At 71.1% G+C, this 57,671-nt stretch carries 49 protein-coding genes and 2 pseudogenes (2 of these 51 running past the window's edge); 25 read left to right on the forward strand and 26 right to left on the reverse strand.

The features are described from left to right. The 5 genes in view from KCH48_RS17470 to KCH48_RS17490 are tightly spaced (at most 34 nt apart) and all read left to right on the forward strand, a layout consistent with a single transcriptional unit that may run on beyond the window. Nucleotides 1-415, forward strand: partial view of an isochorismatase family protein gene (locus KCH48_RS17470; RefSeq protein WP_374104689.1) — the 3' portion only. 146 nt of this gene lie to the left of the window's left edge; the window shows 415 of its 561 coding nt (coding positions 147-561); its start codon lies off the left edge, out of view; its stop codon occupies nt 413-415. Next, nucleotides 412-2,511 carry an anthranilate synthase family protein gene (locus KCH48_RS17475; RefSeq protein ID WP_210575147.1) on the forward strand — a complete coding sequence of 700 codons (2,100 nt, stop codon included), beginning with the start codon at nt 412-414 and terminating at the stop codon, nt 2,509-2,511. Before KCH48_RS17470 ends, KCH48_RS17475 begins: the two co-directional genes overlap by 4 nt. Before the next feature lie 34 nt (nt 2,512-2,545). Next, entirely contained in the window at nt 2,546-3,055 is a 510-nt protein-coding gene (locus tag KCH48_RS17480) for a PhzA/PhzB family protein (protein ID WP_210575149.1), read from the forward strand. Continuing rightward, on the forward strand, nt 3,052-4,587 hold the full coding sequence (locus tag KCH48_RS17485) for an FAD-dependent oxidoreductase (protein WP_210575151.1): 1,536 nt from the start codon (nt 3,052-3,054) through the stop codon (nt 4,585-4,587). Before KCH48_RS17480 ends, KCH48_RS17485 begins: the two co-directional genes overlap by 4 nt. Nucleotides 4,588-4,618: 31 nt before the next feature. Then, nucleotides 4,619-5,455 (forward strand): PhzF family phenazine biosynthesis protein, encoded by an 837-nt coding sequence (locus KCH48_RS17490; RefSeq protein ID WP_210575152.1) that lies wholly within the window; start codon nt 4,619-4,621, stop codon nt 5,453-5,455. 25 nt (nt 5,456-5,480) lie between these two features. Here KCH48_RS17490 and KCH48_RS17495 read toward each other — a convergent pair whose 3' ends face one another. Continuing rightward, the gene (locus tag KCH48_RS17495; protein WP_210575153.1) at nt 5,481-7,043 is read right to left on the reverse strand and encodes a serine/threonine-protein kinase; all 1,563 of its coding nucleotides are present in this window, start codon (nt 7,041-7,043) and stop codon (nt 5,481-5,483) included. Nucleotides 7,044-7,184: 141 nt separating this feature from the next. After that, nucleotides 7,185-8,183: a helix-turn-helix domain-containing protein gene (locus KCH48_RS42270; RefSeq protein WP_246885456.1), complete on the reverse strand. Its 999-nt coding sequence runs from the start codon at nt 8,181-8,183 to the stop codon at nt 7,185-7,187. A 187-nt stretch (nt 8,184-8,370) separates the two neighbouring features. Between KCH48_RS42270 and KCH48_RS17505 the strand changes: the two genes are divergently transcribed. Next, a complete protein-coding gene (locus tag KCH48_RS17505; RefSeq protein ID WP_210575154.1) occupies nt 8,371-9,261 on the forward strand; it encodes an AraC family transcriptional regulator in 891 nt (296 codons plus the stop codon). Here KCH48_RS17505 and KCH48_RS17510 read toward each other — a convergent pair. From KCH48_RS17510 to KCH48_RS17520, 3 genes are all read right to left on the reverse strand, one after another. Then, nucleotides 9,177-9,824: a DNA alkylation repair protein gene (locus KCH48_RS17510; protein WP_210575496.1), complete on the reverse strand. Its 648-nt coding sequence runs from the start codon at nt 9,822-9,824 to the stop codon at nt 9,177-9,179. The two genes, KCH48_RS17505 and KCH48_RS17510, sit on opposite strands and share 85 nt — an antisense overlap. A 180-nt stretch (nt 9,825-10,004) precedes the next feature. Further along, complete coding sequence (locus KCH48_RS17515) at nt 10,005-10,433, reverse strand: PIN domain-containing protein (protein ID WP_210575155.1); 429 nt, start codon at nt 10,431-10,433, stop codon at nt 10,005-10,007. Next, nucleotides 10,430-10,687, reverse strand: coding sequence for a type II toxin-antitoxin system Phd/YefM family antitoxin (locus KCH48_RS17520; RefSeq protein ID WP_210575156.1), 258 nt, complete (start codon nt 10,685-10,687; stop codon nt 10,430-10,432). Before KCH48_RS17520 ends, KCH48_RS17515 begins: the two co-directional genes overlap by 4 nt. Before the next feature lie 169 nt (nt 10,688-10,856). On the opposite strand from KCH48_RS17520, the gene KCH48_RS17525 reads away from it, so the two are divergent. From KCH48_RS17525 to KCH48_RS17545, 5 genes are read left to right on the forward strand one after another with little or no spacing between them, the layout of a single operon-like run. Next, nucleotides 10,857-11,705: an alpha/beta fold hydrolase gene (locus KCH48_RS17525; RefSeq protein ID WP_210575157.1), complete on the forward strand. Its 849-nt coding sequence runs from the start codon at nt 10,857-10,859 to the stop codon at nt 11,703-11,705. 59 nt (nt 11,706-11,764) lie between these two features. Continuing rightward, nucleotides 11,765-12,298, forward strand: a complete 534-nt coding sequence (locus KCH48_RS17530) for a GNAT family N-acetyltransferase (RefSeq protein ID WP_210575158.1) — start codon at nt 11,765-11,767, stop codon at nt 12,296-12,298. Continuing rightward, the gene (locus tag KCH48_RS17535) at nt 12,295-13,785 is read left to right on the forward strand and encodes an ABC transporter substrate-binding protein (RefSeq protein ID WP_210575159.1); all 1,491 of its coding nucleotides are present in this window, start codon (nt 12,295-12,297) and stop codon (nt 13,783-13,785) included. Before KCH48_RS17530 ends, KCH48_RS17535 begins: the two co-directional genes overlap by 4 nt. A gap of 3 nt (nt 13,786-13,788) precedes the next feature. Continuing rightward, the gene (locus KCH48_RS17540) at nt 13,789-15,555 is read left to right on the forward strand and encodes an ABC transporter permease subunit (RefSeq protein WP_210575160.1); all 1,767 of its coding nucleotides are present in this window, start codon (nt 13,789-13,791) and stop codon (nt 15,553-15,555) included. After that, on the forward strand, nt 15,552-16,778 hold the full coding sequence (locus KCH48_RS17545; protein ID WP_246885457.1) for an MFS transporter: 1,227 nt from the start codon (nt 15,552-15,554) through the stop codon (nt 16,776-16,778). The genes KCH48_RS17540 and KCH48_RS17545 overlap by 4 nt, the downstream gene beginning before the upstream one ends. Before the next feature lie 94 nt (nt 16,779-16,872). On the opposite strand, the gene KCH48_RS17550 is transcribed toward KCH48_RS17545, so the two are convergent. Next, a complete protein-coding gene (locus KCH48_RS17550) occupies nt 16,873-17,649 on the reverse strand; it encodes a CDP-alcohol phosphatidyltransferase family protein (RefSeq protein WP_210575161.1) in 777 nt (258 codons plus the stop codon). A gap of 108 nt (nt 17,650-17,757) precedes the next feature. On the opposite strand from KCH48_RS17550, the gene KCH48_RS17555 reads away from it, so the two are divergent. The 5 genes and pseudogenes from KCH48_RS17555 to KCH48_RS42275 form a co-directional block, all read left to right on the forward strand. Then, nucleotides 17,758-18,741, forward strand: a complete 984-nt coding sequence (locus KCH48_RS17555; protein WP_210575165.1) for a zinc-binding alcohol dehydrogenase — start codon at nt 17,758-17,760, stop codon at nt 18,739-18,741. Nucleotides 18,742-18,892: 151 nt separating this feature from the next. Beyond that, the gene (locus tag KCH48_RS17560) at nt 18,893-19,291 is read left to right on the forward strand and encodes a 6-carboxytetrahydropterin synthase (protein WP_210575166.1); all 399 of its coding nucleotides are present in this window, start codon (nt 18,893-18,895) and stop codon (nt 19,289-19,291) included. 11 nt (nt 19,292-19,302) lie between these two features. Beyond that, nucleotides 19,303-20,493: a glycosyltransferase family 4 protein gene (locus KCH48_RS17565; protein WP_210575500.1), complete on the forward strand. Its 1,191-nt coding sequence runs from the start codon at nt 19,303-19,305 to the stop codon at nt 20,491-20,493. Between the two features lie 260 nt (nt 20,494-20,753). After that, entirely contained in the window at nt 20,754-21,713 is a 960-nt protein-coding gene (locus KCH48_RS17570; RefSeq protein WP_210575502.1) for a class I SAM-dependent methyltransferase, read from the forward strand. A 620-nt stretch (nt 21,714-22,333) separates the two neighbouring features. Then, nucleotides 22,334-23,071, forward strand: a pseudogene (locus KCH48_RS42275) (YbhN family protein); the annotation flags it as partial. Nucleotides 23,072-23,163: 92 nt separating this feature from the next. On the opposite strand, the gene KCH48_RS17575 reads toward KCH48_RS42275, so the two are convergent. Continuing rightward, nucleotides 23,164-23,925, reverse strand: a complete 762-nt coding sequence (locus KCH48_RS17575; protein ID WP_210575167.1) for a creatininase family protein — start codon at nt 23,923-23,925, stop codon at nt 23,164-23,166. Nucleotides 23,926-23,963: 38 nt separating this feature from the next. Here KCH48_RS17575 and ribA point away from each other — a divergent pair, with 38 nt between their 5' ends. The 4 genes from ribA to KCH48_RS17595 all read left to right on the forward strand — a co-directional run bounded on the left by ribA (nt 23,964) and on the right by KCH48_RS17595 (nt 28,110). Next, nucleotides 23,964-24,623: a GTP cyclohydrolase II gene (ribA, locus tag KCH48_RS17580; protein ID WP_210575168.1), complete on the forward strand. Its 660-nt coding sequence runs from the start codon at nt 23,964-23,966 to the stop codon at nt 24,621-24,623. A gap of 166 nt (nt 24,624-24,789) precedes the next feature. Then, nucleotides 24,790-25,935: an FAD-binding oxidoreductase gene (locus tag KCH48_RS17585; RefSeq protein WP_210575169.1), complete on the forward strand. Its 1,146-nt coding sequence runs from the start codon at nt 24,790-24,792 to the stop codon at nt 25,933-25,935. Beyond that, complete coding sequence (locus KCH48_RS17590; protein ID WP_210575170.1) at nt 25,932-26,987, forward strand: saccharopine dehydrogenase; 1,056 nt, start codon at nt 25,932-25,934, stop codon at nt 26,985-26,987. Before KCH48_RS17585 ends, KCH48_RS17590 begins: the two co-directional genes overlap by 4 nt. Continuing rightward, nucleotides 26,980-28,110: a saccharopine dehydrogenase family protein gene (locus KCH48_RS17595; protein WP_210575172.1), complete on the forward strand. Its 1,131-nt coding sequence runs from the start codon at nt 26,980-26,982 to the stop codon at nt 28,108-28,110. Before KCH48_RS17590 ends, KCH48_RS17595 begins: the two co-directional genes overlap by 8 nt. 28 nt (nt 28,111-28,138) lie before the next feature. On the opposite strand, the gene KCH48_RS17600 is transcribed toward KCH48_RS17595, so the two are convergent. The 3 genes from KCH48_RS17600 to KCH48_RS17610 form a co-directional block, all read right to left on the reverse strand. Beyond that, nucleotides 28,139-29,365, reverse strand: coding sequence for a serine hydrolase (locus tag KCH48_RS17600; RefSeq protein ID WP_210575174.1), 1,227 nt, complete (start codon nt 29,363-29,365; stop codon nt 28,139-28,141). Nucleotides 29,366-29,429: 64 nt separating this feature from the next. Further along, on the reverse strand, nt 29,430-30,770 hold the full coding sequence (locus KCH48_RS17605) for an MFS transporter (protein WP_210575175.1): 1,341 nt from the start codon (nt 30,768-30,770) through the stop codon (nt 29,430-29,432). Next, nucleotides 30,767-31,342 carry a TetR/AcrR family transcriptional regulator gene (locus KCH48_RS17610; protein ID WP_210575177.1) on the reverse strand — a complete coding sequence of 192 codons (576 nt, stop codon included), beginning with the start codon at nt 31,340-31,342 and terminating at the stop codon, nt 30,767-30,769. The genes KCH48_RS17605 and KCH48_RS17610 overlap by 4 nt, the downstream gene beginning before the upstream one ends. Before the next feature lie 75 nt (nt 31,343-31,417). Between KCH48_RS17610 and KCH48_RS17615 the strand changes: the two genes are divergently transcribed. After that, complete coding sequence (locus tag KCH48_RS17615; RefSeq protein WP_210575179.1) at nt 31,418-31,861, forward strand: PPOX class F420-dependent oxidoreductase; 444 nt, start codon at nt 31,418-31,420, stop codon at nt 31,859-31,861. A gap of 335 nt (nt 31,862-32,196) precedes the next feature. On the opposite strand, the pseudogene KCH48_RS17620 reads toward KCH48_RS17615, so the two are convergent. The 3 genes and pseudogenes from KCH48_RS17620 to KCH48_RS17630 form a co-directional block, all read right to left on the reverse strand. Further along, nucleotides 32,197-32,811, reverse strand: a pseudogene (locus tag KCH48_RS17620) (IS200/IS605 family accessory protein TnpB-related protein); the annotation flags it as partial. Between the two features lie 250 nt (nt 32,812-33,061). Continuing rightward, a complete protein-coding gene (locus KCH48_RS17625; protein ID WP_210575180.1) occupies nt 33,062-34,408 on the reverse strand; it encodes an MFS transporter in 1,347 nt (448 codons plus the stop codon). A gap of 154 nt (nt 34,409-34,562) precedes the next feature. Continuing rightward, the gene (locus KCH48_RS17630) at nt 34,563-35,228 is read right to left on the reverse strand and encodes a TetR/AcrR family transcriptional regulator (RefSeq protein ID WP_210575182.1); all 666 of its coding nucleotides are present in this window, start codon (nt 35,226-35,228) and stop codon (nt 34,563-34,565) included. Nucleotides 35,229-35,384: 156 nt separating this feature from the next. On the opposite strand from KCH48_RS17630, the gene KCH48_RS17635 reads away from it, so the two are divergent. Together KCH48_RS17635 and KCH48_RS17640 are read left to right on the forward strand one after the other, a co-directional pair. Further along, nucleotides 35,385-36,263, forward strand: a complete 879-nt coding sequence (locus KCH48_RS17635; RefSeq protein WP_210575184.1) for a shikimate dehydrogenase — start codon at nt 35,385-35,387, stop codon at nt 36,261-36,263. A gap of 96 nt (nt 36,264-36,359) precedes the next feature. Continuing rightward, nucleotides 36,360-38,144: a bifunctional sugar phosphate isomerase/epimerase/4-hydroxyphenylpyruvate dioxygenase family protein gene (locus KCH48_RS17640; RefSeq protein ID WP_210575186.1), complete on the forward strand. Its 1,785-nt coding sequence runs from the start codon at nt 36,360-36,362 to the stop codon at nt 38,142-38,144. A 1-nt stretch (nt 38,145) separates the two neighbouring features. On the opposite strand, the gene KCH48_RS17645 is transcribed toward KCH48_RS17640, so the two are convergent. Genes KCH48_RS17645 through tkt form a run of 8 tightly spaced genes read right to left on the reverse strand, consistent with a single transcriptional unit; the run spans nt 38,146 to nt 48,536 of the window. Beyond that, entirely contained in the window at nt 38,146-39,609 is a 1,464-nt protein-coding gene (locus KCH48_RS17645; RefSeq protein ID WP_210575188.1) for a membrane-associated oxidoreductase, read from the reverse strand. 46 nt (nt 39,610-39,655) lie between these two features. Further along, nucleotides 39,656-40,243, reverse strand: a complete 588-nt coding sequence (locus KCH48_RS17650) for a histidine phosphatase family protein (protein WP_210575190.1) — start codon at nt 40,241-40,243, stop codon at nt 39,656-39,658. Nucleotides 40,244-40,249: 6 nt separating this feature from the next. Next, on the reverse strand, nt 40,250-41,128 hold the full coding sequence (gene gnd / locus KCH48_RS17655; RefSeq protein WP_210575504.1) for a phosphogluconate dehydrogenase (NAD(+)-dependent, decarboxylating): 879 nt from the start codon (nt 41,126-41,128) through the stop codon (nt 40,250-40,252). 11 nt (nt 41,129-41,139) lie between these two features. Next, nucleotides 41,140-42,828 (reverse strand): glucose-6-phosphate isomerase, encoded by a 1,689-nt coding sequence (pgi, locus tag KCH48_RS17660; protein ID WP_210575191.1) that lies wholly within the window; start codon nt 42,826-42,828, stop codon nt 41,140-41,142. Further along, complete coding sequence (gene opcA, locus KCH48_RS17665; RefSeq protein WP_210575193.1) at nt 42,821-43,756, reverse strand: glucose-6-phosphate dehydrogenase assembly protein OpcA; 936 nt, start codon at nt 43,754-43,756, stop codon at nt 42,821-42,823. Before opcA ends, pgi begins: the two co-directional genes overlap by 8 nt. Next, nucleotides 43,753-45,297 (reverse strand): glucose-6-phosphate dehydrogenase, encoded by a 1,545-nt coding sequence (gene zwf, locus KCH48_RS17670; RefSeq protein WP_210575196.1) that lies wholly within the window; start codon nt 45,295-45,297, stop codon nt 43,753-43,755. Before zwf ends, opcA begins: the two co-directional genes overlap by 4 nt. After that, complete coding sequence (gene tal / locus KCH48_RS17675; protein ID WP_210575198.1) at nt 45,294-46,433, reverse strand: transaldolase; 1,140 nt, start codon at nt 46,431-46,433, stop codon at nt 45,294-45,296. The genes zwf and tal overlap by 4 nt, the downstream gene beginning before the upstream one ends. A 27-nt stretch (nt 46,434-46,460) precedes the next feature. Next, entirely contained in the window at nt 46,461-48,536 is a 2,076-nt protein-coding gene (gene tkt / locus KCH48_RS17680; RefSeq protein WP_210575199.1) for a transketolase, read from the reverse strand. A 145-nt stretch (nt 48,537-48,681) separates the two neighbouring features. Here tkt and KCH48_RS17685 point away from each other — a divergent pair, with 145 nt between their 5' ends. After that, nucleotides 48,682-49,590, forward strand: a complete 909-nt coding sequence (locus KCH48_RS17685) for an AraC family transcriptional regulator (protein ID WP_210575201.1) — start codon at nt 48,682-48,684, stop codon at nt 49,588-49,590. 49 nt (nt 49,591-49,639) lie between these two features. On the opposite strand, the gene KCH48_RS17690 is transcribed toward KCH48_RS17685, so the two are convergent. From KCH48_RS17690 to KCH48_RS17705, 4 genes are all read right to left on the reverse strand, one after another. Next, a complete protein-coding gene (locus KCH48_RS17690) occupies nt 49,640-51,034 on the reverse strand; it encodes a glycoside hydrolase family 16 protein (protein ID WP_210575203.1) in 1,395 nt (464 codons plus the stop codon). 219 nt (nt 51,035-51,253) lie between these two features. Next, a complete protein-coding gene (locus tag KCH48_RS17695) occupies nt 51,254-53,362 on the reverse strand; it encodes an MMPL family transporter (protein ID WP_210575205.1) in 2,109 nt (702 codons plus the stop codon). A 129-nt stretch (nt 53,363-53,491) separates the two neighbouring features. Next, nucleotides 53,492-54,160, reverse strand: a complete 669-nt coding sequence (locus KCH48_RS17700; RefSeq protein WP_210575207.1) for a response regulator transcription factor — start codon at nt 54,158-54,160, stop codon at nt 53,492-53,494. Then, nucleotides 54,157-55,347 (reverse strand): sensor histidine kinase, encoded by a 1,191-nt coding sequence (locus tag KCH48_RS17705; RefSeq protein ID WP_210575209.1) that lies wholly within the window; start codon nt 55,345-55,347, stop codon nt 54,157-54,159. The genes KCH48_RS17700 and KCH48_RS17705 overlap by 4 nt, the downstream gene beginning before the upstream one ends. A gap of 216 nt (nt 55,348-55,563) precedes the next feature. Between KCH48_RS17705 and KCH48_RS17710 the strand changes: the two genes are divergently transcribed. Next, nucleotides 55,564-57,372, forward strand: coding sequence for a sulfatase-like hydrolase/transferase (locus tag KCH48_RS17710; RefSeq protein ID WP_374104690.1), 1,809 nt, complete (start codon nt 55,564-55,566; stop codon nt 57,370-57,372). Nucleotides 57,373-57,458: 86 nt separating this feature from the next. Here KCH48_RS17710 and KCH48_RS17715 read toward each other — a convergent pair whose 3' ends face one another. Beyond that, nucleotides 57,459-57,671 carry the 3' portion of an IclR family transcriptional regulator gene (locus tag KCH48_RS17715; RefSeq protein ID WP_210575211.1) on the reverse strand. It continues 531 nt past the right edge of the window, so 213 of the gene's 744 nt are visible here — the last part of the coding sequence; its start codon lies beyond the right edge, outside the window; the stop codon is at nt 57,459-57,461.

Consider the following 57,671-nt stretch of genomic DNA (forward strand, 5'->3'; position numbering starts at 1 on the left):
CATGCCGGTGGCGTACACGATGCAGCCCGGTGGCATGAACTCACGCGAACGCGGTCTGCTGGCCGACTTCTGGGGCGCCGGAATGGAGGCCGTACCGGCCCATCGCGACGTGCCCGAACCACTCGCCCCCGGCCCGCAGGACGCGGTGTTCACGAAGTGGCGGTACAGCGCGTTCTTCCGTACCGATCTGCTGCCCTGGCTGCGTCGGCACGGTGCCGATCAGCTTGTCATCTGCGGTGTGTACGTCCACGTGGGCGTCCTGGTCAGCGCGGTCGACGCGTTCAGCAACGACATCCAGCCGTTCCTCGTGGCCGACGCGACCGCCGGCTTCTCGGCCGGGGACCACCGACGCGCCATGGAGTACGCGGCGCGGCACTGCTCCGTCGTGGGCACGAGGGCACAGGTCCTGCCGTGACCGGCGCCTCGGACCTTCTCGCCCGGGTGCTGGCGCCGGATCCGCCCCCGTTCGCGCTGCTGCACCGTCCGGACCGGACCGGTCCGCACCGGCTCGAGGTGCTGACGGGTGAGTTGTACGAGCCGGAGACGCTTGCCGGCATCCCGGTCGCCGAGGACTGCGACGAGCCGGGGCACCAGGTCCTCGCCGTCATTCCCTACCGGCAACTCGGTGAACGCGGCCTCGCGTGCGTCGACGACGGGGCGCCGCTGACCGCGATGCGGATCACCGAGCAGGCGGTGGTGCCGCTGTCCGACGTGCTCGGTCTCATCCCGCAGACGCCCGTCCGACTCCGGGACGGTCACTTCGACATCGACGACGAGACCTACGCCCGGACGGTCGGACAGATCGTCACCGACGAGATCGGCCGGGGTGCGGGGTCCAACTTCGTGATCAGACGATCGTTCGTCGGGCACCTCACCGACGACCGTGTCACCGCGGCACGCACCGTCTTCCGGCGGCTGTGCGAGCAGGAGTCCGGCGCGTACTGGACGTTCCTCATCCACACCGGAACACGCACCTTCGTCGGCGCCACACCGGAACGCCACGTCAGCCTGCACCACGGCAACGCGGTGATGAACCCGATCAGCGGCACGTACCGCTATCCCGCCGGCGGCCCCAGCCTGGCCGGACTGATGGAGTTCCTCGACAGTGACAAGGAATCCGACGAGCTGCACATGGTGCTCGACGAGGAACTGAAGATGATGGCCCGCATCTGTGACGGCGGTGGCCGGGTCGCGGGCCCACGGCTCAAGGAGATGGCGCGGCTCGCGCACACCGAGTACCTCATCACCGGCCGATCCCACCGGCGTCCGCTGGACATCCTGGCGGAGACGATGTTCGCGCCCACGGTGACCGGCAGCCCGCTGGCCAGCGCCTGCCGGGTGATCGCCCGGTACGAGCCGACCGGACGCGGCTACTACGGCGGGGTCGCCGCGCTGATCGGCCGGGACGGCCAGGGCGGTCCCAGCCTCGACTCGGCCATCCTGATCCGCACGGCCGATCTCGACCCGACGGGCCGCGTCGAGATCGGCGTCGGCGCGACGCTGGTACGGCACTCGGATCCGGCAGCCGAGGCGGCGGAGACCCACGCAAAGGCAGCGACCCTGCTGCGCGCCATGCACCCCGACCCGCCGGCCCCGCATCCCGTCGTGCGAGCAGCACGCGGCCCCCTCGGGGAGTATCCCGTCCGACGAGCAGCACCTGGCCCGCTCGTCGAGCATCCCGTCGTATCGGCAGCGCCCGGCCCGCTCGGCCCACCCGATCGGCTCGGGGAGCATCCCGTCGCATCGGCAGCACCTGGCCCGCTCGGGGGGCAGCCCGTCGTGCGAGCGGCGCCCGGCCCGCTCGGCGAGCAGCCCGTCGTGCGAGCAGCACTCGATCGCCGTAGACGCGGTCTCGCCGGGTTCTGGCTCGGCGAGGGACACGCACCCTCGGCACTCGCGCCCGGTTCGCCCCCGCGCAGGGTCCTGGTGGTGGACGCCGAGGACATGTTCACCGCGATGATCGCCTCGCAACTCCGGTCGCTGGGCCTGACGGTGACCGTCCGGGGCTGGGACGAACCGTATGAGTGGGACGCGGACGACCTCGTCGTGATGGGTCCCGGGCCGGGCGATCCCCGAGACGCCGACGATCGCAGAATGTCGCACGTCCGCCGGGCGATCGGCATGCTGCTGGCCCAGCGGAAGCCGTTCCTCGCCGTGTGCCTGAGCCACCAGGTACTCAGCCTGGTCCTCGGCCTGGACACGCGCCGCCGCGCCGAGCCCCACCAGGGCACGCAACGCGAGATCGAGCTGTTCGGCGAGAAAGAAACGGTCGGGTTCTACAACACGTTCTGCGCGCACAGCGACGCCGACAAGCTCGACGTTCCCGGCGTCGGCCTGGTGGAGATCAGCCGCGACATCGACACCGGCGAGGTCCACGCACTCCGCGGACCTCACTTCGCCTCCCTGCAGTTCCATGCCGAGTCGGTGCTGACCCGCAACGGCCCCGCCATTCTCGCCGCGCGCATCGAAGAGGTGCTGCGCCCGGCCGATCCGGCTCCCTCCGCCCTCTGACATACACCGAACCCGACGACCGAGGAGATCGACCGTGACACCGGAGACCACGTCCCAGCGATGGGACCGCGACGCCGAACTCCGCCGTACGAACCGGGCCACCGTGGAGCGGTACCTGGCCATGACGGAAGGCCCGGCAAGGCTCCGACGCCACCACCTCTTCACCGAAGACGCGGTCGGGGGTCTGTGGACGACCGACACCGGACAACCGGCGGCGGTCGCGGGGAAGCAGAACCTGTACCGGATGGCCGCGTGGTCGCTGGAATGCTTCCCCGACTGGCGGTGGACCAACATCGAGATCCACGAGACCCAGGATCCGAACCGGATCTGGGTCGAGTGCGACGGAGAAGGACAGATCCTGTTCCCCGACTATCCCCCCGGCATCTACCGCAACCACTTCATCCACTCCTTCCGCCTCGACAACGGGCTGATCACGGAGATCCGGGAGTTCATGAACCCGTGTGAGCAGATGCGGGCCCTCGGTATCGAGGTGCCGGTCGTCAAGCGAGGCGGAATTCCCATGGATGACGGGGCATTGAAATGACCTCGGTCATCGTCGTCGGCTCAGGTGCGGCGGGCCTGGCCGCTGCCCTCTCCGCACGGGAGTCGGGCGCCGACGTCACTGTTCTGGAGGCGGCGTCGACGGTGGGCGGCACCACCGCGCTGTCCAGCGGGGCGGTCTGGCTACCGAACAACCACCTGCCGCCCGCGGCCGACGACAGCCCCGAACTCACCCGCACGTACCTGTGTCACCTCCGCCGCGCCGGCGGGCCCGCGGACACGGACGGCGCCGCACTCGACCGGTTCGTCGCCGAGGCGCCGCACGTGGCGCAATGGCTGGAGAAGAGGACACCGCTGCGCTGGGCCGCCCTTCCCATCCCGGACTGCCACGGTGCGCTGCCCGGCGCGTACGGATCCGGCGGCCGGTCACTCGAGCCACGGCCGTTCGACGCCGCACCGAAGGTCGCCGCCCTGGTGCGTGCCGCCCTGCCCTGGCGGCCGCCGGCGACCCTCACCGAACTCGTCACGGGACAGGCCTCACCCGGCCTCATCGAGCAGCGCGGCCGCGCCCGGACACGCACGTCGGGGCAGGCGCTGGTGGCCACGCTGCTCACCGCCGCCCTCGACGCCGGCGTCGCCGTCCGCACACGCGCCAGAGCGACACGGTTCCTGGGCAACGGCGTGGAAGTCGACGGCGTACCCCTCGCGGGACGGGTCGTCCTCGCGACCGGTGGGTTCGAACGCGACGAAGCGCTCGTCCGCAGGTTTCTGGGCGGCCCGGTCCCCGGCCTCGCGGGTGCGCCCGGCGCCCGCGGTGACGGACTGCGCATGGCCATCGCCGCCGGGGCGGAGCTGCGGAACATGTCGCAGGCCTGGTGGTGCCCGACCATCCGGATACCCGACGACGCGATCGACGGCGAGCCGGTGCACCGGGTACTCCTGGCCGAGCGTGCGCGCCCCGGCTCCGTGCTGGTCGACCACCATGGCCGCCGGTTCACCAACGAGGCCCAGAGCTACCACGAGGTGGGGCGATCGTTGCACCGCTCCGGGGCCACGGGACACGGTTTCCGCAACGCCGAGCCGTCCTGGCTGATCGTCGACGCCGCCTACCGCCGCCGCTATCCCATCGCTCCGGTCCGGCCCTTACGACGAGGGGCCACCCTGGCGGAGCTGGCGCGGCTCATCGACGTTCCGGGCCGCACTCTCGCCAGGACGATCAGCCGGTTCAACCAGGCGGCGGCCGACGGCCTGGATCCGGACTTCGACCGCGGGGCAGACCCCTACGACCGCGTCATGGGCGATCCCCGAGCTGAGCACCCGACATTGGGGCCGCTGCGTGAGCCGCCCTTCTACGCCGTTCCGGTGCACCTCGGGCTCGGCGGAACGAGTGGCGGCCCGCGTACCGACCCCGACGGGCGCGTGCTCTGCGAGGACGGTACGGCCGTGCCCGGGCTGTACGCCGCGGGCAACGTCGCGTCGAGCCCGTTCGGGTCCGCCTACCCGGGGACCGGAACGACGATCGGCCTCGCTCTCGTCTCAGGCGTCCAGGCAGGCAGAGCAGCGGCAAGGGACTGACCACCAACAACGGGGACTGACCTCAATCAAGATGCACGACTACGTGATCGTCGACGTGTTCACCACGGTGGCCCTGGAAGGCAACCCGTTGGCCGTCTTCCTGAACGCCGCCGATATTCCGGCCGCCAGGATGCAACTGATCGCCCGTGAGATGAACCTCTCGGAGACGACGTTCGTCCTCCCCGCCCAGGGTGACGGGGACCGGCGGGTCCGGATCTTCACCCCGGTCAATGAACTGCCGTTCGCCGGACACCCGGTGCTGGGCACCGCGGCCGTGCTCGGCGAGTCCACCGCGCGCAGCGGGCTGCGGCTCGAGACGGCGGCCGGCACCATCCCGGTCGACCTCCAGTACCCGAGTGACGGGACCGTCTCGGCCCGCATGCGTCAGCCCGTCCCCGTCTGGGAGCCGTACCGGTTGCGGGACGACCTCCTCGACGCGCTCGGCATCAAGTCCTCCACCCTTCCGGTGGACGCCTACCGCAACGGGCCACGGCACGTCTATGTCGGAGTCGGCAGTGAGGCGGCCCTCTCCCGGGTCCAACCCGATCTGCGCGCGCTGGCACGGCATCCGGACATGGCCGCCATCTGCTTCGCCGGGTCGGGAACCCGGTGGCGGATGCGGATGTTCTCACCGGCCTACGGCGTGGCCGAGGACGCGGCGACGGGATCGGCCGCCGGACCACTCGCGGTCCACCTCGCACGGTACGGCCTCGTCCCGTTCGGACAGCAGATCGAGATCCTGCAAGGAGTCGAGATGGGGCGACCGTCGCACATGTCCGCCAGAGCGGACGCCACCGGTCAGCGCCCGCACACGGTCGAGGTCAGCGGATCAGCGGTCATCACCGCATATGGAACCTTGCTCGTCTGACCGCAACGTCACTGACGTCGCCGTTTCAAGGCTGGTGCGTGACGCTCACCCGCACGGTCAGCGTGCCCCTGTTGTCCTGGAGGCAGCCCTCGCCGTCGTTGATCGACAGTTGCAGGGTGCCGTTCCTGGCCGCCTGGAAGGTCAGCTTCTGACCGACGACGTGGACGGGAGTGTCCTGCCCACCCGAGAGGCGTGCCAGCAGGGTGCCGAACGGCGCCGTGGGCTTGATCTTGCAGTCCTTCGCCCCGTCCAGCGACCTGTCGATCTCAGCGTTGTAACCGGCTGGCCCGGTCACGGGGATGTTCCGGTAGTCGACCGTCCACTCTCCCGAAGCGAACCGCACACTTACCCGGTCTCCTCGCTGGACAGTCACCCCGGATACCCCCTGCCAGCCGGTGGTCGACTGGACAACCCGACTGACGGTCTTCGTCTTCGGGTCCTCCTTGAGCGGGAGCACTCCCGTGAGGAAGAGCCCGCCGCCCACGCCGGCCGCCAGGACCGTCGTACCGGCCACGGCCCATAACAGCCGCTTGGGGCCCCGCGATCGGGACGACCGCTGGGGCTGAGGTCTCAGTGACGTGGTGTGCAGCGCCGTCTGCGCGGTCATCCCGGCCGGTACGAGGCGCTCCTGACCACTGGTCACGGTGTCCGCGTCGGTCAACGGAGCCGAGGGCCGGAGCACGCGCAAGGTCGGTGACGGCAGTGGGCCGGCGTCCGCCTCTCCCGCGGCGACACGCCACAGAGCGGAACGCGCGCCCGCCGCCGAAAGACGCTCGTCCGGGGACTTGCGCAGCAGCGCCTCGACGACCGGGCGCAACGGGCCGAGCAGCTCCGACAGGACGGGCTCCTCGTACGCCACCGCGTGCAGTGTCGCGGGCCGTGCCGGCCTGCGGAACGGGGACTGCTCGCCGCAGACCGTGGCGAGGGTCGCGCCCAGTGACCACAGGTCGGAGGCCGGGCCGACCTCCGACCCCATGACCCGCTCGGGCGCCATGAACTCGAGGGAGCCGACCAGTTCGCCGGTGGTCGTCAGCAACTCGCCGTCGTCCAGGGCCGCGATGCCGAAGTCCGTGAGGACGGCGTTGCCGTCGCGGCGCAGCAGGACGTTGGCGGGCTTGACGTCGCGGTGCAGGGTGCCGGCCGCGTGTACGGCGTCCAGCGCGTCGATCAGTTGCAGACCGAGGGCGGCTGTGTGCTGTGGTGTGAGCGGTCCGGTCCGGGCGACCTGGTGGGCGAGTGACGGCCCCTCGACGAGTTCCATGACGATCCACAGCCGGTCCTCGGCCTCGACCAGGTCGTGGATGCCCACCACATGCGGGTGCGGCACCCGCGCGACCGCGCGAGCCTCGCGGATCGCGCGGCGCACCCGTATGCGGTGCTCCTCGTCGCCGTGGGTGAGGATGTGGAGTTCCTTGGCGGCGACCGGGCGATCCAGCAACTGGTCGTGGGCCCGCCAGACCGTGCCCATGCCGCCTCTGCCCAGGATGTCGTGGAGCAGATATCGACCGGCGATCAGCCGCCCTGAGCCGCGTTGCGCATGCGTCCCGGCCTCATGATCGCTGCCTCCCGATATCACGCGCTCTCTCACGTTTCCTTCCCGGCGGATTTCTCAACGCCGGTCATTATTCGCTTGAAACCTTGAACGGGGCCGAGCATAGCGGAGCGCATAGTTGCCGGAGGCCGGTCCGGTGATGTGGATTCATACGCGTGCGTACACGGTCGGCTCGTGTCAGCGGTCGGGAACTGCCGGCCCACATCCGGTCGAGCGGGCGTACTCGGTGGGTGTCTGGCCGTACTGCTTCTTGAAGGCGCGGATGAAGTGGCTGCTGTCGGCGAAGTGCCAGTGGGCGGCGAGTTCGGAGACGCTGAGTCGGTCGGACGGCGCGGTGAGCGCGAGCCGGGCTTCTTCCAGCCGCCGGTGACGGACGTAGGCGCTCACCGAGTCTCCCGTCGCGGCGAACGCCCGCTGCAACGTGCGTACGGAGACGTTGAGTTCACGTGCCAGCATCGCCGCGGACAGCTCGGGATCCGCGAGATGGGTGTCCGCGAGGTCTTTCGCGGCTTGGGCGAGCGCGGGCGCCAGCCTGGGTTCCACGTCGTCGAACCGGCCTACCGCCACCGCCTTGGCCAGCTCGATCAGAGCGCTGTGAGCGGCGTGCACACCGGCCGGAACGAGGTCGGCGATGGTGGCGTGGACCATGTTCGTGTGGGCCACCAGCAGGCGCACCTCGGGCGAGTCCGCCGGCCCGGTGACGCTCTCGTCCCCGAGCAGGGGTGTGAGCGCACCGGAGAGCAGAGTGAGGATCTTCGCCGTGGTGTGCGGCGGCGCCTCGAAGGACGAGGGCCGCTCGAAGCGCCGGATGAGGAACTGCCCGGCCGACACGGTCTGTTCGCCGCGATCGGTTGGGCCGCCCACGGTCCATGCGCCGCGCCGCACCACGTACACCCGCACGTGATCCCTGTGGTTGTGCCGGCCGCCCGCGGTCCGGATGGCCGACGCGCCGTAGAGATCGAGGATTCCCACGTCGCGCACCCTGGCGACGCGGCTCCTGACCCGGAAGTCACCGGTCGTGGCCGGGCTGAAGGTCGGCATCGGCCAGCCGTCGCCGAGCTGTGTCCGCCACCCGCGCCGGAAGGCGTCGAATCCGTGCGGTGCGGCGCCCGGGCTGGTGGAGTCCAGGGCGAACGCCCCGCGCGCCCCGTCGGCCTCCGCTCCCGTGCTGTTCATCGCCGGCCGATCCCCTCGTACTCCTTCTCCCTGCTTTCCTTGCTCCGACGCCGAGTTGTGGCGTTCAGGTTCCGCCGGGATGGCGCTGAGGTTCAAGTGCGGGCCGTACCAGCCTTCGTAGGCTGTGGCGGCAGAGGTGGACCCGGGCCGTACCGGGCCCGACGCACACGAAAGAGCATCCGCCGGTATGGACATCCTCAGTGAGGTGATCGACAGCGTGCGGATCGGGCGTGCCGAGGCCTGCCGGGTCAAGGAGTCGGGCTCCTGGGGCATGCGATTCCCCGCCTTCGCGGACAGCGGGTTCCACATCCTGCTGCGGGGCAGCGCCTGGCTGATCACGGCCACCGGCCGGCCACGTGCGCTCAGGACGGGCGACGTCGTTCTCGCCCCGTTCGGCGCCGAGCACGGACTCAGCCACGAACCATGCCTGCTCAAGGACTTGCCCCCAGCGGTCATGAGCGAGGACCCGCACGGTCCCGATCCGGCCGACGTCGAGTTCCTCTCCGGCGCATACTGGCTCGACCTTGGGCAAGTGCACCCCTGTCTCGGAGCGTTACCCGAGGTCCTCGTGGTGTCGCCACCGGGCGGCGGGGTGATCCGCCCCGCGCCACTGGACCTCCTGATGACCCACGTCCTGCGCCAATGGCTGGAGTCGAATCGAGATGCGCACTGGCCGGAGATCGGCGATCCCGCCATCTCTGTCGCGCTGCGTGAGATCCACACGAGCCCGCACAAGCCGTGGACGGTACAGCAACTCGGCCGGACGGCGGGAATGTCGCGGACAGCGTTCACCAAGCGATTTACCGCGCTGGTGGGAAAACCGCCCATGACGTACGTGACCGGCTGGCGTCTGCGCTATGGGGCCCGTCTGCTCCGGGAAACGAATGCGCCGCTGGCGGCGATCGCCCGTCAGGTCGGCTACTCGACGGAATTCGCGTTCGGAGCGGCTTTCCGCCGTGAGTACGGCATCGCGCCCGGCCGCTTCCGCAAGGGTCACAGCCGTTCGTGCTGTCGGCGCACCATCTCGGTGATCCAGACGGGCGCGAACGGAGAGGTGCAGCCCGGGGAAGTGGGGTAGTCCTTGAGCACCTCCAGGCGCTCACCGATGTCGAGGGCGCGGGCGCGGTGTTCGGCGTGCTCGATGCCGATCTGGGCCAGGCAGTGGTTCATCGCCCACTGCAGGCGCTCCGGGGCGCCCTTCATCTCCGCCTCGATGATGTCGAGCAGTCCTGCGAGGTCGAGGCCCTCGGGCCGCTTCGCCACGCGCTCGGTGGTCAGCGCCCAGCCGGCACTCGCGACGACCGGATCGGGGTCGGCGGACCAGGTCTGCCGCAGCTCTTCGGAGTGCGGGTTCTTCTTCACCACGTAGTTCACGAGCCAGTCGTGCACCTTGGGTGCGCGCGCCTGGCGCAGCATGGTGTCCAACTCGTCCCGCCCGAAGGCCTTCGGGCGACAGATCAGAAGCGCCAGCAGTCTCGCCGCCGTGTCATCCGTCTCCCAGAGCCGGCACGCGAGTTCCTGCTGTGTCTTCAGCCGCTTCGCGAGCGCACGCAGCTTGCTGAGGTTCACACCGTGATCGTCCCCGTGCCTCTCGTTCACCTCGCGCGCCTTGGGGTCCTCGAGCTCGGCCAACTCGGCCATCACCGCAGCCACCGTCGTCTCGGCCACCTCAGCCTCCTCTGTGTCCCGTACGAATTTGGAGCCTACGAGGAAGTCGGCCTCCTGCGTACACGCCGGAGCGACGGCATCCGCGCCGTGCGCCGAGCCGTGCTCTTCGAGGCGGACGCCGGGGCCCCGGTGGAACTCGGCCCGGAGCCTTGTTCACAGGTCGTCCGGCCAGATATGGAACGCGGTATGCCCGGTCAGTGGGCGTACCGCCCGGAAGTGGCGGCGGTCCAGCGTGAGGATTGCGTCGGTGCGGTACTCAGACGCCATGACGACATTCATGGTGTCCGTGAGCCCGATCTGCGGATACCGCCGCATGGTCACCAGCGCGGTAGAGAGATGCGGCTCGACCTCGGGCACCGTGTACCGGCGCACGGCGACGCGGTCACGGATGTGGGACAGGGCCCCTTGCGCGGCCTCGGGACCGACTCGTGTCGTCAGTAGATAGTCGAGTTCGGCCAGCACCAGCGGCGTCACCACCAGGTGAGAGGCGGCGGCCACTGCCGTGCGGCACTCCTTGTGCTCTGGCTCGCTGCCGTCGTAGTACGCGTACAGCCCCGACGTGTCCGCGATCAGTACCGTCACGCCCCGAACCCTTCCAGGTACTCACCACGGCCCGCCGACCAGTCCACGGGCGTGCCGCTGTGGAACACGGGCGCCTCGTCGTCCTCACCCATGGGGTCCGTCGGATACGCGGGGACCGGTGTGCCCTGGTCGCCGACTGGAGAGAGTATGGCGACCGGCCGCCCGTTCTTGGTCACCGTGATGGACTCGCCGCGCTCAGCGGCGGCGAGGATCCGTGAGGCGTTCTGGTTGAACTCGCGCGCGGTCGTCTCCATGTAGTACACGGTACTACATGGAGAGCTGCGGTTACGCGGAGACGGTCCCGCCCTCGGTCAGGAACACACTCGGCCGGCTTTGCCACGACACATAGAGGCTGTCCCGCGCCCTCGTGCGGCCGTGGCAATTCGTTTGCCGCGTCCCGATCCCCCTGTCACGCTCGCGCCCATGCCGACCTTCTCCGCACCAGACGGAACCACGCTCGCCTTCCACGTGTCCGGAGAGACCGGCCCGCCCGTGCTCTGCCTGCCCGGCGGCCCGGCCGCGTCCTCCTACCTCGGTGATCTGGGCGGCCTCTCCGCGCACCGGCAGCTGATCAGGCTGGATCTCCGCGGCACCGGCGAGTCGGCGACCCCGACGGACCTGGCCGGCTGCCGCTGTGACCGCATGGTCGACGACGTCGAGGCCCTTCGGGCGCACCTCAGCCTCGACCGCGTCGATCTGCTGGCCCACTGCGGAGGCGCGAACCTCGCGGTGCAGTACGCGGCTCGCCACCCCGAGCGGATCGGCAGGCTCGTGCTGATCACGCCGAGTGTGCGGGCCGTCGGTATTCCGATCACCGGTGAGGACCGACGGGAGATCGCGGAGCTGCGCAGGGGTGAACCGTGGTTCCCGGAGGCGTTCGCGGCGCTGGAGGAGATCGTCGCGGGCAGGCCCACCGCCGCGAGCTGGCAGGCGATCGCGCCCTTCTCCTACGGCCGCTGGGACGACACCGCCCGCGCCCACCAGGCCGCCTCGGACGCGGAGGACAACGGTGAGGTGATGGCCGCCTTCGGTGCCGAGGGCGCCTTCACCCCGGACGCGACCCGCAAGGCCCTCGCCGACGTCGGGGCACCTGTCTTCGTGCTCGCCGGTGAGGTCGACATGGCCGCTCCGCCCAAGGTGATGGCGGAGTTCGCCGCGCTGTTCCCGGATGCGCGGACGGTCGTACAGACGAAGGCCGGGCACTTTCCTTGGCTCGATGATGCCGAGGGGTGCGCCGCGGCCGTCGCGGGGTTTCTCGCGTCGGACCGGTGATCACCGATCAGCTCGGGGCCCGGTGATCACCACGCGCGCTTAATGCATATGATGTGCAAGTGCGCGACTACAGCATCAGGGCGGCAGGCCCCGACGACCTGGACGGTGCGCGAGCCGTGATGCTCGACACCGTGTACCGAGACTTCGGTAGCGGATACGTGCCCCGCTGGCACGCCGACATCATCGACCTGGCCGGCGCCTATCTGGCCCCGGCCCGCCACACCCTGCTCGTGGCGGTCGACGACGAGGGTGAGGTCGTCGCCACGGCCGCGCTCGACGCACGGGGCCCGGCCCACCCGCCGAATCCGCGGCATGTCGCCGAGCGCTTTCCGTCCGGTGAGACGGCGCAGGCCCGTCGGGTGTACGTCCGCCCCGAGCACCGAAGGCGCGGGCTCGCCCGGCGGCTCGTCGGCGCGTTGACGGCGTTCGCGGTGGCGGACGGCGGATACCGGGCCGTCTATCTGCACACGGATCCCGCGGTGCCGGGCGCGGAGGGCTTCTGGCGGTCGCTGGGGAAGATCGTGCACGACGAGCGCGAGGACGCCGGCGGCGGTCAGGGCATCGTGCACTTCGAGATACCGATGGGGCGGTGACCCGCGTGCGCCGTGTCCTCGCCGCCCTGCTGCTCGTCCCGGTCCTCACCGGCTGTTTCGCCTCCAACGGCGACTCCGCGGACGACGACGCGAACTCCGGCTCCCGGCTCCGGGCCGCCCTCGCCTTCCCGCCCGCGGAGAACCTCTCGCCGCACGGTGGCGACGCCACGATCCTCAGCCGGCTCGGCGTCACCGAGAGCCTGACCGCCCTGGACGCCAACGGCTCCGCGGCCCCCGCGCTCGCCGCGTCCTGGAAGCAGGAGAACGACCGCACCTGGCTGTTCACCCTGCGCGAGGCCACCTTCCAGGACGGCACCGACGTCACCCCGTCCACCGTCGCCGAATCCCTCACCCACGCCACCCAGACCAAGCCCGAACCCGCCGCCCTCTCCGGCGTCACGCTCACCGCGAAGGCCGAGGGCAGCACCGGCGTCCGCATCACCACCGAAGACCCCGACCCCGTCCTTCCGCTGCGTCTGTCCAGCCCCAGCCTCGCCGTGCTCTCCCCGAAGGCGTACGACGGCAAGGACCGCGTCGACCCGGTGGGCACCGCCACCGGACCCTTCGAGCTCACCAAGGTGACCGGCAGCACCGCCGCCACCCTCGACCGGTTCGACGACTACTGGGGCGGCCGCGCCCAGGCCTCCGGCGTCGACGTGAAGTTCATCGCCGACGGCACCGCCCGCACCAGCGCCCTGCGCACCGGCGAGGCCGACCTCGCCGAGGCGCTTCCGGTCGCCCAGGCGGCGACCCTCGACGAGGACACCCGCAAGGCCACGGCGACGACTCGCACCACCAGCCTGCAGCTCAACACCGCGTCCGGCCCCTTCAAGGATCCGAAGCTGCGTGCCACCGCCCGCGCGGCCCTCGACACCTCCGCGCTCGCCGACGGCGTCTACGAGGGATACGCCGACGCCGGCGCCGGCATCTACGGACCCGCCGTGACCTGGGCCGAGGGCAAGCGGACCCAGCCGGTCGGGCGCGCGAAGGCCGCGGCACCGGACGGAGCGAAGGTCACCATCGCCACGTACGACAACCGGCCCGAACTCCCGGAAGTCGCCCAGGTGGTGAAGCAGCAGTTGGAGAAGGCCGGGTTCACAGTCGAGCTGGAGGTGCGCGAGTACTCGCGACTGGAGAGCGACGCGCTGGACGGGACGTTCGACGCCGTCGTGCTCGCCCGCAACACGCTCGTCGACACCGGCGACCCCGTGGCCGTACTCGCGAGCGACTACACCTGCGACGGCGGCTACAACATGGCCCAGCTGTGCGACAAGCGCGTCGACGCGGCGGTGGCGAAGGCCGAGCGCACTGCCGACACCGACGAGCGGCAGGACGCGGCGATGGCGGCCGAGGCGGCGATCCTCGGCACCGACGCCGTCGTTCCGCTGGTCCACCAGCAGATCATCACCGGCGTGGGCTCCTCGGTCAGCGGGGCGCTCCTCGACCCGTACGAGCGCACCCTCGTCGGCACCGGCACCCGGCGCTGACGGATGCGGCAGCACGCGGCCACGCTCCTGTGGCGGGCCGGACTCGCCCTCGCCCTGGTGTGCGTGATCGGTCTGCTGCCGTGGCTGGCGCGGACCGACCCGGCGCTCACCGTGCTCAAGGCCCGGTCAGCCGACCGTGACCCCACGCCCGAGGTGCTGGCGGACATCCGCGACCGACTCGGCCTGGACGCGGGCCCCTTGCATCTGCTCGGCCAGTGGCTGGGCGGGCTGTGGCGCGGGGACGCGGGGCGGTCGTGGCTGTCGGGCAACGAGGTCATGCCCGATGTGCTGCAGGCGCTGGGCGTGTCCCTGCTGCTGATGGCGGTGTCGCTCGCCGTCGCCGTCCTCACCGCCGGGATCATCTGCGCCCGCACCCTGCGACGCGGCCGGCGTCGGCGGCGCACGGGTGGCAGCGGCTCCGCCGTCCTCGCCGCGCTGCCCGAGTTCCTCATCGCGTCCGTGCTCGCGACGGTCGTCGGAGTCCAGCTGGGCTGGCTGCCCGCACTCGGCTGGTACGGCCCCCAGAACACGGTGCTGCCCGCGCTCGCCCTCGGTCTGCCCGCCGGGGCCGTGCTCGGGCGGCTCCTCGACGACCTGCTGCCCGGCGCGTTCGCCGAGCCCTGGGCGCAGGCCGCCGACGCCCGCGGGATACCCCAGGGGCGGATCGCCCGGCACGCGCTGCGCCGCTGTCTGCCCGGACTGCTGCCGAACACCGGCCTGTTCGTCGTCGGCCTGACCGGCGGCTCCGTCGCCGTAGAGCAGATCTTCGACATCCCCGGCCTCGGCCGCACCACCCTCCAGGCCGCCCTCGCCCAGGACCTCCCCGTCCTCCAGGCCGGCACGCTCGCCCTCGTCCTGCTCGCCGCCGTGGCCGCGGGCGCCGCGAGCCTCCTCACCCGCCGACTGACCGGCCCCGCCCTGCGCGACAGCGCCCTGACCTCCCTGCACCGACCGGCCCCGCCGACCCGCGCCATCCTTCCCCTCGTCTACGGCGGCCTGCTCCTCGGCGTCGTGGCGCTCGGCCTGCCCCGCGACCCGCTCGCCCTCGACACCGGGCAACGCCTCCAACCACCGTCCCCGGCCCACCCGTTCGGCACCGACGCGCTCGGCCGGGACGTACTCGCCCGCGTCGGCCACGGCGCCCTCGACACCCTGCTGCTCGCCCTCGCGATCGGCGCCGTCGCGCTGCTGACCGGCGTACTCCTCGGACTGGTGCCCCGGATGTCCGGGCCGCTCGTCGACACCGTCAACGCCGTGCCGCCGGTCCTCCTCGCGCTCCTCGTCACCGCCGTCGCGGGCAGCGGCACGCTCACGCCCGCGCTCGCCGTGAGCGCCGTCGCCTGGGCGCCGCTGGCCGCCCACACCTCCGCGCTGCTGCGGCAGGAACGCGCCGCCCTCCACATCACCGCCACCCGTGCCCTCGGCGCCGACCGCTGGTATGTGCTCCGCCGCGACCTGCTCCCCGCCGTCCTCCCACCCGTCACCCGGCACGCCCTGCTGCGCCTGCCCGGCACCGCCCTGGCCCTCGCCTCGCTCGCCTTCCTCGGCCTCGGCGCCCAGCCGCCGTCCCCGGAGTGGGGCCTGCTGCTCGCCGAGAACCAGCCCTACGCCGAACGCGCCTCCTGGGCGGTCCTCGCCCCCGCCGCCGTACTCGCCCTGCTCGGGGCACTCGCGGTGACCGCGGCCCGTATCAAGGTGATCCAACAGCCTGTGATCCAACAGTCTTTGAAACAAAGGGAGTTGGCTGCTTCCGGAACGGAAACCCCATGACCACCCGGACGATGACCACGCGGACGCTCGCGCCACGCACCCGCCTGTCTCCGCTGCTGCGGCTGCTGATCCTCACCCAACTCGCCTTCAACATCGGCTTCTACGCCGTCCTGCCCTTCCTCGCCGAGCACCTGGGGCAGGCGATCGGCCTGGCGGGCTGGCTGGTCGGGTTCGTCCTGGGCCTGCGGACCTTCAGCCAGCAGGGGCTGTTCGTGGTGGGCGGGGCGCTGGCCGACCGGTACGGCATCCGGCCCGTCGTGCTGGCGGGATGCGTGCTGCGGATCGCCGGGTTCGTGTGGCTCGGGTACGCGCGGGAGACCTGGTCGGTCATCGGCGCCGTGCTGCTCATCGGGTTCGCCGCCGCGCTGTTCTCGCCGGCCGTGGAGTCCGAGGTCGCGCGGCAGGCGGTGGTGTGGGAGGAGTCGGGTGGCGGCTCGCGCACGCGCGTGCTGGCGCTGTTCACCGTGGCCGGGCAGGCGGGCGCGTTCGTGGGGCCGTTGCTGGGCGGGCTGCTGCTGGGGGTGGACTTCCGTACGGTCTGTCTGGCCGGAGCGGGAATCTTCGTGCTCGTCCTCACCGGGCATGCGTGGCTGCTGCCGCAGCACATCCCGGGGCGGACCCGCGTCGAGTTCCGGGGCGGTATGAAGCTGCTGGTGCGCAACCGCCGCTTCCTCGCGCTGTGCTGCGGATACGGCGCCTATCTGCTCGCCTACAACCAGCTCTATCTGGCCCTGCCCGCGGAGGTGGAGCGCGCGGCCGGTTCGCAGGCGCCGCTGGCCTGGCTGTTCGCGCTGTCGTCGCTGCTGGTGGTGACGGCCCAGCTGCCGGTCACCCGCTGGGTGGGGGAGCGGCTGGAGATGCGCCGGTCGATGGTGGCCGGACTGCTGCTGATCGCCGCCGGGTTCGCGGTCGTGGCCGCCGCCCGGCCCGCCGGCTGGACCGGCATCACGGGACTGCTGCCCGCCGCGGGCTTCGTGGTGCTCCTCACCCTCGGCCAGATGCTCGTCGCGCCCGTCGCCCGAGCCTGGGTCCCCGACCTGGCGGAGGACGGGCGGCTCGGCCTCTACACCGGCGCCCTGTCATCGGTGTCCGGCCTGATCGTCCTGGCCGGCAGCTCAGCCACCGGCTCCCTGCTGGACACCGGCCTGCACCCGGCTGTGCCCTGGCTGGTACTGGCCGCCGTACCGCTCGCGGCGGTCGGGTTGCTGCCGCGTCGGGGGTGATTGGTCGGCGGGTTGTATCCGGCTGTGCTCTGGTTGGTGCTGGCGGTCGTGCTGGTCGCGGCGGTCGGACTGCTGCCGCGTCGCGGGTGAGCGGTCAGCGGGCTGCGAGCTCGGGTTCCCGGACCTCCGCGGTGGCCTCCTGGCGCGGTGTCTTCTCGATCCGCGCCGTCCGGCACAGCCACAGCACATCGCGCCCGAACGACCACACCAGCAGCCCCAGCGCCAGCGCGACGATGCCGAACGTCGCCGGGTACGGCAGCAGCTTCGAGGCGCCGGCCAGCAGGAACACGCCCTGGAGCGCGGCCACCGTCTTGCGGGCCGTGCTCGGCGGGAGCGGGGCGTTGAGCCACGGCCAGACGCGGGCCGCGGCGACGAAGGCGTACCGCATGGCGCCGATCAGCAGCACCCACGGGCCCAGGAACATGGACACGTACACGCTGAGCACCAGGATCAGAAACGCGTCGACCTCCATGTCGAAGCGGGCGCCGAGCGCCGTCGAGGTGCCGGTGCGGCGGGCGACCTTGCCGTCGACTCCGTCGAGGATCAGGGCCACCGCGGTGAGTCCGACGAGGAGCGTGATGGGCGGCGGGCTCTGGAAGGAGTCCGCGACCAGGGCCGTGACACCGCCGACGAGGATGGAGCGGCCGAGGGTGACCCGGTTGGCGGGACCGAAGGACTGCAACCGGGACCGGTGCAGGGCCCGGGAGAGCACGGCCCAGGTGGCGATGGCGAAGGCGAGTCCGGTCAGCCAGCCCGCGGGCCCCATCCCGATCGCCGTGCCGAGCAGGGTCAGCACAAGGATCTGCACACCCGCTCCCAGAGCGGTCTCCTGCTGGACGAGCCTCGCGTCGTAAGTGTGGTTCAGGGCCACCGAACATCCTCCGGCCGTGTGACAGAGTCGATCATCGCCGCTACGTTGTGCGCGGCCTGTGCACCTCTCCGTACGTGAACAGCTTCCCGATCGTTCAGGAGGATTCCGATGAACCGCACCGCACGCGCGTTCTGGCTCAACTCGCCTGGGCTCGGTGAGATACGCGAGGTGGACCTGCCGGAATGCGGCGCGGACGAAGTACTGGTACGCACGCTCTTCTCCGGCGTGAGCCGTGGCACGGAGACACTCGTGTTCCGCGGCGGCGTGCCCGAAAGCCAGTACGCGGCGATGCGAGCACCGTTCCAGGAGGGCGAGTTCCCCGGCCCGGTGAAGTACGGCTACCTCAACGTCGGCGTAGTGGAGGAGGGGCCGACGGCACTGGTCGGTCGTACGGTCTTCTGCCTCTACCCGCATCAGACGCGGTACGTCGTCCCGGCCGCCGCCGTCACCGTGGTGCCGGAGTCGTTGCCCGCCTCGCACGCGGTGCTCGCCGGCACGGTGGAGACCGCCGTGAACGCGCTCTGGGACGCGGCGCCCCTGGTCGGCGACCGGATCGCCGTGGTCGGCGGCGGCATGGTCGGCTGCTCGGTGGCCGCGCTGCTGGCGCGCTTCCCCGGCGTACGCGTCCAACTGGTCGACGCCGACCCGGCGCGGGCCAAGGTGGCAGAGGCACTCGGCGTCGGCTTCGCCGCCCCCGCGGACGCCCTCGGCGACTGCGACCTGGTCGTCCACGCCAGCGCCACGGAACAGGGCCTCACCCGCTCCCTGGAACTCCTCACCGACGAGGGCACGGTCCTCGAACTGAGCTGGTACGGGGACCGGCAGGTCAGCCTCCCGCTCGGCGAGGCCTTCCACTCCCGGCGCCTGGTCATCCGCAGCAGCCAGGTAGGCACCGTCTCCCCGGCCCGCCGCTCCAGCCGCACCTACGCCGACCGGCTCGCCCTCGCCCTGGACCTGCTCGCCGACCCGGCGCTCGACGCCCTCGTCACCGGGGAGAGCGCTTTCGAGGAACTCCCGGACGTGCTGCCACGGCTGGCCTCGGGCGAGATCCCGGCCCTGTGCCACCGGGTCCGATACGGCGACCCGACCTGACGAATCGTTCAATGCGGGACGGCAAGCGCGCCTGACCTCCCAAAAAGGGGAACAGGTTCGCTGAACAAGGCATGGCAGACAGCCGTACTACACGACATCCCCGGCGGCGATCGGCCGGGGACCAGACGCGCCGCACCTGGAGGGTCGTCCGTTGTTCAGCATCACCGTCCGCGATCACATCATGATCGCCCACAGCTTTCGCGGCGAGGTCTTCGGACCCGCGCAGCGCCTGCACGGAGCGACGTTCCTCGTGGACGCCACCTTCCGGCGCGAGCAGCTGGACGACGACAACATCGTCGTCGACATCGGACTGGCGACCCAGGAGCTCGGTGCCGTAGTCAGCGAGCTGAACTACCGGAACCTCGACAACGAGCCGGACTTCGCGGGGGTCAACACCTCCACGGAGTTCCTGGCCAAGGTCATCGCCGACCGGCTCGCCGAGCGCATCGAGAAGGGCGCGCTCGGCGAGGGCGCCCGGGGTCTCGCGGGCCTCACCGTCACGCTGCACGAGTCGCATGTCGCCTGGGCGAGTTACGAGCGTGCCCTGTGACCGACACGACCATGGAGTCCTCGACCGACAGGGCTCTGGAGCCCCGGCGGCTCGAATACGTTCCCGTACAGCACTCCGCCCTGAAGAACGCCGAGATCATCCCCATGTCCCTGCGTTCCGTGCACTTCTTCATGCCCGGCGGCGTCGACGACCCGGCCCAGCCGAGCGGCGGCAACGCCTATGACCGGCGACTGTGTCTGGACCTGCCGGGCTTCGGCTGGCAGGTCGAGAAGCACACCGTGGACGGCAGCTGGCCCCGGCCGGGGGTGGCGGCGCGCGAGGAACTCGCCCGCACGCTGCGGCAGTTGCCCGACGGCACGGTCGTCCTCCTGGACGGTCTGGTCGCCTGCGGCGTCCCCGAGATCATCCTCCCGGAGGCCGAACGCCTGAGCCTCGCCGTCCTCGTCCACCTGCCGCTCGGCGACGAGCGGGGTCTGACGCCCGACGTGGCCGCGGAGCTGGACGCCAGGGAACGGACTGTGCTGCGGGCCGTTCCGGCCGTGATCGCCACGTCCGACTGGGCGGTCCGCCGCCTCGTCTCCCACCACGGGCTCGCCCCCGAGCGGGTCCATGTCGCTGCCCCCGGCGCCGACATCGCCCCCCTCGCCTCCGGCACGGACGGCGTCTCCCGGCTGCTGTGCGTCGCCGCGGTGACACCGCGCAAGGGGCAGCACCGGCTGGTGGAGGCGCTGGCCGCGGTGGCCGACCTGCCGTGGAGCTGCGTCTGCGTGGGCGGGCTCAGCCACGACCCGGAGTATGTGGCCGGACTGCGGTCGCTCATCGCCCGGTACGGCCTGGAGGACCGGCTCGTGCTGGCGGGACCGCAGGCCGGCGCCGAACTCGACGCGAGCTATGCCTCCGCCGACCTGATGGTCCTCACCTCCTACGCCGAGACCTACGGCATGGCGGTGACGGAGGCGCTGGCGCGCGGCATCCCGGTGCTGGCGACGGACGTCGGCGGCCTGCCGGAGGCCGTCGGCCGCGCCCCCGACGGCGGCGTGCCCGGCATCCTCGTCCCACCGGAGGACCCTCAGGCTCTCGCCGCCGAACTGCGCGGCTGGTTCGGCGAGGCCGATGTACGACGCCGCCTCAAGGCGGCCGCCCGAGGGCGACGCGCCGCCCTCGACGGCTGGGCCACCACGGCCCGCAGCCTGGCCGCGGTACTGGGCCGACTGCCGAACGAACCCAGGAGGGCGGCATGAGGAAGACAGCGACGACCCAGCGCGGCGGAGGCATTCCGGCCCAGCCGGGCCCGCGGGATGCCTCGGCCACGGCGGAACCCGGGGTGAGGCACATGGCACGATCGGCGGAGTCCGGGGCGAGGCAGGGTGGCCACGCGGCGGATGCGGGGGCGGCCGCGGCGAGGCAGGGCGCTCCTTCGATGGAGGCCGGGGCGAGCAGTGCCGTCCGGGCCGCGGAACCGGCGTCGGCGGCTGCTGTCGGCCAGGCGCCGGAGCAGGTGATGCCCGGCTCCGGTCCCGCATCCACCGACCAGGTGATCCCCGGAGCCGGTCCTGCCGCCGGTGTGGCCTCCCGGCCCGGCGAGCGGCCCACCGTGCGGTTGCGGGAGGACGCGCCTGAGGAGCCGGAGTCGCCGCGGTACGCGCCCGAGTGGCTTCAGCTGCGGGAAGGGGCGGACGCGCTGGCGCGGGCGGGGGAGTTGCTCGATCCGCTGCGGATCCGGCTGGCGAATCTGCCGGGGCGGGCCGGCGGGCTGGTCGTGCACGACCTGGGCTGCGGCACCGGCTCGATGGGGCGCTGGCTGGCCCCCCGGCTGGACGGCCCCCAGCACTGGATCCTGCACGACCGCGACCCCTACCTCCTGCACTTCGCCGCCGTGGGCTCCCCGCGCTCCGCCGCCGACGGCAGCCGCGTCACCGTCGAGTCGCGCCGCGGCGACGTCGCCCGGCTCACCCCGGACGCCCTGGCCGGTGCCTCACTGGTCACCGCGTCCGCACTTCTCGACGTCCTCACCCGCGAGGAGATCGACACCCTCGCCGCCGCCTGCACCGGCGCGGGCTGCCCGGCCCTGCTCACGCTCTCCGTCGCCGGACGCGTCGAACTGACGCCGTCCCACCCGCTGGACACGGAGATCGCGGAGGCGTTCAACGCCCACCAGCGACGTGCCGGTCTGCTCGGCCCGGACGCGGTCACCGCCGCCTGCGAGGCGTTCTCCGAACGCGGCGCGACGGTCCATCTGCACCCCAGCCCCTGGCGCCTCGGCCCCGACGAGGCCGACCTCACCGCCCAGTGGCTGCGCGGCTGGGTCGGCGCGGCGGTCGAGGAACGCCCCGAACTGCGGGAACGCGCCGACGCGTACCTGGGTGACCGCCTGGAGGCCTGCGCCGCGGGCGAGTTGAACGTGATCGTCCACCACACCGACCTGCTGGCGCTGTCGCGTCCGATGGGCGGCTCGGCATGAGCGCACAGACGGCGACCGCCGAGGTGGCGGTGCGGGTGGTCAGGGTCCGCGCGGCAGCGGGGGTCCGCGCGGTGGTACGCGTCGGCACGGGCCGTCGCGTCACCCCGCGAGCCGCCGCGAGGCAGGCCGCCGAGACCCGCGCGAAGACACACAAGGCACACGCCCCTCACCGGCCCACCGACCGAGACTCCGGCACTGCTTCGACGGCGGTCGCGGGCGGACACCGGGCTCCCGCCGACGGGTCGCCCGCGACGGAACCGACTCCATCCGCCGACGTCCGCTCCGCGACGGAGTCCGCCTCGGTCGCCGGCGCGTGCCGGACGGCTGTGGAGGTGTCGCCTGCGGCGGATGGCGCTCCGGTCGCCGAGCCTCACCTCGCCACGGAGTCCGCCTCGGTCGCCGGCGCGTGCCGGACGGCTGTCGAGGTATCGCCCACGACGGACCCCGCTCCCGTCGACGAATCGCACCCCGCCACCGAGCCCACCCCCGCCGGTGACGCTCGCCCGGCGGTCGCCGACGAGCCGTCCGCCGCCACCCCCCGCCCCACCTTCCTGCGCCGCGTCCGTCCGCACCTCGGGACCATCGCCGGTGTTGCCATCCTTGGCGTGCTGCTCTGGCGTATGGGCACTGGCGTCTTTCTGGACGGGCTGCGGCGGATCGACGTGGTGACGTTGGTTGTGGCTGTCGGGATCGGCGTCGTCACCACCGTGTTCAGCGCGTGGCGGTGGGCGCTGGTGGCGCGGGGGCTGCGGATTCGGTTGCCGTTCGGGCCGGCCGTGGCGGACTACTACCGGGCGCTGTTCCTGAACGCGGCCCTGCCGGGCGGCGTGCTCGGGGATGTGCACCGGGCGGTGCGGCACGGGAAGAGCGAGGGCGACCTCGGCCGCGGGGTACGGGCCGTCGTACTCGAACGGGCCGCCGGACAGGCCGTGTTGGTCCTCGTCGGTGCCGCGGTGCTGTTGACCATGCCGTCGCCGGTGCTGGCCGAGGCCCGGCAGTTCGCGCCGCTGCTTCTGTTCGCGGCGCTGGGCGCGAGCGCGGTCGTCCTGGCGTTGCGGATGAACCGCACGCCCTCCCGCCGCGGGCGTGCCCTGCGTTCGACGCTCGGCGAGGCACGCCGGGGTCTGCTGTCCCGCCGTAACTGGCCCGGCATCGTCGTGTCGTCCGTCGTCGTGCTGGCGGGCCACATCGCGATGTTCGTGCTCGCCGCCCGTGTCGCTGGCTCCGGCGCCTCCGCCGTCGTACTGCTGCCGATCGCGGTGCTCGCCCTGCTCGCCATGGGCCTGCCGCTGAACGTCGGCGGCTGGGGACCCCGGGAGGGCGTCACCGCCTGGGCGTTCGGCGCCGCCGGACTCGGCGCGAGCAGCGGACTGGCCGTCGCCGTCGTGTACGGCGTGCTCAGCTTCGCGGCCAGCCTGCCCGGCGTCCTCGTCCTGGTCGCCCGCCGGCGCTACCCCCGTACGTCACCCGTGAACAACGACAACCACGCGCCGAAGGAATCCGCGAGGCTCTCAAGCAGCGCCTTCCCTTTTTCCGCCGAACCCAGCGAAGGACGTCCGATGACACCCGAATCGGTATAGGCGGACATTCCGCGGGTCAGCAGATGGCGCCGGTCGTCCGCGACGAAATCAGCGGTCTCATAACCGGACCTGACCAATTCGGGATGAGCGTGCAGAAGGATGGAGGTCTCAATTTCCCCCGCGTGCATGTCGGTGAGCAGCGAGGTCCGCACCCCCGCCCGCTCCCGCGCCGTCTCCCAGTCCTCCGCGGCCGGGAACAGCGCCATCGACTCTCCTTGCGCGGAGGATTCCTGAACGACGTTTCCCAGTACATAGTTTCCGCCGTGCCCGTTGACCAGAACCAGGGCGTCGACGCCCGAGCGGCGGAGCGAAGCCGCGATGTCCCGTACCACCGCATGAAGGGTGACGGAGGAGATGCTGACGGTCCCCGGCCAGGCCGCGTGCTCGTGCGAACAGGAGATCGTCACCGGAGGAAGGAGGTGCACCGGGTGCGCGGCGGCTATCTCCCGCGCGACGGCACAGGCGACGAGCGTGTCGGTGGCCAGTGGAAGGAAGGGCCCGTGCTGCTCGAAGCTTCCGACGGGAAGGACGGCGACCTGCCGTGAGACGCCTGCCCCCCGCGTGCGTACATCTTCCGTGGTGTCCGCCGGCAACAGCCCGTGTGCCGCCGAACGCGATCCCGAAACACTCATTTCCTCATGGCCCTTCGTCTCTGCTTAGGAACCAGATCATGACAGAAAACATTGGCGTACTCGGCACGAAGTCTCCACAGCGGACGGGAGTGGAGCGCGTCGTGAATGCGCCGCTGCCCACGGTGTATGGGGAATTCCGCGCGGTCGGCTATCTCGACCACGATCGCGGTGACGAGCAAGTGGCCCTGGTCCACGGTGACATCGGCACGGACGACGTCCTCACCCGGCTGCATTCCGAATGCCTGACCGGGGACGCCTTCGGCTCCCAGCACTGCGAGTGCGGTGATCAACTCGCCTCCGCACTGCGCGCCGTCGCCGCCGAAGGGCGCGGCGTCGTCGTCTATCTGCGCGGACACGAGGGCCGCGGCATAGGCCTGCTCGGCAAGCTGCGCGCGATGGCGCTGCAGGCGGAGGGCCTGGACACCGTCGAGGCGAACCTCGCGCTCGGCCTGCCGGTGGACGCCCGGGACTACGGCGTCGCCGCCCGGATCCTCGACGACCTCGGCGTGCGCTCCGTACGCCTGATGTCGAACAACCCGCGCAAGCGCGAGGCGTTGCTGGAGCACGGCATCAAAGTCGCCGAGCAGGTCCCGCTGCTCATCCCGCCGTGTGAGAGCAACATCACTTATCTGCGGACGAAGCGGGAGCGCCTCGACCATCACCTGCCTCATCTGGACGCCGTGGCGCACTGGTCCTGATTGCCGTGGCGCCGGTCCGGACAGGAAGAGGGAGTGACCGACGACGTCCTCTTCCTCTCCGGAGACCGGGCCTCTCTGGAGACCGGGCTTCTCCGGAGACCCGGCAGGGGGCTGCTCGGCGTCGCCGCGCCCGGGCCGTGATCCACGCCGCCAAGGAGGCACACACGTGAAGCTGCAGGCCCGGGTCGTCGTCATCGGCGGTGGAGTCATGGGTACGAGCATCGCCTACCACCTCGCCCGCGCCGGCGTACGGGACGTGGTCCTGGTCGAACGGGACGAACTCGGGGCCGGATCCACCTCCAAGGCGGCGGGCGGCGTCCGGGCACAGTTCTCCGACGAGCTCAACATCCAGCTCGGCGCCCGCAGCCTGGAGGCCTTCGGCCGCTTCCAGGAGGAGGTCGGCCCCGACATCGGACTGCACCGGGTCGGCTATCTGTTCCTGCTGTCGACGCCCGAGCAGGTCGCCGGTTTCGAGGCGGGCGTCCGGCTGCAGAACTCCCTCGGCGTGGCCAGCCGTATGATCACTCCCGCCGAGGCAGGCAGGCTCTCCCCGCTGATCAGCACCGACGGACTGCTGGCGGCCGCGTTCTCACCGGACGACGGCCACTGCACGCCGGAGTCCGTCGTCCACGGCTACGCGACCGCCGCCCGCGAGTACGGCGCCCGGATCCTGCGCCACACCGACGTCACCGGCATCGAACGGGACGGCGACACCATCACCGCCGTACGCACGACCCTGGGCAGCATCACCACCGACACCGTGATCTGCGCGGCCGGCGCCTGGTCGAAGGCCGTCGGCGCCATGGCCGGCGTGGAGCTGCCGGTCGAGCCGTTACGCCGCCAGATCGCCGTCACCGAGCCGGTCCAGGGACTTCCGCCCGACCTGCCCATGACCATCGACTTCGGCACCAGCCTCTACTTCCACACCGAGGGCCCCGGCCTCCTCCTCGGCATGTCCGACCCCGACGAGCGGCCCGGCTTCGCCACCGACCCCCACGACCGCTGGATCCCCCGCCTCGCCGAGGCCATGCGACGCCGCGCCCCGGCCCTCCTCGACCTGCGCCGCACCGGCGGCTGGGCGGGCCTGTACGAGAACACCCCCGACCACAACGCCCTGATCGGCGAGGCGACTTCACCCTCCCGCTTCCTCTACGCGACCGGCTTCTCCGGCCACGGCTTTCTGCAGGGACCCGCCGTCGGCGAGGTCCTCCGCGACCTGTACCTGGGCCGCGTACCCTTCGTGGACGTCAGCCCGCTCAGCGCCGGCCGGTTCGCGGCCGACGCCCCGCGTCCGGAGGCCAATCTCGTATGACCGAGCTCCACCTGTGGCTGCGCCACGAGGTCCGCTCCACCGAACGCCGCACCCCGATCGTGCCGTCCGACGCACGCCGGCTCATCGACAGCGGAGCGGTGCTGACCGTCGAGGAGTCACCGCAGCGGATCTTCCCGATCGAGGAGTACGAGGCCGTCGGCTGCCGGGTCGCGGCCCCGGGCTCGTGGGTGTCGGCGCCCGAGGACGCCGTCGTCCTCGGACTGAAGGAACTCCCGGACGGTCCGGGCACGTTGATCCACCGGCACATCTTCTTCGGGCACGCCTACAAGCGGCAGCCCGGCGCGGCGGAACTGCTGCGCCGGTTCGCCGCCGGGGGAGGCCAGCTCCTCGACCTCGAGTATCTGGTGGACGACGACGGCCGCCGCCTCGCCGCCTTCGGTTTCTGGGCGGGCTACCTGGGCGCGGCCCTGGCGGTGCTCCACCACCGGGGCAGCCTCCGGGCACCCCTGCGCCCCACGTCGAAGGAGGAGCTGGACGAGGCGCTTCAGGCACCCGGCGAGGCGTTCACCGCGCTGGTGATCGGCGCCCTCGGCCGCAGCGGGCGCGGCGCGCGCGTCGCCCTCCATGTCGCCGGGCTCGACCCGTCCGCCTGGGACCTCGCTGAGACCCGCGACCTGGACCGCCGGGCCCTCCTCGACCACGACGTGATGGTCAACGCGGTCCTCGCCACCACCCCCATCCCGCCCTTCCTCAGGGACGAGGACCTCGACGACCCCGCCCGCCGTCTGCGCACCCTCTGCGACGTCACCTGCGACGTCGGCTCGCCGCTGAACGTGCTGCCGGTCTACGACCGCGTCACCGACTGGACGGACCCGGTCCGCCGCCTGCACAAGGAACCCCCGCTGGACCTCATCGCCATCGACAACCTGCCGTCCCTGCTGCCGCGGGAGTCCAGCACCGACTTCTCGGCGTCCCTGGTGCTCCAGCTGCTGGAGTTCGAGACCGGCGGGCCGTGGGGGCGCTGTCTGGACCGGTTCCACCAGGCCTGCCGTGAACTCGGCATCGCGGAAGGGGAGTTGCGTGATGCGTGAGCGTGTTCCGGCGAGCGGTACCGTGCACTGGATCGGCGCCGGACTGTCCACGGGCAGCGGACTGGTGGCGCTGTGCGACACCGCCGAGCGGGTACGGCTGTGGCACCGCACCGAGAAGCGCGCCGCCGAGGCCCTCCACGAACGGGGCCTCACCGGTCGCGCCGAGCCTCGGACGTACACGCTGGAGTCGCTCACCGCCGAACTGGCGCCCGGCGACGTCGTCGTATCGATGCTGCCCGCGCCCGAGCACGCCGGGATCCTGGCCGCCTGCGTGCGGGGGAGAGCGCATTTCGCCTGCTCCAGCTATGTGTCTCAGGCGGTGCTCGAGCAGGTGCCCGCGGCGACGGAGGCCGGGCTCGTCGTGCTCACCGAGGCCGGTCTCGACCCCGGCATCGACCATCTCTTCGCGCACAGCCTCGTCGCCCGCGCCCGGGAGGCGATCGGCGACGACACGGCGGCCTCGTACCGCCTCACCTCGTACTGCGGCGGCGTCCCCGCGGTGCCGAACGACTTCAGGTACCGCTTCAGCTGGGCACCCGCGGGAGTTCTCAACGCCCTGCGCTCGCCCGCCCGTTACATCGAAGACGGCGCGGAGACCGTAGCCGACCGGCCCTGGGAGGCGACCCGGGAACATGTCGTGGACGGCGAGACCTTCGAGGTGTACCCCAACCGCGACAGCCTGCCCTTCGTGGAGCAGTACGGAGTGCCGCCCGCGTGGAAGGCGCGGACCTTCGTCCGCGGCACGCTGCGTCTGGAGGGCTGGCTGCGGGCGTGGGACGACGTGTTCGAGGAGCTGAAGGCGGGTGACGACGCCCGGATCGCGGCTCTGGCGCAGGAGTTGGCGGCCCGGTACCCGACCACGGAGGCCGACCGGGACCGGGTGGTGCTGGCGGTGTCGCTGGAGGTGAACCAGTGGTCGGGCCGCTACCTCCTGGACCTGACCGGTGACGCGGAGGAGAGCGCGATGGCCCGCTGTGTCTCCCGCACCCTCGCGCTCGGCGTCCGGCACATCCTGGACGGCTCGCTGCCGCCCGGCCTGAACCGCGCCGCCGAGACCGCGGCGCGCTCGCAGGAGTGGCTCACCGAACTCGCCCGGGAGGGCGTCGAGTTCACGCTGAGCTGATCAGTCTGAGCTGATCAGTCCGAGCTGACTAGTCCGTGACGGCCTCGTGCACGAGCCTCTTGAGGTCGGGGAACATCGTGTGCGAGGTCCGGGGCCGCACCTGGGTCATGAACTGCACGGTCAGATCGCGGCTCGGGTCGACCCAGAACGTGGTCGTCGCGACGCCGCTCCAGCCGTACGTGCCCAGCCCCGAGGGTGCCTGCGTCCGGGCCGGGTCGATCACCACGGAGACGTTGAAGCCGAAGCCGACGCCCTCGTTGCCGGGCTCCTTGTGCGGGGGAGCGCCGAAGGAGCGCAGGTCGGCGCCGCCGGGAAGGTGGTTGGAGGTCATCAGGTCCACGGTCTCCGGGGCGAGCAGACGGACCCCGTCGAGTTCGCCGCGGCGCCGCAGCAACTCCATGAAGCGATGCATGTCGTACGCGCCGGCCACCATGCCGCCGCTGCCGGACAGGAACCGGGGCCGGCCGTGCAGCGGCAGCCCGGGGATCGGCTCGATACCGCCGCCCTCGGTCTCCCCGTACAGCTCGGACAGCCTGCCCGCCTTCTCGGCGGGGACCTGGAACCCGGCATCCGGCATCCCGAGCGGGCCGAAGATCCGTTCCCGGTAGAACTCGTCGAGCGACTGCCCGGACACGACCTCGATGACCCGGCCCAGGACGTTCGACGCCACCGAGTAGTTCCACTGCGTGCCCGGCTCGAACTGGAGCGGCAGGCTCGCGTACACGTCGATCGTCTCGGCCAGGTTGGCACCGGGCGGCACCGACGACTCCAGGTTGGCCTCGCGGTAGAGGGCGTCGACGGGGTGGGAGTGGTAGAAGGCGAAGGTCAGGCCCGAGGTGTGGGTGAGCAGATGCCGGATCAGCACCGGCCCGGCGGGCTGACGGGTCTTGACGTCGGCCCCTGACCCACTGTCGTACACCTGGACGTCGGCGAAGACCGGCAGGTGCGCGGCGACCGGGTCGTCGAGCGACAGCTTGCCCTCCTCCATCAGCAGCAGTACGGCGACCGCGGTGACCGGCTTGGTCATGGAGTAGATCCGCCACAGCGTGTCCGCCTCGACGGGCAGCCCGGCCGCGATGTCGCGCCGGCCGTGCGTGGCCAGATGGGCGACGCGTCCGCCGCGCGTCACCGCGACGAGGAACCCGGGAAGCCGTCCCTCGTCGACGTAGTGGGCGAAGTTCTGGTCGAGGCGGTCCAGCGCCTTCGGGTCCAGTCCCACCTCGTCGGGTTCGACCTCTTGTCGCAGCAGTGCCATCGGTGTCCTCCGTCGCTTTCGTCGAGGTGCGGTCCGGCATACCCAGCCGCAACGCCCTCAGACCTCATGGTCGCGTAGGAACGCGTATACGGTCGCTCGGATGGGCATGATCGACGCCCGACGTGGCGGAAAGCACAGGCAACGCGAGCCCCGCCACCGCCCCGACCAAGGCCACCCCCACGAGCACGACCAGCGCAAACGCGTGTCCGAGCCCCATCAGCGGCGTCACGACAGCCACGCCCACCGTCGGCCCGACATTCATCGCGGTCTGCTGCAACCCGCCCGCCACCCCGGCCGACGCGACCGCTGCCTGCCGCACGACGACATGCGTGGCCGCCACCATCACGGTGCCGAACCCGGCCCCGAGCAGCGCGAAGCCGGTGCAGAGGGCGAGGGTGCCCGACGCCCGGGACAGGACCAGGATCCCGAGGGCGAGCACGACCATGGCCGCCACAGTCGTACGCCGCGCTCCGGCCCGGCGCAGCAGCACCGCGCACACCGGAGCCGCCGCCACCATCAGCACCGCCAGCGGCACACTGCGCAGCGCGCTCTGGAACGGGTCGAGACCGAGCGTGTCCTGGAGGACGTACGTCACCACGAACAGCGTTCCTGACAGCGCCGCCGACGCGGCGACCAGAATGCCGAGCGCCGAGCCGACCGCCGGGGAGCGGATCAGGTCCGGCGACAGCAGCGGGTCCGCCGTGCGCCGCTCATGCCGTAGGAAGAGGGCGGCAGCGACCAGGCCGAGCGCACTCGCGCCTGTCGGGCCGGAGACCAGGGTGTGGACCAGGCAGGCGAGGGCCACCGCGAGCAGAAGGGCGCCAGGGAGATCGAGCGCGGCGGAGGACTTCGGCCGCCGCGGGCGCCGTACGGAGAGTGCGAGCACGCCGAAGACCAGGGCGGGCACGACATTGAGGAAGAACACCGCCCGCCAGCCCACCCAGGCGACCAACGCCCCACCCACGAGCGGCCCGACGGCGGCCGCCACGCCGATCGCGCTCGTCCGGACGGCGATCGGCATGCGCAGCCGGTCGGGCGGATACGCGGCCCGCAGCATCCCCAGCGTCGCCGGTTGCAGCAACGCGCCGAACACCCCCTGGACGACCCGCAGTCCGATCACCCAGCCGACCCCGGGCGCCAGCCCGATCCCCGCCGACGCGGCCCCGAAGCCGAGCATGCCGAGGGCGAACAGCCGATGGTGCCCGTACCGGTCGCCCAGGCGTCCCGCGAACACGAGCAGGGAGGCGACGGCGATGAGATACCCGGTGCCGGTCCACTGGACCTCCGCGAAGGAGGCGCCCAGATCGCGCTGCAGGGTCGGCTGGGCGACCGTCAGCACGGTGCCGTCCAGGGCGACGATCGCCGCCCCCGACACACTCGCGGCGAGCGTGAGCCGGCGGTTCACCCGTCGCCCAGGTGGGCGTCGAGAGTCGCCCGGAGCAGCGGCTCGAAGTCCTCGGTGCCGGTGGCGAGTTGGAGACTGCCCCAGGTCCAGAGCTGGGCGATGCCGTGCAGGTTCGCCCACAGGGCGCCCGCGACGAGGCGGGCGTTCGTGTCGGGACGGGCACGGGTGATGAGATCCACCAGGCGTCCGAACAGGGGGAGGCTGGTGTCGCGTAGGCCCAAGTGGCCGCTCTCCAGCAGATCGTGACGGAACATCAGCTCGTACATGCCGCGGTTGTGCAGGGCGAACTCCAGATAGGCCCGAGCCAGTGTCGCGATCTGTTCCCTGGGGGTGCCCTCCCCGATCGCCGACGCCCGCTCCCCGAGTCGGGCGAAACCGACGCGCGCGATGGCGGACAGCAGCTCCAGGTGGGTGGGGAAGTGGTGGCGCGGCGCTCCGTGCGACACGCCGGCCCGGCGGGCGATCTCCCGCAGGGTCAGCGCCTGCGCGCCTTCCGTGGCCACCAGCTCCACACCGACGTCGATCAGGCGGGACCGCAGTCCGGTCTCGGATTCAGTTTCGGAGTCACGCATAGACACTGTCTACCAGGCGGCGTAGACAGTGTCTACTCCAGGGAACGGAAGGAACCTCGCACCCGTTGACCAGACATGACTCACGACTCGTCTCAGGACGCACTGCTGGCGCTGCTCTCCGAGACCAAGGCCGGCGTGCTGGTCACCCTCAAGCGCGACGGACGGCCCCAGCTGTCGAACGTCAACCACGCCTACTACCCGGACGAGCGGACCATCCGCGTCTCGATCACGGACGACCGCGCCAAGACCCGCAATCTGCGCCGGGACCCCCGGGCGTCGTACCACGTGACCACCCCCGACACCTGGGCGTACACGGTCGCCGAGGGCACGGCCCACCTCTCGCCCGTCGCGAAGGACCCGTACGACGAGACGGTCGAGGAGCTGATCCGGCTCTACCGGGACGTGCGGGGCGAGCATCCCGACTGGGACGACTACCGGGCCGCGATGGTCCGCGACGGGCGGGTGGTACTGCGGCTGCGGGTGGAGCGGGCCTACGGCATTCCCCGGCGCGCTCGCTAGGCCGCGCGGGCGTCCTCCGTACGCGTCTCGATCGATTCAAGTCGGTCTGTGGGACGCGGCGTTGATGTCCCGTCACCTGCCGCTAAGGTTGATCGAACCTGGGACACGGACGGGGGAGAGCGCGGCATGGTGGATCCGATCTCGGTGGGTGCCATCGGCGCGGTGCTCGGACCCGTCGGGACCGGTATGGCGAACGAAGCGGGCAGGTGGGCCTGGGAGTCGGCCGGTGGCCTGGTCCGCCGTATCGCCGGCCGGGAGGTGTCCACGCCGATCACGCCCTGGGCCAGGGCGGCCTGAAGCGGCATCGAGGGCGCCGCCGCCTGGTATTGCCAGGACGCGGCGAGGAACCAGCGTTCGGCTTCCCACTGCCTGCGCCACTGGCCCTCGGTGAGCTGGGCAGTAGCGAGGTGGTGGCGGGAGCGGGCCAGGCGCCTGCCGCCCCTCACCACATGCACGATCCCCGCCTCACGATTGGCTTGCTCGGCAGCCAGCCGGTCTTCGAGGACATGCAGGCGGCGGGCCTTGGCATGCCACTGTTGACGGGAACGGTAGCCGCCCGGTGTCTTCTTGCTGCCCTTCTTGCCGATCGGGAGCGACAACCGGTGCGCGATCGTGGCGATGCCCGCTTCCAGGCCCTGGATGTGGGCGGACTGGCAGCGACGGGCGAGCGCCCACTGATCATGCGTGGCCTTGGTGATACTGCCCGCCCACCGCGACGACGACACCGCCGTCAGCTCCCGCTTGCGCACGGCCCACGCGTCCGCGGAATGCTCCAGACCCTCTGCGCAGCGGGCCTTGAGGTCCTTCGAGGCGAGCGAACCAAGATGCGCGCCCACCAGCCCGAGAACCTTCTCGTCCTGCGGCGTCAGACACTTGAGGCGGGTCCGCACGGCGACACCGCTCGGGCCGGTCGCGACGAACGACTTGGCCAGTGACAGCAGCCCGCCCACCCCGTCACCCCCTGTCCGGCCCCGCCCGAAGATCCCGTCACCGCATCCAACGAGGCCCGACAGTAAAGGTCACACATTCGACGCGAGAAAACTTGTTCTCTCATGAAGGGTCCAGCGGCAGCAGCTTCGAACCCCCGACTCGGGCGGGTCCGTCGTGGCTGGTCGCGCCCACGCGGCGGAGCCGCATATCGATACAGCCCCGCGCCCCTTCGGGGCGCGGGGAACTGTATCCGTCTTCAGCCGTGCGGGGTCAGGCCGTCACCTTCTCCCGCTGGGCCGCCTCGCCGGGTGTCCGCTCGCCGAGGTGTTCCGTCGGCACCTTGTGGGTCTCGCGGGCCGTGAGGACGGCGATGACCGGCGGTACGCACAGGGCCGCGGTGAAGAGCGCCACCGACAACCAGTCGCTGCCGTCGGGGCCAGCGATCTGCGCGGCGAAGGTGACCGCGAAACCGGCCACGGCGAAACCGATCTGCGTGCCGATCGCCATGCCGGACAGGCGGACCCGGGTCGTGAACATCTCGCCGTAGAAGGATGGCCACACACCGTTCGCGGCGCTGTAGACGACACCGAAGGTGACGATGCCCAGCAGCAGGGTCAGCGGGTAGGAGCCCGTCGAGATCGACCACAGGTACAGGAACATCATGACCGCGCTGCCGGCGGCGCCGATCAGATAGACCGGGCGGCGTCCGATGCGGTCCGACAGGGTGGCCCACAGCGGGATCGCGGCGAGCGCGACGAGGTTCGCGAGCGCGCCCACCCACAGCATGGAGGAGCGGGACATGCCGACCGCGTCGCTGGTCGCGTATGCCAACGCCCAGACCGTGAAGATCGTGCTCACCGAGGCGATCAGCGCACCGGCGATCACCCGCAGGACGTCCGCCCAGTGCTCGCGCATCAGCACCACCAGCGGCAGCTTCACGACGCCCTCGGTGGCGGCCTGCTGGGCGAAGGCCGGTGTCTCCTCCAGCTTGCGGCGGATGACGTAGCCGACGACGGCGACCGCGATGCTCATCCAGAACGGAACCCGCCAGCCCCAGGACAGCAACTGGTCCTCGGGGAGCGCGGCGACCGGGATGAAGACGAGGGTGGCCAGCAGCTGCCCGCCCTGGGTGCCGCTGAGGGTGAAGCTGGTGAAGAAGCCGCGCCGGTTCGGTGGCGCGTGTTCCAGCGTCATGGAGTTGGCGCTGGCCTGCTCGCCCGCCGCCGAGATGCCCTGGAGGACCCGGCACAGCACCAGCAGCACCGGAGCGAGCGTGCCGATCTGGGCGCGGGTGGGCAGACAGCCGATCAGGAACGTCGACACGCCCATCAGGATCAGCGTGAAGACCATGATCTTCTTACGTCCGACCCGGTCGCCGAAGTGCCCGAGGAAGAGCGCGCCGATCGGCCGTGCCGCGTACGCCACACCGAACGTGGCCAGCGACAGCAGGGTCGCGGTGGCCGGGTCCGACTCGTCGAAGAAGACCTTGGGGAAGATCAGCGCGGCTGCGGATCCGTAGATGAAGAAGTCGTAGTACTCCAGGGCGCTGCCTATCCAGGCCGCGGTCGCGGCTTTCTTCGGCTGCCCGGGCGGGGCGGAGGGGGCGGGGACGGACACGGCGGCTCCTTTGAGGAAACTCCAACGTAAGGGGGAGTGAGCGGCGGGGAGAAGGGCCGGATCTTCGGCTAATTAACCCACTGGGTAGTTAGTCCCGGTGGGTAGGGATGTTGCGCGCGCGTTTCCCCGCTGTCAAGGGGTCGGTCGTGCGCGTTCAGTCCGTCGCGCGGTCCGCCGTGAGGTAGGCGATCACCATGTCGCCCAGCATGGTCCGGTAGTGCTCGCGCTGGGCCGGGGCCACCAGGTCGCGGCCGAACAGGGCGCCGAAGGTGTGCCGGTTGGCGACCCGGAAGAAGCAGAAGGAGCTGATCATCGCGTGCAGGTCCACGGCGTCGACGTCGGCGGTGAACAGCCCGGACTCCTGCCCTGCCTGAAGGATCCGGCCGATCACGTCCAGGGCCGGCGAACCGATCTTGCCGAGCTTCTCGGAGCCGGCGATGTGCTCGGCCTCGTGGATGTTCTCGATGCTGACCAGGCGGATGAAGTCGGGGTGCGCCTCATGGTGGTCGAAGGTCACCTCGGCCAGCCGCCGGATGGCCGCGACCGGGTCCAGATGCTCTACGTCGAGCTGCTGCTCCGCCTCGCGGATCACGCCGTACGCCCGCTCCAGCACGGCCGTGAACAGCTGCTCCTTGCCGCCGAAGTAGTAGTAGATCATCCGCTTCGTGGTGCGGGTGCGGGCGGCGATCTCGTCGACGCGGGCCCCCGCGTACCCGGACCGTGCGAACTCCTGCGTCGCGACGTCGAGGATCTCGGCCCGGGTGCGGGCGGCGTCACGGATGCGCCCGTTGTTGCGTGCCGGTTCGTCGACGCTGGTCATCCGGGTTCCTTAGGGCAGGCGGTCCAGTGCCGGTGATTGTAGAAGCAGGCGCCCGTGCCTGGTTTCGGGTTTCCGGCTGGGGCTTCCCCTGGTCGACGGCTGCTGATATAGCTAACGTACTAGTTCGTACATTAGTGAGCCGCTCAGGAGGTCCGCGTGGCCAAGGACTCGTATCTCGTCGGGCTGATCGGTGCGGGCATCGGACCGTCGCTCAGCCCGGCTCTGCACGAGCGGGAGGCCGACCGTCAGGGGCTGCGCTATCTGTACCGGCTCATCGACATCGACACGCTCGGTGTCGGGCCCGAGGCCGTGGGAGACCTGGTGCGTGCGGCGCGGGACCTGGGGTTCGACGGGCTCAACATCACGCACCCGTGCAAGCAGCTCGTGATCGAGCACCTGGACGCGCTCGCTCCGCAGGCCGAGGCGCTCGGTGCGGTCAACACGGTCGTCTTCGAGGACGGTCGTGCGGTCGGGCACAACACGGACGTCACCGGGTTCGCCGCGTCGTTCGCGCGCGGGCTTCCGGATGTGCCTCTGGAGCGGGTCGTGCAGTTGGGGGCGGGGGGTGCGGGTGCGGCCGTTGCGCATGCGATGCTCACGCTGGGTGCGGAGCGGGTCACTGTCGTGGACGCGTTGCGGGATCGCGCTGCGGGTCTTGCCGGGGCGCTGAACCGGCACTTTGGCGAGGGGCGGGCGGCTGTCGGTACGCCGGACCGGCTGGGCCGGCTGCTCGCTCAGGCGGACGGGGTCGTGCATGCCACGCCGACCGGTATGGCGGCGCACCCGGGGTTGCCCTTTTCCGCGGAGCTGCTTCATCCCGGGTTGTGGGTCGCTGAGGTTGTCTATCGGCCTCTGGAGACGGAGCTGCTGCGTGTGGCCCGTGAGGTTGGCTGCGCCGCTTTGGACGGGGGTGGGATGGCTGTGTTCCAGGCGGTGGATGCGTTCCGTCTCTTCACCGGCCGTGAGCCCGATAGTGCGCGAATGCTGGCCGACATTGCGGAGATGGGCGGGGTTGTGGAGAGCTCGGCGGGCTAGGTGGTGTGTCGGGTGCGGGTCGTTTGTGGTTGATCGCGCAGTTCCCCGCGCCCCTGAAGGGGCGCTGTCGTTCGGCGAGTTGAAGGAGCACCCTCCATGCGTACATCCATCGCCACCGTCTCCCTCAGTGGATCCCTCACCGAGAAGCTCACCGCCGCTTCCCGGGCCGGGTTCGACGGGGTGGAGATCTTTGAGAATGATCTGCTGGCCAGTCCTCGTGGCCCGGAGGAGATTCGGAGCTGTTGTGCCGACCTTGGGCTGAGTATTGATCTCTATCAGCCGATGCGGGACATCGAGGCTGTGCCGGACGGGGAGTTCGCTCGCAATTTGCGGCGGGCGCGGCACAAGTTCGAGTTGATGCGGAGGCTGGGGGCCGACACCGTTCTGGTCTGCTCCAGTGTTTCCCCGCTGGCAGAGGACGATGACGCGCTGGCGGCCTGGCATTTGCGGCAACTGGCGGAGCTGGCTCAGGAGTTCGGGGTGCGGGTGGCGTACGAGGCGTTGGCGTGGGGGCGGCATGTCAGTACGTACGACCATGCCTGGCGGATTGTCGAGGCCGCCGATCATCCCGCGCTCGGTACCTGTCTGGACAGCTTCCATATCCTCTCGCGCGGTTCGGATCCCAAGGGCATCGAGGGGATCCCGGGTGAGAAGATCTTCTTCCTTCAGCTGGCCGACGCCCCGCTGCTGGCGATGGACGTCCTGCAGTGGAGCCGCCACTACCGCTGCTTCCCCGGCCAGGGCGGCTTCGACGTCGCGGGTCTTCTCCAGCATGTGATCCGTGCCGGATACGACGGCCCGCTCTCCCTGGAGGTCTTCAACGACGTCTTCCGACAGGCCGAGGCCGGTCCCACCGCCGTGGACGCCCACCGCTCCCTGCTGGTCCTCCAGGAGACGGTCGGTCTGGCCACGCCGCCCGCTCCCGTCGTCCCCACCGGTGTCGCCTTCGCCGAACTGGTCACGCCCGATGCCGAACCCGTCGCTGCGGTGCTCGGCGCGCTGGGCTTCGCCCGTACCGCACGGCACCGCAGCAAACCGGTCGACCTCTGGCAGCAGGGCGAGGCACGCGTCCTGGTCAACACCGGTCCGGCCGTCCGCCGCGACGGCACCGGACTCGCCGCGATCGGCCTGGAGTCACCGGACCCCATGGGCGCGTCCCGTCGTGCCGAGGCCCTGCTGGCGCCGGTGCTGCCGCGTCGCCGTGCCGCCGAGGACGCCCCGCTCGACGCCGTGGCGGCGCCCGACGGCACGGAACTCTTCTTCTGCGCCTCCGGGGCGAGGCCCGAACTCCCCGACTGGCGGGGCGACTTCGAGGACTTGGCCGTCGGGAAGGGCGCGGCGCACGTCACCCGCATCGACCATCTCGCCCTCACCCAGCCCTGGCACCACTTCGACGAGGCGGCCCTCTTCCACCGCAGCGTGCTCGGCCTGCACGCGCAGGAAAGCGTCGACGTGGCCGACCCGTACGGCCTGCTGCGCAGCCGCGCTGTCACCAACGCGGACGGCAGCGTACGGATCGCGCTCACCGTCTCGGCGGCACCCACCGACGACACGGTCCACGCCCAGCACATCGCGCTCGCCACGGACGACGTGGTCGCCGCGGCCCGCCGCTTCCGTGACTCCGGTGGCCGGCTGCTGCCGATCCCCGCCAACTACTACGACGACCTGGCCGCCCGGTACGAGTTCGCCGACGGTGAGTTGGCGACCTACCGGGAGCTCGGCATCCTCTACGACCGGGACGCGGAGGGCGAGTTCCGCCACTGCTACACGCACACGATCGGGCGGATCTTCTTCGAACTGGTCCAGCGGGACGGCGGCTACCGCGGTTACGGCGCCCCGAACGCGCCGGTGCGGCTGGCGGCGCAGCACGCGGTGACGTGACTCATTGGCGGCTGACGGTCCTGGTCACGCCGGTGACGACGGTCGTGGCGAGGATCCAGCCGGTGATGATGAGGACGTAGGACAGCCACTGGTACCCGCCCTCCGGTGCGAAGGCGCTCTCCTGCCCGAAGGAGATCACCGGCAGCAGCAGGTCGAGCGTGTAGAACACCGGGTTGAAGGACGGGGCCTCGGACGGCTTCAGCGGGGGCGGGTGGTGCAGCGCGTACGCGATCGAGCCGACGGCGAGCAGGGAGAGCAGCCAGCCGAAGGCGCGCAAGGGGCGGAAGCCGTAGCCGACCGTGGCGTCCTGGACGTGGCCCCACAGGCGTCCGTACCAGCCGAGCGTGGAGCGGTGGCGGCGCTGCTTGGCGAGCTGGACGAGCCTGGCCGCGTGGTCGTCGCCGATGCGACGGTAGGCAGCGGTCAACTGCTCGTAGGCGTAGGGGACATAGCCCTCGGCGTCCCGCTCGAGCATGGGCAGTCGGCGCTCGGCCGGCTCGTGCGGGGTGAGGGACGTATAGGTGAGGTTGTCGAGCCGGAGCCGGTCCGGGACCACCTCCGGCTCCAGGAACAGGACGTCGATCTGGGCGCGGCGCAGGTTCAGAGTGCCCTGCGGGGGCGGGCCCTTGCGCAGCCACAGCTCCCCGATGGTGCAGCTGGTCGCCCGTAGCGCGGCATCGCCCGGATTCGACAGGCGTGCGTACGACAGGTCGAGGCGGCCGGCGATTCGGGCGCCCTTCAGGCCGATCCATCCACGGGCGTGCGCGCGCTTCAGTGCGAGGTCTCCCTCTACGGTGAGGGCCATCGCGTCGAGGACGGCGTCACCCGGGTTCTCGCATCGCGCGTCGGTGAGGTTGACCGTCCCGGTGACGTTCGCGCCGTTGAGACGTATCTGCCCGTGGGTCACCAGCCCCGGTGCCCACAGGTCGCCCCCGAGAGCCGCCTGGTTGAGCTGGAGCACGGGCTCCTCGGCGTCCGGCGCGTCGATCTGTGCGCTCTCCATGTACAGGCTCCCGGCGAGCTGCGCCCCGCCGAGCCGCACCGGTCCCCGGAACACGGTCCGCGTCGCCCGCAGGGTGCCGTCCACCCGCAGGGCCTGGGCGGTGAGCCCGGGCAGGTCGGACTCGCTGAGGTTGAGCTCGCGGAGCCGGGCGGCGTACAGCCGTGGGGTCTCGTCGAAGTGGCAGCGTCTGAGCCGCGCGGGGTGCTCGATCGTCGCGTACTGAAGGTCGAGCACCCCGGTGATACGAGCGCCCGCAAGCTTCAGCGACGCTATTTCACCGTCCTCCTGGGGGCCGTTGAGAAGCAGCGACCTCAACACGGCCGCGCGGACGGAGCGTTCCGGCCCCCAGTCCGCTCCGTTCCCCACATCTTCGCCGGCTGCGGAACGCAAGTCCACGGACTCCCCGTGGGAAAAGGCCTGCCACACGCGCAGTTCGGTCGGCGTCAGATCGTTCGGCTCCATCGTCGGCGACTCTGACCTGACCGAACCACGCGTGTCAACAACGTACTTACGGCCGCGTGTTCCACTCCGCGATCACCGGTCGCCCGTGTTCCGTCGACAGCCGGCTCACCGTCCCCGTCGCCAACTGGAACAGCCGTCCCTCTGCCGGGGACAGCCCCAGCCGCCGTGCGGTCAGGACGCGGAGGAAGTGGCCGTGGGCGACGAGGATCACGTCACCGTCGGCGAGGGCGGCGTCGGCCCGGGACAGGACGCGGTCCGCGCGGGCGCCGACCTGGGCGGGTGACTCGCCGGGGTGTCCCGCCGGGCCCGGTGGCACGCCGTCCGTCCACAGGTACCAGTCGGGGCGGGTGCGGTGGATGTCGACGGTGGTGACGCCCTCGTACGCGCCGTAGTCCCACTCGTGCAGATCCTCGTCGGGCACGACCCCGGACAGTCCCGCCAGTTCGGCGGTGTGGAGCGCACGGTGCAGCGGGCTGGACAGCGCCAGGGAGAAGGTCCGGTGGGCGAGGAGCGGGGCGAGAGACTTGGCCTGTTCCTCGCCGTGCCCGGTGAGGGGCAGGTCGGTCCAGCTGGTGTGCCGGCCCGACACGCTCCACTCCGTCTCACCGTGGCGGACCAGCAGAAGATCCCCCACGGCCGGCTACTCCTTCGGCTCGACGGCGTGGCCGCCGAACTGGTTGCGCAGCGCCGCGACCATCTTCATCTGCGGAGAGTCGTCCTGGCGCGAGGCGAACCGGGCGAACAGGGACGCCGTGATGGCGGGCAGCGGGACCGAGTTGTCGATGGCGGCCTCCACGGTCCAGCGGCCCTCGCCGGAGTCCTCCGCGTAGCCGCGCAGCTTGTCCAGGTGCTCGTCCTGGTCGAGGGCGTTGACGGCGAGGTCGAGCAGCCAGGAGCGGATGACCGTGCCCTCCTGCCAGGACCGGAAGACCGCGCGCACGTCGGTCACGGAGTCGACGGCCTCCAGCAGCTCCCAGCCCTCGGCGTAGGCCTGCATCATGGCGTACTCGATGCCGTTGTGGACCATCTTCGAGAAGTGGCCCGCGCCCACCTTGCCCGCGTGGACATAGCCGTACGGGCCTTCCGGCTTGAGTGCCTCGAAGATGGGCTGGAGCCGCTCCACGTGCTCCTTGTCGCCGCCGACCATCAGGGCGTAGCCGTTCTCCAGGCCCCACACGCCGCCGGAGACACCGGCGTCGACGAAGCCGACGCCCTTGGCGCCGAGTTCCTCGGCGTGTTGCTCGTCGTCGGTCCAGCGGGAGTTGCCGCCGTCGACGACGATGTCGCCGGGCTGGAGGAGGTCGCCGAGTTCGTCGACGACGGACTGGGTGGCGGCGCCTGCCGGGACCATCACCCAGATGGTGCGCGGCGCTTCGAGCCGCTCGACCAGTTCGGTCAGGCTGCCGACGTCGGAGACCTCGGGGTTGCGGTCGTAGCCGACGACGGTGTGGCCGGCGCGGCGGATCCGCTCGCGCATGTTGCCGCCCATCTTGCCGAGGCCGATGAGCCCCAGTTGCATCGGTGCCATGATCAGTTCTCTTCCTTGAGTTCGCGGTAGGCGGCCACGAGGGCGGCGGTGGAGGGATCGAGACCGGGCACCTCTGTGCCCTCGGTCAGTGCGGGCTCTACCCGCTTGGCGAGGACCTTGCCCAGCTCGACGCCCCACTGGTCGAAGGAGTCGATGTGCCAGATCGCGCCCTGCACGAACACCTTGTGCTCGTACAGCGCGACCAGCTGGCCGAGGACCGAGGGGGTCAGCTCGGGGGCGAGGATGGTGGTGGTCGGGTGGTTGCCGAGGAAGGTGCGGTGGGGGATCTGCTCCTCGGGTACGCCCTCCGCGCGCACCTCGTCGGCGGTCTTGCCGAAGGCGAGCGCCTGTCCCTGTGCGAACAGGTTGGCCATCAACAGGTCGTGCTGAGCCTTGAGTTCATCGCTCAGCTCGCCGACGGGCCGGGCGAAGCCGATCAAGTCGGCGGGGATCAGCCGGGTGCCCTGGTGGATCAACTGGTAGTAGGCGTGCTGCCCGTTGGTGCCGGGCGTGCCCCACACCACCGGACCGGTGGTCCAGCCCACCGGGTGCCCGTCGCGGTCGACCGACTTGCCGTTGGACTCCATGTCGAGCTGCTGCAAGTAGGCCGTGAACTTGGAGAGGTAGTGGCTGTACGGCAGCACCGCGTGCGACTCGGCCTCGAAGAAGTTGCCGTACCAGACGCCCAGCAGGCCCAGGAGCAGTGGGGCGTTGGCCTCGGCGGGCGCGTTCTTGAAGTGCTCGTCGACGATGTGGAAGCCGTCGAGCATCTCCCGGAACCGGTCCGGGCCGATGGCGATCATCAGGGAGAGCCCGATCGCCGAGTCGAACGAGTAGCGGCCGCCGACCCAGTCCCAGAACTCGAACATGTTGTCCGGGTCGATACCGAACTCGGTGACCTTCCCGGCGTTCGTCGACAGCGCGACGAAGTGCCGGGCCACCGCCTTGTCTCCCCCACTCTCGAATTCGCTCGAGCGGGAGGTGCCCCCATCGCCCAGCCCGGCGAGCAGCCAGGACCGCGCGGATGTGGCGTTGGTGATCGTCTCGATCGTGGTGAACGTCTTCGACGCGACGATGAACAGCGTCTCCGCCGGGTCCAGATCGCGGACGGCCTCGTGCAGGTCGGCGCCGTCGACGTTCGACACGAAGCGGAACGTCAACTCCCGTGCGGTGTACGGGCGCAGCGCCGCGTACGCCATCGCCGGGCCCAGGTCGGAGCCGCCGATGCCGATGTTGACGACATTGCGGATCCGCTTGCCGGTGTGGCCGGTCCACTCGCCCGAGCGGACGCGGTGCGCGAAGCCGGCCATCTTGTCGAGGACGGCGTGCACGCCCGGGACGACGTTCTCGCCGTCGACCTCGATCACCGCGTCCCGCGGGGCGCGCAGCGCGGTGTGCAGCACGGCGCGGTCCTCGGTGATGTTGATGCGGTCGCCGCGGAACATGGCGTCGCGCAGCCCGAACACCTCGGTGGCGGCGGCGAGTTCCTGGAGCAGCGCCAGCGTCTCGTCGGTGATCAGGTGCTTGGAGTAGTCGATGCGCAGATCGCCGACGCGTACGACGTACCGCTCAGCCCGCCCGGGATCGTCCGCGAACAGCTCACGCAGCCGGGGACGTTGCAACGCGTCGGCGCGATGGTCCTCCAGGGCCGTCCACTCGGGCCGCCGGGTCGGCTTGGGGAAGTCAGACATGGGAGACGGTCTCCTTGGTGCCCACGCCCCGCAGAGCGATGGCGTACATCTCGTCCGCGTCGAGGCGTCGCAGCTCCTCGGCGATGAGTTCGGAGGTGGTGCGGACCTTCAGGGCGAGGGTGCGTGAAGGCTGGCCTGGCAGGGAGAGCGTGGCCAGCGGGCCCTCGGGGCGGTCGATGACGATCTCGCCGTTCGCGGTGCCGAGGCGGACCGCCGTGACGAGCGGACCGGCGGTGACGACCCGGTCGACGGTGACTCCGAGACGGGCCTCCAGCCAGCGGGCCAGCAGTTCGGCCGCCGGGTTCTCCTCCTCGGCCTCCACGGCCGCCGAGGTCACCTCCACCCGGGCCTGGTCCAGGGCCGCGGCCAGCATCGAGCGCCACGGGGTCAGCCGGGTCCAGGCGAGGTCGGTGTCGCCGGGCGCGTAGGAGCGGACCCGGGTCGCGAGGACCCGCAGCGGGTCGTCCACGGCGTACAGGTCGGTGATCCGGCGCTGGGACAGCGCGCCCAGCGGGTCCTTCGCCGGGTTCTCGGGCGCCTCCGCCGGCCACCACACGACGACCGGCGCGTCCGGCAGCAGCAGCGGCAGGACGACGGAGTCGGCGTGGTCGGACACCTCGCCGTACGTCCGCAGGATCACCGTCTCGCCGGTGCCCGCGTCGGCGCCCACCCGGACCTCGGCGTCGAGGTGGGAGGCGGTGCGGTCGCGCGGGGTGCGGGCGTGGCGCTTGATGACGACCAGGGTGCGCGCGGGGTGCTCGTGCGAGGCCTCCTCGGCCGCCTTGATCGCGTCGTAGGCGTTCTCCTCGTCCGTGACGATGACCATCGTCAGGACCATGCCCACCGCGGGTGTGCCGATGGCGCGGCGCCCCTGTACCAGCGCCTTGTTGATCTTGCTTGCCGTGGTGTCGGTCAGGTCGATCTTCATGGCCTGCGCCAGCTCCGTCCGTCTCGTGCGAGCATCTCGTCGGCTTCCTCGGGTCCCCAGCTGCCCGAGGCGTACTGCGCGGGCCTGCCGTGGTCCGCCCAGTACTTCTCGATCGGATCGAGGATCTTCCAGGACTCTTCCACTTCCTGGTGACGCGGGAACAGGTTGGCGTCGCCCAGAAGGACGTCGAGGATGAGCCGCTCGTACGCCTCCGGACTCGACTCCGTGAACGATTCGCCGTACGCGAAGTCCATCGACACGTCCCGGATCTCCATCGAGGTGCCCGGCACCTTGGACCCGAACCGGACCGTCATGCCCTCGTCGGGCTGGACGCGGATGACGATCGCGTTCTGGCCGAGTTCCTCGGTCGCCGTCGAGTCGAACGGCGAGTGCGGTGCCCGCTTGAAGACGACCGCGATCTCGGTGACGCGGCGGCCCAGCCGCTTGCCGGTGCGCAGATAGAAGGGGATGCCCGCCCAGCGCCGGTTGTCGACCTCCAGCTTGATCGCCGCGTAGGTGTCGGTCGCCGACCTGGAGTCGATGCCGTCCTCCTGGAGGTACCCGGGCACCTTCGCGCCGCCCTGCCAGCCCTCCGCGTACTGCGCGCGGACCGTGTGCTCGCCCAGGTTCTCGGGCAGCCGCACCGACTTCAGGACCTTCAGCTTCTCGGTCAGCAGCGACTCCGCGTCGAACGCGATGGGCTCCTCCATCGCGGTGAGCGCCATCAGCTGGAGCAGGTGGTTCTGGATGACGTCACGGGCGGCGCCGATGCCGTCGTAGTAGCCGGCCCGCCCCCCGATGCCGATGTCCTCGGCCATCGTGATCTGGATGTGGTCGACGTACGACCGGTTCCAGATCGGCTCGTACATCTGGTTGGCGAAGCGGAGCGCCAGGATGTTCTGGACGGTCTCCTTGCCGAGGTAGTGGTCGATCCGGAAGACCTGGTCCGGCTCGAACACGTCGTGCACGAGCGCGTTCAGCTCACGGGCGCTGGCGAGGTCGCGGCCGAACGGCTTCTCGATCACGGCCCGCCGCCACGAACCCTCGGGCGCGTTCGCAAGGCCGTGCTTCTTGAGCTGCTGGACGACCTTCGGGAAGAACTTCGGCGGTACGGAGAGATAGAAGGCGTAGTTGCCGCTGGTGCCCCGCGAGGCATCCAACTCGTCGACGGCGGCCCGGAGTTGCTTGAACGCCTGGTCGTCGTCGAAGTCACCCGGGATGAACCGCATGCCCTCGGAGAGCTGATGCCAGACCTCCTCACGGAACTCCGTACGCGCATGCTCGCGGACCGAGTCGTGCACGACCTGCGCGAAGTCCTGGTCCTCCCAGTCGCGCCGGGCGAAGCCGACGAGGGAGAAGCCCGGCGGCAGCATGCCGCGGTTGGCGAGGTCGTACACCGCGGGCATCAGCTTCTTGCGGGACAGGTCGCCGGTGACGCCGAAGATGACGAGCCCGGACGGGCCCGCGATCCGGGGGAGCCGGCGGTCACGGGCGTCGTGCAGCGGGTTGGCCCACTCGGCCTCGGTCAGTTCCTCGCTCATTCCCCGTCGACCCCCTTGCCGCTCAGCGACTTTCCCACGGCGTCCAGCAGGTCCTGCCAGGCCACCGCGAACTTGGCGACGCCCTCGTCCTCCAGCTGCCGCACGACCTGGTCGTAAGAGATCCCGAGCGTTTCTACGGCGGCCAGGTCGGCGCGTGCCTGGGCGTAGCCGCCGCTCACCGTGTCGCCGGTGATCACGCCGTGGTCGGCGGTGGCGTTCAGCGTGGCCTCCGGCATCGTGTTGACGGTGCCGGGCGCGACCAGCTCGTCGACGTACAGCGTGTCCTTGTACGCCGGGTCCTTCACGCCGGTCGAGGCCCACAGCGGGCGCTGCTTGTTGGCGCGGGCGCCGCCGAGGGCGGTCCAGCGGGTGCCCCCGAAGACCTCCTCGTACGCCTCGTAGGCGAGCCGCGCGTTGGCGAGCGCCGCCCTGCCCTTCAGGGCGCGGGCCTCGTCCGTGCCCAGCACCGTCAGCCGCTTGTCGATCTCGCTGTCGACGCGGGAGACGAAGAAGGAGGCCACGGAGTGGATGGTGGCGAGGTCGAGGCCCTTCGCGGCGGCCTTCTCCAGACCCGCGAGGTAGGCGTCCATGACTTCGCGGTAGCGCTCCAGCGAGAAGATCAGCGTGACATTGACGCTGATACCGAGGCCGATGACCTCGGTGATCGCCGGGAGACCGGCCTTCGTCGCCGGAATCTTGATCATCACGTTGGGCCGGTCGACCAGCCAGGCGAGCTGCTTGGCCTCGGCGATCGTCGCCTTGGTGCGGTGCGCCAGCCGCGGGTCGACCTCGATGGAGACCCGGCCGTCCCGTCCGCCGGTCGCGTCGTACACCGGCCGCAGGATGTCGGCGGCGGCCCGGACGTCGGCGGTGGTCATCATCCGTACGGCCTCGTCGACCGTCACATCGCGCGCGGCGAGGTCGGCGAGCTGCTCCTCGTAGCCCTCACCCGAGCCGATCGCGGCCTGGAAGATCGACGGGTTGGTGGTGACGCCGACGACGTGCTTGCCGGCGATGAGTTCGGCGAGGTTGCCGGAGGTGATCCGCTTGCGGGACAGGTCGTCCAGCCAGATGGAGACGCCCTCGTCGGACAGGCGCTGGAGGGCTTCCGCGGGGGCGGTCGCTTCGGTGGTCACAGTGTCATCCTCTTTCTGGCGATCGGTTCAGGCACGCGCGGCGGCGAGGGAGGCCCGGGCCGCGGCGGCGACGTTCTCGGCGGTGAATCCGTACTCGGCGAACAGGGTCTTGGCGTCGGCGGAGGCGCCGAAGTGCTCCAGCGAGACGATGCGTCCCGCGTCCCCCACGAAGCGGTACCACGTCAGGCTCACCCCGGCCTCCACGGCGACCCGCGCCCGCACGGACGGCGGAAGGACGCTCTCGCGGTACTCACGCGGCTGCTCCTCGAACCACTCCACGGACGGCATCGACACCACCCGGGTGCCCACACCCTCGGCCTCCAGCTCCTCGCGCGCGGCGACCGCGAGCTGGACCTCCGAGCCGGTGGCGATCAGGATCACCTCCGGCGTCGCGGTGGAGGACTCACGCAGGACGTAACCGCCCTTGGCAGCGGCCTCGTTGCGCGCGTACGTCGGCACGCCCTGCCGGGTCAGCGCGAGGCCGTGCGGCGCCGGGTTGGTGGCGTGCCGCTGGAGGATCTCCGCCCAGGCGACGGCGGTCTCGTTGGCGTCGGCGGGCCGGACGATGTTCAGGCCCGGAATGGCGCGCAGCGAGGCCAGATGCTCGACCGGCTGGTGCGTCGGGCCGTCCTCGCCGAGCCCGATGGAGTCATGCGTCCACACGTACGTCACCGGCAGCTGCATCAGCGCCGACAGGCGCACCGCGTTGCGCATGTAGTCGGAGAACACCAGGAAGGTGCCGCCGTAGATCCGGGTGTTGCCGTGCAGCGCGATGCCGTTCATCGCCGCGGCCATGGAGTGCTCGCGGATGCCGAAGTGGACCGTACGGCCGTACGGGTCGGCCTCCGGCAGCGGGTTGCCCTTTGGCAGGAACGACGACGTTTTGTCGATGGTGGTGTTGTTGGAGCCGGCCAGGTCGGCGGAGCCGCCCCACAGCTCGGGCAGTACCGGCCCGAGCGCCTGGAGGATCTTGCCGGAGGCGGCGCGGGTGGCGAGGGACTTGCCCTCCTCGAAGACCGGAAGCGCGGACTCCCAGCCCTCGGGCAGCTGGCCGGCCACGACCCGGTCGAAGAGCCGGGCGCGCTCGGCATTGGAGTTGCGCCACTCGGCGATCCGCTTGTCCCAGGCGGCGTGCGCCTCGGCGCCCCGGTCGAGGGCGGTACGGGTGTGGGCGAGGACGTCGCCCGCGACCTCGAAGGTCCGCTCCGGGTCGAAGCCGAGGACGCGCTTGGTGGCGGCCACCTCGTCCGCACCGAGCGCCGAGCCGTGCGAAGCCTCGGTGTTCTGCGCGTTCGGGGCGGGCCAGGCGATGATCGTGCGCATCGCGATGATCGAGGGGCGCCCGGTTTCGGCCTGCGCGGCCTTCAGCGCCGTGTGGAGGGCGTGGACATCGATGTCGCCGTCGGCGGCGGGCTCGATGCGCTGGGTGTGCCAGCCGTAGGCCTCGTACCGCTTCAGGACGTCCTCGGAGAAGGCCGTCGCGGTGTCGCCCTCGATGGAGATGTGGTTGTCGTCGTACAGGAAGACCAGGTTGCCGAGCTTCTGGTGCCCCGCGAGCGAGGAGGCCTCCGCGGAGATCCCCTCCTCCAGGTCGCCGTCGGAGACGATCGCCCAGATGGTGTGGTCGAAGGGGGACTCGCCCTCGGCCGCCTCGGGATCGAACAGGCCGCGCTCGTACCGGGCGGCCATCGCCATGCCGACGGCGTTCGCGACGCCCTGGCCGAGCGGACCGGTCGTGGTCTCGACACCCGCCGTGTGCCCGTACTCGGGATGACCCGGCGTCTTCGACCCATGGGTCCGGAACGCCTTGAGGTCGTCCAGCTCCAGCTCGTACCCGGCGAGGAAGAGCTGGGTGTAGAGGGTGAGCGAGGTGTGGCCGGGGGAGAGAACGAAACGATCCCGCCCGGTCCACTCGGGATCGGCGGGATCGTGACGCATCACCTTCTGAAAGATCGTGTACGCGGCCGGGGCCAGGCTCATCGCGGTGCCGGGGTGCCCGTTCCCCACTCGCTGTACCGCATCGGCCGCCAGGATGCGGGCGGTGTCGACGGCACGCCGGTCGAGCTCGGTCCACTCGAGTCGGTCTGATGTCTGCGCGCTCATCTTCAAGAAGTCCTCACGGGGAGTGTCTGACCAGCGGAACGCCTTCAAAAATAAAAGTCTGACTTTTCAGAGGGAAGGTCATCGTGTGCCAGCCTGTGGTGAAACTGGGACACGGACGGCGCGACAGGGGCGGCACGAGTAGGACATGGCGGACACAACCATCCAAGCCGTAGGCGGTGACGGGAGCGGAGACGGCATCCGAACGTTCCCTTTCCCGGTCGAGCTGAGCGTGTGCGGTGTCGGTATGCAGGTCGGCCCGATGGGCACCGACCGCACCTGGCACGCCGCCGACGCCACGCTGGACCGCGTGCACCGCATCGACTTCCACGTGGTGATGCTCTTCAGCGAGGGCCCCGTACACCACATGATCGACTTCGCCGAGTACGAGGCGACGGTCGGCGACATCCTCTGGATCCGCCCGGGCCAGGTGCACCGCTTCTCCCGCACGAGCGAGTACCGCGGCACCGTCCTGACCATGCAGCCGGGTTTCCTGCCCCGCGCCACCGTGGAGGCGACCGGCCTCTACCGCTACGACCTGCCGCCCCTGCTCCACCCCGACGAGGCGCAACGCGCCGGTCTCCAGGCGGCGTTGAACCAGCTGCGACGCGAGTACGAGGACTCGAGCACCCTCCCCCTGAGCCTGCACACCGCGGTTCTACGTCACTCCCTCACGGCGTTCCTGCTGCGCCTGGCCCATCTCGCGGCCAGCTCCGCGGAGGCGGCGCGCCGGCAGGGTGACACCACCTTCACCCTCTTCCGTGACGCGGTCGAGAAGGGCTTCGCCACCAACCACAGCGTCAGCGCCTACGCCGACGCCCTCGGCTACTCCCGCCGCACCCTCGTCCGCGCCGTCCGCGCCGCCACCGGCGAGACCCCCAAGGCCTTCATCGACAAACGCGTCATCCTCGAGGCCAAGCGCCTCCTGTGCCACACGGACATGCCCATCGGCCGCGTCGGCGCCGCGGTCGGCTTCCCCGACGCCGCCAACTTCTCGAAGTTCTTCCACCAGCACACGGATTTGACGCCGGCGGCGTTCCGGGCGGAGTTCCGGTGATGCCCCGCGAGGGCGGTTCAGGCCTCGCGGGGCATCGTCAACACAGCTGTCACCTCCCGAAGTTGAACCAGTTCACATTCACGAAGTCGGCCGGCTGCCCACTGCTGAACGTCAGATACACGTCATGCGTCCCGGTCACGGCGCTGATGTTCGCCGGAACGGTCCGCCAGGACTGCCAGCCACCGGTGTTGCCGATGGCGAAGCTCCCGATGGGTGGGTTGGTACGGCTGTCCAGGCGCACCTCGACCAGGCCGCTCACGCCGGACCCGGCGCCGCTCGCCACCCTGGCGTTGAACTGAGTCGCCGCCGTGGAGCCGAAGTTGACGCCCCGGAACAGCGCCCAGTCGCCGTTGCCCACAGCCCCGATGTTCTGCCCGCCGCCCGAGTCCGACGTCGACTCGGTGAACGTGCCGGACTGTCCGTCGTGCGACTCGGCCTGGATGGCGCTGTAGGCGTCACGGTTGCCGGTCGGCGGAGGCGTGGTACCGCTCCCACTGGACAGCACCTGGACGTAGTCGACGACCATCGAGTGCCCCGGCACGGTCGCGGCGTCCGGGCCGCCGCCGAACGCGTCCACGAAGCCGCCGCCCATCGCCACGTTCAGGATGATGAAGTAGCCGTGGTTGGTGGCGTTGGTCCAGGTCGTCGCGTCGACCTGATCGGCGCGCACCGTGTGGTAGTTGATGTCGTCGACGTAGAACCGCATCTGCTCCGGGCTGGTCGAGCGGTCCCACTCCATCGCGAAGGTGTGGAAGCCCGCCTGGCAGGTGGCGCCGGGACAGGCCCGCGAACCGCCGATTCCCGTCGTCTCGTTGCAGGGCCCGCCGGGGCTCGTACCGCAGTGCATCGTCGACCACACGGTGTTGAGGCCCTGGACGTTCTCCAGGATGTCCAGCTCGCCGACGCTCGGCCAGTTCCAGTAGTTGCCGCGGTAGGGCGTGCCCAGCATCCAGAACGCCGGCCAGTAGCCGCGGGCCGCGGCGCCGGTGACGTTCGGCATCTGGATCCGGGACTGCACGCGCAGCTTGCCGCCCGCCGGGGGCTGGAAGTCGCCGCGGTTGGTCTCGATGCGGCCGGACGTCCAGTTGCCGGAGGCGTCGCGGCGCGGGGTGATGCGCAGGTTGCCGCTGCCGTCCAGGGCCACGTTGTTCGTGCTGGACGTCATGTTCTCGATCTCGCCGGTGCCCCAGTTGGCGGGCCCGCCGGGGTAGCCGTGGCCGGTCGCGTACTGCCAGTTCGCGGTGTTGACGCCGGTGCCCGCGGCGCCGTTGAAGTCGTCCACGAAGACCTGCGTCCAGCCGGACGGCGGTGGGGGAGCGTCGGCGATCGCTGACGGGGTGGCTGCCGTGGCGGCGACCGCCGCGAGGCCGAGGGTGCTCAGGACGGCGACGAGCGTGCGGCGCAGGGAGCGCCGTCTGTGGGGTGTGCCGGAGGTTTCACTCATGGGGAGGTGCCTCTCGGGTACGGAGTCGATATGCGCGGGATGCTTCTGAGAGCGCTCTCAGAGTGCCGCCAATGTGCTCCCGGTCACTCCGGTCGTCAAGAGGTAAAACCGCGAACGGCCCTGGGGCTCGGTGGAGTTCACACCATGAATGGACGCGTACCGGCCCAAAGCGCGCCGGCCGGCGCGGGCCGTGACCCGCGCCGCCCGCGTCAGCCGCCGTCAAACACGCTCGCCCGCGTACGTCGGCTGCTTCGGTGCCGCCTCCTCGCTCAGCCCGAACCGGTCGTGGGCCCGCCGCAGCGGTTTCGGCGCCCACCAGGCGTACCGGCCCAGCAGAGTCATCGTCGCCGGGACGAGCAGCATCCGTACGACCGTGGCGTCGATGAGCACCGCGAGGGTCAGGCCGAGGCCGATCTGCAGGATGGGCGAGAAGCCGCCGGTCATGAACGCGCCGAAGACGACGGCGAGGAGCAGGGCGGCGCAGGTGACCACGCGGCCGGAGCGGCGTAGTCCGGTCACCACGGCTTCCTGGTCGTCCTCGGTCTGCTGCCGGGCCTCGCGCATCCGGGCCAGGATGAACAGCTCGTAGTCCATGGCGAGTCCGAACGCGATCGCGACGATCAGCGGTGGAGCGGTGAGGCTGAGTGCGCCCAGTTCCTGGGAGCCCAACAGGCCTGCCAGATGGCCGTCCTGGAACACCCAGACCACCACACCGAGCGCGGCGCCCAGGCTGAGCAGCGTGGTCAGGATGGTGCGCAGCGGGATGAGCACCGACCCGGTGAACGCGAACAGCAGGGCGAAGATGCCGGCCAGGACGGTCACGGCCGCCCAGGGCGCGCGGTCGGAGAGCATGTCGCGGAAGTCGACCAGCATGGCCGCCACGCCGGTGACCTCGACCGGTTCGTCGCCGCGCAGGTCCCGTACCTGCTTGACGAGGTCGGTCGCCGCGTCACCGTCGACGCTGCCGGGTGGCTGGAGTTCCATGACCGTGGTGCCGCCCGGCAGTTCGCGCGTCTCCGTGGCCGGGGACAGCGCGCGGATCTCGTCCGCCGTGGCGGGGTCGGTGCCGGGCTTGAGGACGACCGTGATCGGCGAGACGCCGGTGCCGGGCGGGAAGTGCGCGTCGACGGTGTCGTACAACTGTCGTGCCTCGGTGCTCGACGGCAGCTGGTCGGCGCCGCCGATGTTGATGCGCATGCCGGTGACGGGCAGGGCCAGGACGAGGAGCACCGGGACGACGACCGCGACCACGGCGATACGGCGGCGGGCGGCGAAGCGGGCCAGGCGGGCGAACAGACGGCCCTCCTCGCCCTCGGGCCGCTCCTTCGCCGGGGCGATCTTCCCGCCGAACTTGGTCAGCAGCGCGGGCAGCAGCGTGAGCGCGGCCAGCATGTCGATGACCACCACGGCGGCCACGGCCAGCCCCATGCTGCGCAGGAAGATGCTCGGGAACAGCAGCAGCCCGGTCAGGCTGACCGCCACCGTGAGCCCCGAGAACAGCACGGTCCGCCCGGCCTGTTCGACCGTGCGGTGCACCGCCTCGACGACGTCCGCGGTGTGCCGGCGTTCCTCGCGGAAGCGGACCACCATCAACAGGGCGTAGTCCACGGCGAGTCCGAGGCCCAGCATCGTCGTCACCTGGATCGCGTACACGGAGATGTCGGTGAACTGGCTGAAGCCGAACAGTGCCAGGAACGCGCCCGCGATCCCGCTGACCGCGATCATCAGCGGCAGCCCGGCCGCGCGCAGCCCGCCGAAGATGACCAGCAGCAGCGCCAGCACGACCGGCAGGGAGATCAACTCCGCGTTCCGTACGTCCTCCTGGGCGCGCTCACCGAGCTGGGCGCCCAGCAACGGGCCGCCGCTGACGTGGACTTCGGGCGCGTCGATCTCATGGATGCGGGCCGCTGCCGCGTCCACCGCCGCCTCCTCGTCCTCGTCGTCCAGGCCGCCCTGGAGGGTGACGGACACCAGCAGCGCCTGCCCGTCCTCGGCGATCAGGCCGCGGGTCGCATACGGGTCCGGTACGGCCGCGACTCCGGCGATGTTCCGGACGTCCGCGACGGCCCGCTCGACCTGGGTGCGCAGGGCGGGGTCCGAGACGGCGGAGCCTTCGACGACGCCGGTGATCGAGTCACCGGTCGGGTCGACGCCGTCGAGGTGTTGCGCGGCCCGCTCCGACTCCGTGCCGGGCACTTCGGGCACGTTGTCGGAGAGCCGGCTGAAGACGCCCGTTCCGAGCCCGAAGCCGAGCAGCAGGAAGAGCACCCACATGAGGATGACGGTGAGCGGACGGCGGGTTGCCGTCCGGGCGAGCGTGGCGAGCACGGTCCCTCCCGGCGAATCGTCGGTTGACTTCGCCTTCAGGCTCGTGCGCGCGGGGGTGTCACCGGATCGCCGGAGGGAGCGGTTTCGGGGACTGGGTCGTACGGGGGAGGCAGGCCCGTGTCTCCCCCGCTAGGGGGAGCCAGGGGTCACCAGGCCGGTCTCGTACGCGCAGATCACGGCCTGCACCCGGTCCCTCAGACCGAGCTTGCCGAGCACGTTGCTGACATGGGTCTTGACGGTGTGCTCGCTGACGAAGAGGGTCGTGGCGATCTCGGCGTTGGACAGTCCGCGGGCGAGCATCCGCAGGGTCTCCACCTCGCGCGCGGTCAGGACCTCCAGCCGGTCGGGCGTGACCTCGGCGGTGGCCTCCTCGCGGCGGCGCCGCACGATGTCCGCGACCAGCCGGCGGGTCACGGTCGGGGCGAGCAGCGAGTCGCCGCCGGCGACGACCCGGACGGCGTGCACCAGGTCGTCCCGGCGGACGTCCTTGAGCAGGAAGCCGCTGGCGCCCGCGTACAGCGCCTCGTAGACGTACTCGTCGAGGTCGAACGTGGTGAGCATGACGACCTTGCAGCTGGACTGCGCGCACACCTGCCGGGCCGCCTCCAGGCCGTCCGTGCCGGGCATGCGGATGTCGAGCAGCAGGACGTCGGGGCCGTGCTGCCGCACCGCGGCGACCGCCTCCGCGCCGTCGCCCGCCTCGGCGACCACCTCGATGTCCGGCTGCGCCTCCAGGATCATGGTGAAGCCGCTGCGGACCAGCTCCTGGTCGTCGGCGACGACCACGCGGATGCTCACCCCAGCGCCGCCTGCCGGTCCGCAGCCGGGAGGCGTACGACGACCTGGAAGCCGCCGTCCGGGCCGCGCCCGGCGCGTGCGCTGCCCCCGCAGGCGGCGGCGCGTTCGCGGATGCCGATCAGACCGTGCCCGCCGCCCGGACCGGACGGGCCCCGTCCGTCGTCCGTCACCACCACTCTCAATTCGTCCTCCAGCCAGTCGAGCGCGACCGTCGCGGAGGAAGCGTACGCATGCTTCACGGTGTTGGTGAGGGCCTCCTGCACGACACGGTAGGCGGCGACCTCGGTGTCCGGCGGCAGCGGGCGGGGCACGCCCGTGGTGCGCAGCGCCACGTGCAGACCGGTGGAGTCGGTGACCTGCCGGACCAGGCCGGGCAGGGCGGCCACACCCGGCTGCGGCAGCCGGTCCGTGGCGCCGTCGCGCCGCTCTTCCTTGAGCACTCCGAGGATCCGGCGCAGCTGGGACATCGCGTCCCGGCCGGTCGACGCGATCGCGTCGAACGCGGCCTCCGCGCGCGCCGGATCGCTGCGGACCACCACAGGTCCCGCCTCGGCCTGCACCACCATCAGACTCACCGCGTGGGCCAGGATGTCGTGCATGTCCCGGGCGATCCGAGCACGCTCCTGCGCCGTCGCCCGCGCGGTGTCCGCCGCACGCTCCCGCTCCAGGCGGCGGGCCCGGTCCACCAGCGCGGCGGTGTAGGCGCGCTGGACGCGGGCGAGGATGCCGAACCCGTACGCGCAGAAGACGCTCAGCAGCTGGAAGGCGTACTCGAAGGGGAGCTGACTGGCCTTGTGCTGCATGGTGAGGATGACTCCGAGGATCCAGCCCACCAGCATCACGCGTCGCTGCCAGACGCGGCCCTGCGCGGCCATCGTGTAGAGGACGATCAGACCGCCGTACACCACGTCCGGCGGCGGCGCGTGATAGACGGCCATCGTGGACGTGGCCGCGGACACGGCCCACGCGGTCGCGAACGGCGCCCGGCGCCGCCACACCAGCGGCACGGCGGTGGCCGCCGCGAGCAGCCAGCCCTGCCAGGTCAGCTTCTCGTCGCTGTCGCCGGGGAAGATCCACTGCAGTGAGGCGGCGAACAGCACCAGCGCGGCCAGCGCGCCGTCGACGACGTACGGATTCGCCGTGCGCAGCCGGGTGACGGCAGGCGTGATCCAAAGCGGTGGGGACATGGGCGGCTCCTCGGGGCAAGGGCCCCTCCAGTATCGCGACGGCGAAGCGGACGGACCTCACCGGTGAGAGGGATATCGTCTCTTCCGTTTGTGATCGTTCTGATGCCGTGGAGGGGGAACCTCCGCCGCGAACTTGGCCTCTCAATGGTCGAAACAGAGCGTTCACAGCGTGTGCATGGTCTTGGACCGATGGTTGCGATCACCATCGGTTCTGCTGTGTCCGCACCCGCCGTCACCCAGGAGACCCGTATGCCGAGCCGCCGCCGATTCCTCACCGGGGCCGCCGCCGCGCCCGTCGCGCTCGCGGCGGCCACGGCGTGCGAGGCCGGTGACGAGGCGCGGCCCGCGCAGCCCAACAAGCCCGCCGCGGCCATGCCCGCCGCGCAGGGCCCGGCGTCGGACCGGCTCAACTTCGTGGTGATCCTCGCCGACGACCTCGGCTACGGCGAACTCGGCTCCTACGGCCAGAAACTGATCCACACTCCGCGCCTGGACGCCCTCGCCGCCGAGGGCCTGCGCTTCACCGATGCCTACGCCGCCGCCCCGGTGTGCGCACCCTCACGCTGCTCGCTGCTCACCGGGCTGCACAGCGGACACTCCACCGTGCGGGAGAACCCTTGGGGGCCGGGCGGCCAAGGCGCCCTAACCGACCGGGACTTCACCTTCGCCGAGGCGCTGCGGGCGCTCGGCTACCGCACCGGCATCATCGGCAAATGGGGCTTCGGACCCGAGCTCCCGGACCAGCCGAGCCACCCCAACTCCCGTGGCTTCGAGGAGTTCTACGGCTACATCGGCCACCGCCACGCCCACGACTACTTCCCCGAGTACCTGTGGCACAACGGCACCCGCGAGGAGATCCCCGAGAACAAGGACGGCGCCCGCAAGGTGTACGCCCCCCACCTGCTCCAGGACCGCGCGCTCAGCTTCATCAACGACCACCAGAGCGAGCCGTTCCTGCTCTATCTCGCCCCCACCGTGCCGCACGCCCCCAGCCAGGACCCGGACGCCGGCGAGTACGCCGACCGGCCCTGGACCGGCCCCAACAAGCGGCACGCAGCCCAGGTCACCACCTTCGACACCCTCGTCGGCAACGTCACCGACCGGCTCACCGAACTCGGCATCGCGGACCGCACCATCGTCCTCGTCACCAGCGACAACGGCCCGCACGAAGAGGGCGGCACCGACCCCGAACTCTTCAACGGCAACGGCCCGTTGCGCGGCATCAAGCGCAACCTCTACGAGGGCGGCATCCGCGTCCCCCTCATCGCCTGGTCCCCGCAGCACGTACGGTCCGGCACCACCGACCGCCCCACCCCGCTCACCGACCTCCTGCCCACCCTCGCCGACCTCGCGGGCGCCCCCGCCCCGACCGACGTCGACGGCCTCTCCCTCGCCCCGCTGCTGCGCGGCTCCAAGGACGTCGCCCGCCACGACAGCCTGTACTTCTACCGCAACCACGCCAGCATCACCCCCCGTTCCGACGCCTACGACCTCGGCCGGGGCCGCCGTCTCGCCGAGGCGCTGCGCCGCGGCGACCTCAAGGCCGTGCGGTTCGCGCCCGGACAGAACCGGCGGGCACCCGACGACCAGTGGGACGTAGAGCTGTACGACCTAGCCAAGGACCCCGGCGAACTCCACGACCTCGCCGCCGCGCGGCCCGCCCAGGCCGACGAGTTGGTGAAGCTGATGCGTGAGTCATGGGCCCCGGTGTACCGCCGCAAGCCCTTCGGCGTCCGCCTCCAAGTAACTGGCCAGGGACCGGACTTCACAGTCACCGCCACCTTCACCAACGGCTCCGCCCGCCCCTGGACCGACGCCCGCCTCGCACTACAAACGCCGAGCGGCTGGCGGATACACGCACTGGACAAGCTCTCCACCGCCCGCCTGGACACGGGCGAACACCTCACGGCCCGCTGGAAGGTCACCCCCACACAGGTCTCGACGTCCACGACACTCATCTGCCGGGCCACGACAGAGCACGCGGACGAAGAGGTGACGTACACGGCGAGCAGGAAACTGAACTGACGCCGGTTAGGACAGCGCCCCGTTTAGGGGCGCGGGGAACTGCGCGACCAGCCCCCACCGGCCCGCAGCCAAGCGAACCGCGAAGCTCACGGTTGCCATCCAAGTGCCCGAGAGATCCCCCGCGCAGCGAGCCGCACCGCCGGAATCAAAGCCGGCACCTGCGCATCCACCTGGGGCACAACGACAGACACCGCGGCCACCACCGCCCCGCCCGCGCCGCGAACCGGCGCCGCCACCGACAGCGCGTCCTCGGTGACCTGACGGCTACTCACCGCCACCCCCGTGCGCCGCACCTCCGC

Source organism: Streptomyces sp. GESEQ-4 (assembly GCF_017948455.1).
Taxonomy (GTDB): domain Bacteria; phylum Actinomycetota; class Actinomycetes; order Streptomycetales; family Streptomycetaceae; genus Streptomyces.

Excerpts from the sequence above, each read along its gene's own strand:
- KCH48_RS17565 (WP_210575500.1), top strand. The coding sequence starts at position 19,303 with ATGGAGTCCTCGACCGACAGGGCTCTGGAGCCCCGGCGGCTCGAATAC.
- KCH48_RS17505 (WP_210575154.1), top strand. The coding sequence starts at position 8,371 with ATGGACATCCTCAGTGAGGTGATCGACAGCGTGCGGATCGGGCGTGCC.
- KCH48_RS17510 (WP_210575496.1), bottom strand. The coding sequence starts at position 9,824 with ATGGCCGAGTTGGCCGAGCTCGAGGACCCCAAGGCGCGCGAGGTGAAC.
- KCH48_RS17545 (WP_246885457.1), top strand. The coding sequence starts at position 15,552 with ATGACCACCCGGACGATGACCACGCGGACGCTCGCGCCACGCACCCGC.
- KCH48_RS17615 (WP_210575179.1), top strand. The coding sequence starts at position 31,418 with ATGACTCACGACTCGTCTCAGGACGCACTGCTGGCGCTGCTCTCCGAG.
- KCH48_RS42270 (WP_246885456.1), bottom strand. The coding sequence starts at position 8,183 with ATGAACAGCACGGGAGCGGAGGCCGACGGGGCGCGCGGGGCGTTCGCC.
- KCH48_RS17705 (WP_210575209.1), bottom strand. The coding sequence starts at position 55,347 with ATGTCCCCACCGCTTTGGATCACGCCTGCCGTCACCCGGCTGCGCACG.
- KCH48_RS17490 (WP_210575152.1), top strand. The coding sequence starts at position 4,619 with ATGCACGACTACGTGATCGTCGACGTGTTCACCACGGTGGCCCTGGAA.
- KCH48_RS17685 (WP_210575201.1), top strand. The coding sequence starts at position 48,682 with ATGGCGGACACAACCATCCAAGCCGTAGGCGGTGACGGGAGCGGAGAC.
- KCH48_RS17570 (WP_210575502.1), top strand. The coding sequence starts at position 20,754 with ATGCCCGGCTCCGGTCCCGCATCCACCGACCAGGTGATCCCCGGAGCC.
- pgi (WP_210575191.1), bottom strand. The coding sequence starts at position 42,828 with ATGTCTGACTTCCCCAAGCCGACCCGGCGGCCCGAGTGGACGGCCCTG.
- KCH48_RS17600 (WP_210575174.1), bottom strand. The coding sequence starts at position 29,365 with ATGGCACTGCTGCGACAAGAGGTCGAACCCGACGAGGTGGGACTGGAC.
- KCH48_RS17595 (WP_210575172.1), top strand. The coding sequence starts at position 26,980 with ATGCGTGAGCGTGTTCCGGCGAGCGGTACCGTGCACTGGATCGGCGCC.
- KCH48_RS17645 (WP_210575188.1), bottom strand. The coding sequence starts at position 39,609 with ATGGAGCCGAACGATCTGACGCCGACCGAACTGCGCGTGTGGCAGGCC.
- KCH48_RS17520 (WP_210575156.1), bottom strand. The coding sequence starts at position 10,687 with ATGGAGACGACCGCGCGCGAGTTCAACCAGAACGCCTCACGGATCCTC.
- ribA (WP_210575168.1), top strand. The coding sequence starts at position 23,964 with ATGACAGAAAACATTGGCGTACTCGGCACGAAGTCTCCACAGCGGACG.
- KCH48_RS17630 (WP_210575182.1), bottom strand. The coding sequence starts at position 35,228 with ATGACCAGCGTCGACGAACCGGCACGCAACAACGGGCGCATCCGTGAC.
- gnd (WP_210575504.1), bottom strand. The coding sequence starts at position 41,128 with ATGCAACTGGGGCTCATCGGCCTCGGCAAGATGGGCGGCAACATGCGC.
- opcA (WP_210575193.1), bottom strand. The coding sequence starts at position 43,756 with ATGAAGATCGACCTGACCGACACCACGGCAAGCAAGATCAACAAGGCG.
- KCH48_RS17540 (WP_210575160.1), top strand. The coding sequence starts at position 13,789 with ATGCGGCAGCACGCGGCCACGCTCCTGTGGCGGGCCGGACTCGCCCTC.
- KCH48_RS17690 (WP_210575203.1), bottom strand. The coding sequence starts at position 51,034 with ATGAGTGAAACCTCCGGCACACCCCACAGACGGCGCTCCCTGCGCCGC.
- KCH48_RS17610 (WP_210575177.1), bottom strand. The coding sequence starts at position 31,342 with ATGCGTGACTCCGAAACTGAATCCGAGACCGGACTGCGGTCCCGCCTG.
- zwf (WP_210575196.1), bottom strand. The coding sequence starts at position 45,297 with ATGAGCGAGGAACTGACCGAGGCCGAGTGGGCCAACCCGCTGCACGAC.
- tkt (WP_210575199.1), bottom strand. The coding sequence starts at position 48,536 with ATGAGCGCGCAGACATCAGACCGACTCGAGTGGACCGAGCTCGACCGG.
- KCH48_RS17575 (WP_210575167.1), bottom strand. The coding sequence starts at position 23,925 with ATGAGTGTTTCGGGATCGCGTTCGGCGGCACACGGGCTGTTGCCGGCG.
- KCH48_RS17555 (WP_210575165.1), top strand. The coding sequence starts at position 17,758 with ATGAACCGCACCGCACGCGCGTTCTGGCTCAACTCGCCTGGGCTCGGT.
- KCH48_RS17525 (WP_210575157.1), top strand. The coding sequence starts at position 10,857 with ATGCCGACCTTCTCCGCACCAGACGGAACCACGCTCGCCTTCCACGTG.
- KCH48_RS17640 (WP_210575186.1), top strand. The coding sequence starts at position 36,360 with ATGCGTACATCCATCGCCACCGTCTCCCTCAGTGGATCCCTCACCGAG.
- KCH48_RS17485 (WP_210575151.1), top strand. The coding sequence starts at position 3,052 with ATGACCTCGGTCATCGTCGTCGGCTCAGGTGCGGCGGGCCTGGCCGCT.
- KCH48_RS17590 (WP_210575170.1), top strand. The coding sequence starts at position 25,932 with ATGACCGAGCTCCACCTGTGGCTGCGCCACGAGGTCCGCTCCACCGAA.